Here is a 56812-nt window from a genome sequence, read left to right as displayed (position 1 = left end):
TGCTGCGTATTCTCGACCCCAGTTCAGCCAAGATGGGCATTGAAGCGCTGGGCTTCGAGCCCGAGCAGCGCGCCATGTTCGAGAAGACGCTGGCGCAGCCACAGGGCATGATTCTGGTCACGGGCCCCACCGGCAGCGGCAAGACCGTGACGCTCTATACCGGCTTGAATATCCTCAATACCCCGGAGCGCAATATCTCGACGGCGGAAGACCCGGTCGAGCTCAAGGTGGAAGGTGTCAACCAGGTCAACGTGTTGCCCAAGATCGGTCTGGATTTCGCCTCGGCCCTGCGCGCCTTCCTGCGCCAGGACCCCGATGTGGTGATGGTCGGGGAGATTCGTGACAAGGAAACCGCCGAGATTGCCGTCAAGGCGGCACAGACTGGCCACCTGGTGCTCTCTACCCTGCACACCAACTCGGCGCCCGAGACACTGACACGTTTGAGCAACATGGGGATTGCCCCCTTCAACATCGCGAGTTCTGTCTCGTTGATCATCGCTCAGCGCCTTGCACGTCGCCTGTGCACCCACTGCCGTCAGCCCGCAGAGATTCCGCCTGAGGCGATGGCCTCGATGGGGTTCAGTGAAGACAATGGCTTCAGCGCAGCAGAACTCGAGGCGGCGACCATATTCCGTCCTGTCGGTTGCAGTCAGTGCACGCTGGGTTACAAGGGGCGCGTCGGCATCTATGAAGTCATGCCGATCTCGGATGAGATGAGCCGCTTGATCATGCGTGAGGGCACCGCCATCGAGCTGGCAGACCAGGCACGCAAGGAAGGGCTTTCAGACCTGAGACGTAGCGGCTTGCGCAAGGTGATGTCGGGCATGACCTCACTGGAAGAAGTCAATCGCATCACCAAGGACTGAGTCACTGTTGCAGGCCACGCATGTCACGGTTATCCATGGCGGCTGACAGTGATCAATACGCTAGATAGCTGACTTTTGCTCAGTCATCAGGCACATTGAGTACAAGATGACCCAGGCGTTGAACATGGCTAGACCGACAATGCCTGCTCCCCATTTATCAGGGAACGATAACTGACATGGCAACTCCCAGAACTGCCAAGAAAGACAAGAAAAAAGCGGGCATTGAGACCTGGCAATGGTCTGGCAAGAATTCGCGCGGTGAAAACGTCAAGGGCGAGCTGATGTCGGCCAACGTCGATCAGGTCAAGAACACGCTGGTCAGCCAGGGCATCGTGGTCAAGCGTCTGCGCAAGAAGTCCTCCCTGTTTGGCGGCAGCAAGAAGGTAAATGGCAAGGATGTCACCATGTTCGCCCGTCAGATGGCAACCATGATCCGTGCTGGCGTGCCGGTATTGCAGGCATTTGGCATCGTGGCTGAAAGCATGAAGAGTCCAGGTATGCGCCATCTGGTCGAAGACATGATGAATCAGGTGGGAGCAGGCGCCAGCTTTTCGGAAGCCTTGCGCAAACACCCCCAGCACTTTGATAACCTGTTTGCCAATCTGGTCGAAGCTGGCGAACAAGCTGGTGCCCTGGACAAGATGCTCGACCGCGTCGCAACTTATAAAGAAAAGATTGATTCTCTCAAGGCGCGCGTCAAGAAAGCCCTGTATTACCCTATCGCCGTGATCGGCGTCGGGATCGGGGTAACAGCCATCCTCTTGATCAAGGTAGTCCCGCAGTTTGAAAGTCTTTTCCAGGGCTTCGGCGCAGAGCTGCCTGCATTTACCCAGCTGACGATCACCTTGTCGGAGTACGCGCAGAATTACTGGTATGTTGCTTTAGGCGCGATAATCCTGACCGTCGTACTCATTGCGCAAGGCATCAAACGCTCTGACAAGTTTGCCTACGCCAGTCACCGCTTCATGCTCAAGGTACCGGTGCTCGGCGATATCCTGGATAAATCGTCTGTCGCTCGTTACTCACGCACATTGGCCACGACCTTCCAGGCCGGGGTTCCGTTAGTGGAATCGCTAGATACTGCCGCCGGCGCCTCAGGCAACAAGGTCTACGAGCGTGCCATTGCCCAGATCAAGGAAGATGTCTCTACCGGCCAGCAGCTGAACTTCGCCATGCGCAATACACAGTTGTTTCCAACACTGGCAGTACAGATGGTAGCGATTGGCGAGGAATCCGGCTCACTGGATGCCATGCTCAACAAGGTGGCGGATTTCTACGAAGAAGATGTCGACAACAAGGTAGATGCATTGACCTCATTGCTGGAGCCCTTGATCATCGTGGTGCTAGGCACCCTGGTGGGCGGGCTTGTGGTCTCGATGTATCTCCCCATCTTCGAGCTGGGCAACGCGATCTAGAGCGCGGCCTGCACTCGAAAGATGCTTTCATGCCAAGCGGCCGCGCCACCTCAGGGACGCGGCCGTGTCATTTACTGACAAGGACGACTCGTGGAATCACTCGCCCAACTCTCCCCCACCCTGCAGGCCTGCCTGGCCGGTATATTCGGCTTGCTGATCGGCAGCTTTCTGAATGTCGTCATCACTCGCCTGCCCGTGATGATGATGCGCCAATGGCGCGCTGAAGCCCGCGAGGCATTGGAGCTGGAAGCCGAAGACACACCGCGCTTCAATCTGCTGGTGCCCGCATCACGCTGCCCGGGCTGTGACACGCCGATCAAGTGGCACGACAACCTGCCCATTCTCGGCTGGCTGAAACGGCGTGGTCGCTGCGCCAGCTGCAATACGCGCATCAGTGCGCAATATCCGCTGGTGGAACTGGCCGGTGGCGCACTTGGTGCGTCCATCGCGTTGATCTACGGCCTGGAGGCACAGAGCCTATGGATCTTCGGTGCCTGTCTGACCCTGCTGGTGCTGTCGGTCATCGACTTCCGCACCCAGCTGCTGCCAGATGCCATCACCCTGCCACTGCTGTGGACAGGCCTCGCCTATCAGTTGCTGTTCCAGCCTCTGATGCTGCCCAGTGCCGTCATCGGCGCGATGGCGGGCTATCTGGTGCTGTGGAGCTTCTACTGGCTATTCAAGCTGGTCACCGGCAAGGAAGGCATGGGCTACGGTGACTTCAAGCTGCTCGCCGCTCTCGGCGCCTGGCTCGGCTGGCAGTGGTTGCCGCTGTTGCTGATTCTGTCCGCCGGCCTCGGGGCCGTTCTGGGCATCCTGCTGCAACTGCTGGTACCGCGCCTGCGTGGCGCACCGATGCCCTTCGGGCCTTACCTGGCGGTTGCCGGCTGGATCGCTCTGCTGTTTGGCACACCCTTGATGAGCCTCTACCTGAGCGTGATCGGCGCATGATGAGGTCCTCTCCGACCCAAGGCCCTATCATCGGGGTCACCGGCGGCATCGGCAGCGGCAAGTCGAGCGTCGCGCGGTTGTTCGGCGAGCTGGGCATCCAGTGGGTGGATGCCGACGATGTCTCGCGCGAGATCGTGCGTCCCGGCGAGGCCGCTCTGGCCGAGATCATCGCCCACTTCGGCGAGTCGATCGTCACGGCGCAGGGCGAGCTTGATCGCGCCGCGCTGCGCGAGCGGATCTTCGCTGCCCCTGAGGAGCGCCAGTGGCTGGAGCGCTGCACCCATCCGCGTATCCGGGAGCGGATCGTGCAGCACCTGGCGGCCATGACCAGCCCCTATCGCCTGCTGGTCTCTCCCCTGTTGTTCGAGTCCGGCCAGGACAGCCTCGTCTCACGTACCCTGGTGGTGGATGTCAGCCAGGATATCCAGCTTGAGCGCACGCTGAGCCGCGATGGTGTCAGCGAAGCACAGGTACGCGCTATCCTCGCGGCCCAGCTGCCACGCGAGACACGACTGGCCAAGGCCGACGATGTCATCGACAATGACGGAAGCCAGGCGCATCTTCGTGAACAGGTAAGGGCCATGGATGCCTACTATCGATCACTGAGCGCCCCCCATACACCGTTTCAGGACACCCCTCATGTCTGATGCCACCGCTACCCCCAATGGCAAGACACCATTGACCGTCGCTTGCCCGCAATGCCGTACCGACGTGGTATGGAGTGCCGCCAGCATGTTTCGCCCCTTCTGCAGCAAACGCTGCCAGCTGCTGGATCTTGGCGCCTGGACGGATGAATCCCACAGCATCGCCGGTGAGCCCGCCATGGATGAGACCAGTATCGACGAGATGGTGGCGCGCATGGAGCGCGACATGCATCAGCAGTAGCGCTCGACAGAGCCCTGCCGGTTCAGACTGGTGCAGGGCTAGACACTCAAGATGCTCGGCAACCAAGATGCCAAGCAACAAAAAAAGACCCTCGAGGCTAGCCTCGAGGGTCTTTTGTCGTTCAGGCAACTGCCATCAACGCGCGAGCATCACTTCCAGAAATCACGGATCGACGCGATACCCTGGGCACCGACGGCGCGTGCGTGATCGCTGTCATGGCGAGACATGCCACCCAGCGCGTAGACCGGCATGCACGCCTGCTCGACCAGCCCCTGGAAGTCATGCCAGCCCAGCGGTGGACGCTCCGGGTGCGACGGCGTCACACGCAGCGGTGACAGTGACACGAAGTCACACGCCACACGACCGGCCTGGTCCAGCTGCTGCTGATCGTGGGTAGAGGCAGACAGCCACTTGTTGGCGGCAATCGGACGCTCGCCCTTTTCCGCCAGCTCTGCCAGACGCACGCTGGTCAGGTGAATACCATCCGCATCGACCTTGTCGAGCATGGACGGTTCGGCGTTTAGCAGCAGACGAGCACCACGCGCATGACAGATCGCCAGTGCCTTCTCGGCACGCGCGATATAGGCCGCCTCGTCCAGCTCCTTGGCGCGCAGCTGGACCAGACGCACGCCGTCCTCATCCAGCGCACGCGTCAGACGCGTCTCGAAGACGTCCTCATCGGCCTCTTCCGGCGTGATCAGATACTCGCGCGGCAGCGAGACCGCCCGCAGAATCGGCAGATTCGCCGCCGGGAAGGCGTACTTGTAGAGATCCTCGATCTCGACCCAGCGCACTGCCTGCCCTTCACGACCAAAGGGCTCGCCAGTGAACTGACGCGTTTCCCACACATCCAGCAGGATGTGCTTGTCCGGGTATTCGTGATGAATACGGATCAGCGGCTGAGCACGAATGATCTCGATGCCCAGTTCTTCGCACAGCTCACGCTTGAGCGCTTCCAGACCGGTTTCGTAAGGCGCCAGCTTGCCACCCGGAAACTCCCACAAGCCGCCCTGATCCACCGTCGAGGGACGACGTGCAATCAGGACCTGGCCCTGTTCGTTTAAGATGGCGGCAGCCGCCACGTGAACCCTTCGCTTCGGCATGATGCCTGTACCTTTGACTCGCGTTGTACATCCGACTCCGCCTCGAGAGGCGAAGCCTGCGGGAGATATTGCATTACCGCTTCAGCGTAGGCCTTCGCCCTCGGGCGTCAGCTACGATAATCAGCGTTGATCGAGACGTAATCGTGGGACAGATCCGATGTCCAGATGCGAGCTTCCTGCTGTCCACGCCCCAGGCGGATGCCGATCACCAGCTCTTCCTCGGCCATGGCGGCACTGCCGGCGGCTTCGGTGTAGCTGTCGGCACGGCCGCCCTGTTCGACGATGGTGACGCCATTGAGCGTGATCGCGACACCCGTGACATCCAGCGCTTCCAGCGGCGCACGTCCGACGGCCGCCAGAATGCGCCCCCAGTTGGCGTCGCTGGCATAGAGGGCTGTCTTGACCAGCGGCGAGTGCGCGACGGTAAAGCCGACGGCACGCGCCTCTTCCTGTGAACGCGCCTCGCTGACCTCGATGGTGACGAACTTGGTCGCCCCCTCACCATCACGAATGATGGCCTGAGCCAGCTCGAGCATGACTTCCGCCAGGGCGGCCTCGAACGCGATCAGGTCTTCACCCTCGACACGCCCGGCCTGCCCCGTGACAGCCAGCATGCAGGCGTCATTGGTGGAGGTATCGGAATCGACGGTGATGCTGTTGAAGCTCTTGACCACCACCCGGCGCAGCATGGCATCGAGAGCCGCCTGATCGATGGCGAGATCAGCATCGGTGGCCACGAAGCCCAGCATGGTCGCCATGTTCGGGCAGATCATGCCGGAGCCCTTGGAGACTCCTGCCAGCGTCACTGTCTCACCATTGCTCAGCGTCAGTGTCCGCCAGCTGCCCTTGGGCCGCGTATCGGTGGTCATGATGCCATGCGCGGCGGCTGACCAGTCGCCATCGCCCAGGTTGGCAAAGGCTGCCGGCAACGCCGCCGTCAGACGATCCATCGGCAAGGGTTCGCCGATCACGCCAGTCGAGAACGGCAGCACTGCCCGGGCATCACAGCCAGCGATCTCCGCCAGGGCCTGGCAGGTCGCGCGAGCATCGGTCATGCCCTGCTCGCCGGTTCCCGCATTGGCATTGCCGGTGTTGATCACCAGATAACGCGGCCCTTCGACGCCTGCCGTGAGGTGCTCACGTGCGACATGGACCGGCGCCGCGCAGAAGGCATTGCGGGTGAAAGTGCCTGCAAGACGCGACCCTGCCTCGAGGGCCATGATCACCAGATCACGACGACCCGGCTTCTTGATACCGGCTTCAGCAACCCCGATCTGACAACCGGCAATCGCCGGCATGTCAGCGGGAAAAGTGGAAGGCCCTACCGCCATCGCTCACGTCTCCAATCATGGTGTTCTGTGACAACTGCCCCCTGCGAGCCGAATCGACGTGACTCGCAGGGAGACTGTTTGGCGCAGTGTCAGCTCAGCTTGCCGTGGCACTGCTTGTATTTCTTGCCGGAACCGCACGGGCACGGGTCGTTGCGGCCGACCTTGGGCACATCGCGGCGCATCGGCTCGCCATCGGCCTGACCCTGAGGCTGCGAACCGTACTGTGCCTCAACGACTTCTTCCGCCGCCTGGACACCGTCTTCACTGACCGCATCTTCATCGACACGGCGCGTTTCGGCACCGGCCTGCTCGCGCTCGAGATTGGCACGACGCTCTTCTTCCAGCGTGTCGACCTCTTCCTGGCGACGCACCTGCACGTGGCTGAGAATGCGCACCACGTCGGACTTGATGTTGACCAGCAGCGTCTGGAACTGCTCGAACGCTTCGCGCTTGTATTCCTGCTTCGGGTTCTTCTGGGCATAACCGCGCAGGTGGATACCGCGACGCAGGTTGTCCATCGCCTGCAGGTGTTCCTTCCAGCGCGTGTCCAGCACCTGAAGCATGACCTGCTTCTCGAAGCGGCGCATCAGCTCAGGGCCAACGGCCTCGACCTTGTCGGCATAAAGCGCTTCATGGGCGGCCTGCAGACGTTCACGCAGCGTTTCCTCATGGAAGTGCTCGTCCTCTTCCGCCCACTGCACCAGCGGCAGGTCGAGGTTGAAGTCGGTCTTGAGGTCGTTCTCGAGGCTCGGCAGGTCCCACTGTTCCGGCAGGCTCTGCGGCGGCACACGCAGGGAGATGGCGTCATCCAGTACTTCGCGACGGATGCCGGCGATGTTCTCGGCGATCTCGTCGGCTTCGAGGATGTCGTTGCGCTGCTCGTAGATCACGCTGCGCTGGTCGTTGGCAACATCATCGTATTCGAGCAGCTGCTTACGCACGTCGAAGTTGCGACCCTCGACCTTCTTCTGCGCGCGCTCGACGGCATTGGAGACCATCTTGTGCTCGATGGCTTCGCCCTTCTCGAGCCCCAGCGCGCCCATCAGACGCTGCACGCGGTCAGAGCCGAACAGGCGCATCAGGCTGTCTTCCAGCGACAGGAAGAAGCGCGTGGAGCCCGGGTCACCCTGGCGACCGGCACGACCGCGCAGCTGGTTGTCGATACGGCGTGATTCGTGACGCTCGGAGCCGATCACGTGCAGACCGCCTGCCGCCAGCACGGCTTCGTGGCGCTCCTGCCAGCCATGCTTGATCTCGTTGATCTGCTCTTCGGTCGGCGCTTCCAGCTCGGCAAGCTCGGCTTCCCAGTTGCCGCCCAGCATGATGTCGGTACCACGACCGGCCATGTTGGTCGCGATGGTCACGGCGCCCGGACGACCCGCCTGGGCGATGATGGCGGCCTCGCTGACGTGCTGCTTGGCGTTCAGGACGTGATGCTTGACGCCCGCCTTGTGCATCATCTGCGACAGCAGCTCGGAGGTCTCGACCGAGGCGGTACCCACCAGCACCGGACGACCTTCCGCGACCTTCTCACGGGCATCCTCGATGATGGCGTTGAACTTCTCTTCCGCGGTCAGATAGACCAGATCATTCATGTCCTTGCGCGCGATGGGCTTGTTGGTCGGGATGACCATCACGTCGAGGTTGTAGATCTGACGGAATTCGAAAGCCTCGGTATCGGCCGTACCGGTCATGCCGGACAGCTTGTCGTAGAGACGGAAGTAATTCTGGAAAGTCGTGGATGCCAGCGTCTGGCTTTCCTTCTGGATGGCAACGCCTTCCTTGGCCTCGACCGCCTGGTGCAGGCCTTCAGACCAGCGACGACCGACCATGGTACGCCCGGTGTGCTCATCGACGATGACCACTTCGCCGTTGTTGACGATGTAATCCACGTCACGCACGAACAGGTTCTGGGCACGCAGCGCAGAGTGCACGTGGTGCAGCAGGCTCAGGTTCTGGGCCGCATACAAGGAATCCTCCTCCCCGAGCAGCTCCTGGGCACGCAACAGCGCCTCGACCTTCTGGTGACCGAACTCGGTCAGCTCGACCTGCTTCTGCTTCTCATCGAGGGTGAAGTCGCCGCTTTCCGGATCTTCCTCATCGCTGCACTGCTCGAGCTCGCGCGCCATGCGATCGATGATCTTGTAGAGGTCGGTATTCTCTTCCACCGGACCGGAGATGATCAGCGGCGTGCGCGCCTCATCGATCAGGATGGAGTCGACCTCATCGATGATGGCGAAGTGCAGCTTGCGCTGGACCTTGTCTTCCAGCGAGAAGGCCATGTTGTCGCGCAGGTAATCGAAACCGTATTCGTTGTTGGTACCGTAGGTGATATCGGCCTGATAGGCGGCGCGCTTGTCTTCGTTGTGCTGGCCGGAGTAGATGACACCGACACTCAGGCCGAGGAATTCATACAGCGGACGCATCCAGTTGGCATCACGGGTGGCCAGATAGTCATTGACCGTCACCACATGGACGCCTTCGCCGGTCAGTGCGTTCAGATAGACCGCAAGCGTTCCCACCAGCGTCTTGCCTTCACCGGTTTTCATCTCGGCGATGCGGCCTTCGTGCAGCGCCATGCCGCCGACCATCTGGGTATCGAAATGACGCATGCCCATGATGCGCTTGCTGGCCTCACGCACGGTGGCGAAGGCTTCCGGCAGCAGCTTGTCGAGGTTTTCCCCTTGCGCGAGACGCTCGCGAAATTCCGCGGTCTTGGCTGTCAGCGCCTCATCGGAGAGCGGTTCAAGCTCGCTCTCGAGCGCATTGATCACGTTGACCCGCTTGCGCAGGCGCTTCACTTCGCGATCATTCTTGGAACCCACTACCTTGGTCAGGAATTTACCCAGCATATTCTGTCCTTGTACGTGCCCCGGGGCCGGGGCACGGCTTCACATATCATGACACTCAAGCGCTGCCGCCAAACACGATGACAGGCAGCTCGATGTGGCCCGGGGCCCATCAGGCATTACGCTCGAAAGAAAAAACGAACCTCACCATCCGCGGCGCGAACGATGAACGGGGTGTCAGGACAGAATGGGCGGCGCACGCGGCGCGATGGCGTTGACGAGGCCACGCAGCAGGACGCGTGTGCAGGAAACGAAGGAGCGCTGTCGCGGGAGGTTGGGACTGGCCTGGGGCGCACGACGCACCCGCTTGCGCAGACAGCGCAGCCCCTGACGGCGACTCTCGGCACGAATCACCGCGGGTGCCAGCAACTGGATGCTGGCCAGTGTCAGATTGACGCGCTCGACCTGCGCCGCGCTCAGTCCAGCGGGGAACAGACAGCTGAGCAGCAGACCTGCCAGCAGCCAGCGCGGGGCCGTGCGTACCGACCAGCGACGCGAAGCGCCGCTACCGGAATCCGGTAACGCACGAGGGCGTGCTGTGGCATCGACAGGGCTCATGCTGTTGCCGGACTCCCGCTCATGATAGATTGCCGGAAATCACTGAACCGGCATGCAAGCCCATGAGTATAAAGGCTAAGCGTTTCCGCGCCCAGCCCGCGGCGCGCCTGTTGAACGGCAAGGGGCAACTTGGCAGCGTCATGCGCCAGGCACGCATGCTCGAGCAGGCCCAGCTGCACCTGCGTGCTGCACTGCCCAAGGACATGCAGGAACAGGTCTTCGTCGGCGGCTATCACGATGACACCTTGACGTTGATCACCAGCCGCGCCTCCTGGCTGACCTGGCTGCGCTATGAGCAGCGTCGCCTGATCAGTGTGCTGCGCGAGCTGCCAGAGCTCGCCACCCTCGCCCGCCTGGCCTTCAAGGTCCGCCCGATTCGTCCGGCTTTCGTGCCCGCACGCCAGCCACGCCACCTGCCAGAGGCCGCCGCGGAACATCTGCTGGATTGCGCTTCCCATACCCGCGACGAGCGTCTGCGTCTCGCCCTGGAGCGACTGGCGGCCCACGCATCGGATTCGAGCGACGACGCCGAGACGCCCTGAGCCAACTCAAACATTTCTTGTCCTGCATGCAAACAGCCGCGCCGCCCTTCTGGGCGGCGCGGCTGTTGTCGTTTCCATCTCCGGCTGGCTAAGGCCGGAGCAGTGCTGTCAGGCTGGACGGGCTAGGTCACAGTGTTCTGCTCGTACTGTCTCTCTGAGTGCTTTTCTTCTGAAGTACCTCGTCTTGCAGCTTTCGCAGATGTCATTGGCCTCGACTCAGACGGCAAGCGCCGGAGAGGCGTAGGAAATCGGCATCGCATCGGAGTTCTCGAAGGTGACGATCTCGTAGCTGTCGGCATTTTCCAGCAGTGCGCGGCACAGCATGTTGTTGAGACCATGGCCGGACTTGTAGCCACGGAACTCACCGATGATGCTGTGACCCAGCTGATAGAGATCACCGATGGCGTCCAGCACCTTGTGCTTGACGAACTCATCGTCGTAACGCAGGCCTTCATCGTTGAGGATGCGGTAGTCATCGACGACGATGGCGTTGTCGAGGCTTCCGCCCAGCGCGAGATTCTGGGAGCGCAGGAATTCGAGATCACGCATGAAGCCGAAGGTACGCGCTCGAGACACTTCCTTGACGAAGGAGGTGGTGGAGAAGTCGACCGTGGTGGTCTGCTTCTGCTGCTCGAACACCGGGTGATCGAAGTCGATGGCGAAGGACACCTTGAAGCCGTTGTGCGGTAGGAAGGTCGCGACCTTGTCACCATCACGCACTTCGATCTCGCGCTTGATGCGGATGAACTTCTTGAGCGACGACTGCTCCTGGATACCAGCGGACTGGATCAGGAAGACGAACGGACCGGCGCTGCCGTCCATGATCGGCACTTCCGGCGCGGACAGCTCGACGAAGCAGTTGTCGATGCCCAGGCCTGCGAAGGCGGACATCAGGTGCTCGACGGTCGTCACCTTGGCTTCACCATTGGAGACGGCGGTGCACATGGTGGTGTCACGGACGCTCATCGCATCGGCACGGATATGAGCCTGCGGCTCGAGATCGGTACGGATGAAGACGATACCGGTGTTGACCGGAGCGGGACGCAGCGTCAGGTAAACCTTGTCACCTGAGTGCAGACCAACGCCTGTGGCGCGGATCGTATTCTGGAGTGTTTTTTGTCGAATCATAGGGAGATAGCCAGTCAGCCTGAATTTGGAAACAGTGTTCATGATAACAGCAATGCAGGAATTCAACAAATTGTCACCTGCCGCTGCTAGGGAAATTCAACATTGCCTTTCGAGCACCATTGAGGCTTGCCCGCGCGCCTGCTGGCCTCGTGCTGAGTATGAACACGCAATCACCAAACAGTTCTCACTCGTACTGCCATAAAACGATAATCAATGTGCAAGACAGCTTAAAGACCTCCCTTCCTTACGCGCCCACGGCACTGGCGGATGCACTTGTGATGCACAGGCAGCACTCCCCGCGCCGGTGACGAAAGCCCCTTTTGTCTACCCCGGAAACGACTTCACCCACCCGGGAAGCCCCGAATGGGTGAAGTCAGACTCACGATGAGCCGTGTCATCTCAGCCTCGTGCCGACTGGCACATGAGCGTCAATGACGTGTCAGTCAGTGCGCATCAGTCAGCCTGGCGACGCAGGAAGGCCGGGATATCGAGATAGTCATCCATATCACGCGACTTGCGCGGTTCCGACTTCTTGGCTGCCGCTTCCTGCTCTTCCTTGGCCTGACGGGTGACCGTCGGCGTCTGCAGACTGCGGTAGTCCGCCGGCTTCTCGACGGTACGCTTGGCCGGTGCCGCTTCACGCGCCGCCGGCTTCTCGACGCGACCGTCAAGCCCGGCCGCCACGACAGTGACACGCAGCTCGTCGGTCATGTCCATGTCGATGGACGTCCCGACCACGATGGTGGCGTCCGGAGAAGCGAACTCCTGCACGGTGGCACCCACATCGTTGAATTCACCGATGGAGAGGTCCGGGCCTGCCGTGATGTTGACCAGGATACCGCGCGCGCCGTGCAGATCGATGTCTTCGAGCAGCGGGCTGCGAATGGCCTTCTCGGCGGCTTCACGAGCACGGTTCTCGCCGATGGCATCACCGGTCCCCATCATCGCCATGCCCATCTCGGACATGACAGTACGCACGTCGGCGAAATCGACGTTGATGATGCCCGGGCTGGTGATTAGCTCTGCGATCCCCTGTACGGCCCCCAGCAACACGTCGTTGGCGGCGCTGAAGGCGCTCAGCAGGCTGGCGCTCTTGCCCAGCACTGACAGCAGCTTCTCGTTGGGGATGGTGATCAGGGAGTCGACGTGCTCGGAGAGCTCCTTCATGCCCTGCTCCGCCGCCTTCTGACGACGCGGCCCTTCGAACGGGAACGGACGCGTGACGACGGCCACGGTCAGGATACCCAGTTCCTTGGCGACCTGCGCCACGACCGGAGCACCGCCGGTACCGGTACCTCCCCCCATACCAGCGGTGATGAAGACCATGTCGGCGCCTTGCAGCAGCTCGACGATACGCTCACGATCTTCCATCGCCGCCTGGCGACCCACTTCCGGGTTGGCGCCAGCGCCAAGCCCCTTGGTGATTTCACTGCCCAGCTGAAGGACAGTCTTGGCGGCCACGCGCTTGAGCGCCTGAGCATCGGTGTTGGCGCAGATGAACTCGACGCCTTCAATGTTGCTCTCGACCATGTGATTGACGGCGTTACCACCGCCGCCGCCAACACCGATCACCTTGATGACCGCGCTGCTGGAGGGTGCGTTATCTACCAGTTCGAACATATGCCCTGTCTCCTGGATCACAGTCTTTCTGTAATCCCTGTCAGAAATTTCCCTTGAACCAGCCCTTGATCCGCTCCAGCGTGGAGGTGTCGTGCTCATGGCCGTGAACGCGTCGTGCGGCAGATTCCTCCCTGCGCACCGCGACCGCAGTCGAGGATGGCGTATGCCGCTCCTGTTTCATCCCATAATGTAGCAAACCCACACCCGTGGAATAAATCGGATTGCGGACCACATCCGCCAGTCCACGCACATTTTGCGGGCAAGCGATGCGAACCGGCATATGGAAGATCTCCTCCGCCAGCTCAACGACACCTTCCATGCGTGACGTTCCACCCGTCAGGACCACGCCCGCAGCCACGAGATCTTCATAGCCACTGCGACGCAATTCATCGCGGACCAGGGTGAACAGTTCCTCATACCTGGGCTCGACCACTTCTGCCAACGCTTGACGGGACAGGTCACGTGCCGGTCGGTCACCGACACTCGGCACCTTGATCGTCTCGTCGCTGGAGGCCAGCTGGGTCAGAGCACAGGCATACTTGACCTTGATTTCCTCTGCATATTGCGTCGGTGTGCGCAGCGCCATGGCGATGTCATTCGTGACCTGATCACCCGCGATGGGGATCACAGCCGTATGACGAATGGCACCTTCGGTGAAGACGGCGATATCCGTGGTACCACCGCCGATATCCACCATGCACACACCCAATTCACGCTCATCCTCGGTCAGAACCGCATGACTCGAGGCGAGCTGCTCGAGAATGATGTCGTCGACTTCGAGCCCGCAGCGACGCACGCACTTCTCGATATTCTGCACGGCATTCAGTGCGGCAGTGACCAGGTGAACGCGCGCCTCAAGACGCACCCCGGACATGCCCAACGGCTCGCGAATACCTTCCTGCCGATCAATGGCATATTCCTGCGGCAGCACGTGAAGAATGCGCTGACCTTCAGAAATCGCTCGAGCGCGCGCCGAGTCGATCACGCGTTCGATATCAGACGGCGTCACTTCGCGATCCTTGATTGCCACGACACCATCGGAATTCATCGAACTGATATGACTGCCGGCGATGCCCACATATACCGAGTGGATATCGCAGCCGGCCATCAACTCAGCCTCCTCCACTGCGCGCTGAATCGACTGTACGGTCGATTCGATGTTGATCACCACGCCCTTCTTCATGCCACGTGAAGGGTGGGAACCAATTCCCGCGATTTCGATACCGCCATCATCGGTCGGCTGACCCACGATCGCGACTACCTTGGAGGTTCCGATGTCCAGCCCGACCACCATATCCTGTGATTTGGAATGTCCTGCCATAGGTCGGGCCAGCTCCTTGATTCTGGTTCATCATGAAAATAATTGCGCGCTTTGACAGACACCATGTCTGCCGCACCACCCAGAACGGGTTTACGTTCCGTTTAACCCGTACAGAGGGATTTGACTTCCCAGTATAGGAGCAGCCACTTGGGGCATACCAGCCTAAAATACCGAGGGGCGCAAATCCCCGCTAGAATAGGCGGGATTGACGACAAATGAAACTGGCGATATCGCCATTTTGCTAATACTCACACGCAAATGAAGCATGTAGTGAGTGTCGCCATTTGCATCAACTGTCCTTGCCTTCTTCGAGTGCCGTCGTCTCCCCATGCCACGCCACTGCCACTCCGTTGGGGTAGCGCAGATCAATGTAGCGGATCTGCGACGCCTCATCACCCAGACGCCGTTGCCAGGCCGCCATGAAACGCGCCAGACGCGCCTCTCGATCATTGCGACCCAGCATTACCCACACCGAATCATTGACCTGAAAGCGCCAGGCGCCACGTGGCTCCAATCGCAACTGGGAGACATTGAGCCCCAGCCCGCCCAACTGGCTCTGCAGCGCGTCAAGCTCGGCCAGCACTTCGGATCCACTGCCCTTGGGCCCCGCCAGATTGGGCAGGTTGCCCAGCTGCGTCACCGGGCCCGCCTGGAAGGCATCGCCGCGTACATTGAGCAATTCGCCATCATTCCAGTAGGCGACCGGCTGCTGTTCAAACAGCTCGAATTCAAGTGTATCCGGCCAGCGACGCGAGATGCTGACCTCACTCAGCCAATCGATCGCCAAGGCGCGACGCCGAACCTCGCCCAATGGGACGGAGAGCCAGCTCTGGCCACGAATCAACGGCGCAATATGACGCTGAAGGTAGGCAGCACTGACATGATCGAAGTCACCCTTGATGGTGACTCGCTCAATGGGACGATCAAGCCAGGTCCACAATGCCTGTCCGCCCGCGACCAGCAGCGCAAGGCCGAGAACGAGGCCGAAGATTGCACCGGTAGTGCTACGCGCCGCCATCGATCAATGACCACTCTGCTGAGCGACTGACGCATCGTCTGCGTCCTGCTCGGCAAGAGTCGTGTCGAGAATACGCAACACCAGAGTGGCGAAATCGAGCCCGACATGTGCCGCGGACTGCGGCACCAGGCTGTGATCGGTCATGCCCGGCGAAGTGTTGACTTCCAGCAGCCAGAAGTCGCCGTCCGCATCTTCCATCACATCGACACGACCCCAGCCCTCGCAACCCAGCACGTTGAATGCCTTGAGCGAGAGAGTCGCCAGCTCGGCCTCGCGCGCAGCGCTCAGACCGCAGGGCAGCAGGTAGCGAGTGGTATCGGTGAGGTACTTGGCATCGTAATCGTAGAAACCGCTATCCGCTTCGATGCGAATGGCTGGCAACACCTCGCCGTCCAGCACCGAGACCGTATATTCCGGCCCCTTGATGAAACGCTCGGCCATCACCACCGCATCGAAGCGGCTGGCATCCGTCCAGGCGTCCTGTAGCGCCTGAGCGTCCTCGACAATATGGATACCGAGAGTCGACCCCTCATGCACCGGCTTGACCACTACCGGGGTACCGAGCGTCTCGAGCACCGACTGCCAGTCCGTATCCGCCGCCAGGCGACAGGAGCGTGGCGTCGGCAAGCCCTCTATATCCCAGAGCTTCTTGGTGCGCAGCTTATCCATGCCAAGCGCCGAGGCCAGCACGCCGCTTCCGGTATAGGGAATGCCCAGCAATTCCAACGCTCCCTGCAAGGTGCCATCTTCGCCGCCGCGACCATGCATGGCGATGAAGACACGGTCGGGCCGCAATGCCTCGAGACCGGCCAACCCATGTGCCATGTCATAGCCCTGCACATCGACGCCCGCGCCCTGCAGGGCTTCCAGTACCGCCGCACCGCTCTTGAGTGACACCTCGCGCTCGGCGCTCAGGCCACCGAACAGCACCACGACACGTCCATAGCGCGTGGCCAGCTCAGGATTCACGCCTGTCGCTCCAGACGGGGAGGAAGAGACGGTCATAGCGTCACCTCGTCAAGCTTGAGGTCGGCCCCCGCCAGTGCCAGCGCAATGCCACCGACATCACCCGCCCCCTGGGTAATCAGGATATCGCCCGGACGCAGCACGTTCTTGAGCAGGTCCGGCAAGGCACGCTTGTGTTCGACGAACAGCGGGTCCACCTGGCCGCGCTGCCGGATCGAGCCCGCCAGCGAGCGGCCATCGGCGCCCGGAATCATCGCTTCCCCGGCACTGTAGACATCCAGCAGCAACAGGGTGTCGACTTCGGACAGCACACGCACGAAATCTTCATAGAGATCATGGGTGCGCGAATAACGGTGCGGCTGGTAGGCCATCACCAGACGGCGCTGCGGCCAGCCGGCGCGCACGGCGCGAATCACCATCTCCACTTCGCGAGGATGGTGGCCATAATCGTCCACCAGCATCACGCTCTGCTCGCCATTGGGTGCCGCGAATTCTCCGTGCACCTGGAAGCGACGACCGACACCGGCAAAGCTTGCCAGCGCGCGAGCGATGGCTTCATCGCTGACACCGACATCGGTGGCGATGGCGATCGCCGCCAGGGCGTTGAGCGCATTGTGCTCACCCGGCATCGCCAAGGTGATCTCGAGCGGTGCATGGCCTTCCGGACGCAGCGCCGTAAAACTGAGCTGACCGCCTCCCTGGCGGAAATCGCTGATGCGGTAATCGGCATCGTCGCTGAAGCCGTAGGTCACGAACTGACGCTGAACACGCGGCAGCAGCTCACGCACGTTGGCATCATCGATACACAGCACCGCCAGACCGTAGAACGGCAGGTTGTGCAGGAATTCGATGAAGGTGTCCTTGAGGCGATTGAAGTCGCCCTCGTAGGTGGCCATGTGATCGGCATCGACATTGGTCACTACCGAGATCAACGGCTGCAGATGCAGGAAGGAGGCGTCGGACTCATCCGCCTCGGCGACCAGATACTCACCCTCGCCCAGACGGGCATTGGTGCCCGCGCTGGTCAGCTTGCCGCCGATGACGAAGGTCGGGTCCATGCCGCCTTCCGCGAGCAGAGTCGCGGTCAGGCTGGTGGTAGTGGTCTTGCCGTGGGTACCGGCAATCGCGATGCCCTGGCGGAAACGCATCAGCTCGGCGAGCATCTCCGCACGACGCACGACGGGAATGCGATGCTCCCGCGCCCAGGCGACTTCCGGGTTGGTGGTGTCCACCGCGGTCGAGACCACGACCACATCCGAGCCTTCGGCATTGATGGCCGCATGACCGATGGCGACACGCACGCCGCACTCACGCAGATGAACCGTGACGGCGGACTCCTTGAGATCGCTACCGCTGACCTCATAGCCCATGTTGCCCAGTACTTCGGCGATACCACACATGCCCACACCGCCGATGCCGACGAAATGGATACGACGGATGCGGCGCATACCTGCACCGCGATCAGAATTGCTAGCGTTCAAGGCGAGTCTCCATGCAGCCTGCCAGCATGGTCGCTACCGCATCGAGTTCCGCACTATTGCGGGCGCGAGCGGCCATGCCAGTGAGTATCTTGGGGTCGAGCAATTCTGCCAGCGTCTCGGCGAGGCGCTCGGCAGTCAACGTATTCTGGGGAATCAGGCGCGCGGCATCCGCCTTGACCAATACCGCGGCATTGACGGTCTGGTGGTCATCCACGGCGTGGGGGAACGGCACCAGCACCGCAGGGCGACCTGCCGCGGCCAGCTCGGCCACGGTCAGGGCGCCGGCGCGGCAGACCACGAGGTCTGCCCAGGCATAGGCCTCGGCCATATCACCGATGAACTCGCTGACCTCAGCCGTGACACTGGCTGCCTGATAGGCGGCGAGGGTCGCCTCCTGCTTGTCACGTCCGGCCTGATGGCGCACCACGGGACGCGAGGCTTCCGGCAGCAGGGCCAGCGCCGGCGCGAGCGTCTCGTTGAGCGCCTGAGCCCCCAGCGAGCCCCCCATCACCAGCAGATGCAACCCACGCTCGCCTGCCGCCTCGGTCGTATGCCCGGCGGCGCCGACGTCGGCGATCTCATCACGTACCGGATTGCCCACCACCTGAGCCCCGAGAGCCGGCGGGAAGGCGCCCGGGAAGGCGGCATAGACACGTGTCGCCATCCGCGCCAGCACCTTGTTGGTCAGGCCCGCGATGGCGTTCTGCTCATGAATGATCAGCGGAATGCCTTCAAGGCGCGCCGCGAGCCCGCCCGGACCACTGGCGAAGCCACCGAGGCCCACCACCAGCACCGGCTTGAGCTCACGAATCACGCGCCTTGCCTGAAGGACGGCGCGCGCGAGACGAAACGGGATCGCCGCATAGCCCGCCAGCCCCTTGCCGCGCAGGCCCGCGACCTCGACCCGATGCAGCGGGTAGCCGGCGTCGGGCACCAGACGGTTCTCGATGCCGCGCGGGCTGCCCAGCCAATGGATCTCGTGACCGGCCGCCGCAAGGGCACGCGCCAGCGACAGCGCCGGAATCACATGCCCTCCCGTCCCGCCGGCCATCATCAGCACGACGCCCTTGGAGACAGCGTCTACCGAGTCAACCGCCCCCTCGGGAGCGATGGTAGAAGAAGATGACGTCATGCCTGTGCTCCTTGCGGTGTCTCGGTCGGCTTCCTAGTCTTGCGGCGGGGCGCGGCGGCATTTCCTGTCGATGTGCGGGTCAGCTTGCGGGTCTCGGCATCGATACGCAGCAGTATCGCGATCTGCACGCAACTGACGATCAGGCTGGAGCCGCCATAACTCATCAGGGGCAAGGTCAGCCCCTTGGTGGGCAGCAGTCCGCTGGCCACACCGATGTTGATGAAGGCCTGCGCCCCCAGCACGAGGGCGATACCGTAGCCGAGGTAGGCGCTGAACGGCAAGCCGGCGAGTTCAGCGCGGCGACCGATCTTGAAGGCGCGGTAGATCAGCAGTCCGAACAGCGCCACCACGGCCGTCGCCCCGATCAAGCCCAGCTCCTCGGCCAGCACGGCAAATACGAAATCGGTATGCGCTTCCGGCAGATAGAACAGCTTCTGCACGCTGTTGCCCAGCCCCATGCCGCTCAGGTGGCCACGACCGAAGGCGATCAACGCCTGGGTCAGCTGGTAGCCACTGTCATACATGTTGGCCCACGGGTCGGTATAGGTGGTCAGACGCTCCCAGCGATAGGGCTCGGCGATCGCCAAGAGCCAGCCACCACCGCCCGCCAGACCCAGCAAGACGATGAACCCCCACCAAGCGACGCCCGCCATCAGCAGCATGCCCATCACGGCACCGCCCATGACCACGATGGAGCCAAAGTCAGGCTCCAGTGCCAACAGCACGATCATCAGCAACAAGGGAACACAGGGCAGAATGAGGCCATTGACGACGCTGGCGCGCACCTTGTCGAGGCGGCGGTCCAGATAGCCGGCCAGCCAGATCATCAGGCACAGCTTGGCGATCTCGGAGGCCTGTACCCCGCCGACCAATGGCAGCGGTATCCAGCGCTTGGCGCCGTTGATCTCGCGCCCGACCACCAACACGACCACCAGCAGCACGAAGCCCAGCATCAGCATCGCGAAGCTGCGCTGCTGCCAGGCGGACATCGGCACGCGCAACGTACAGAAGGCGGCCACCAGGCCGATCACGATGAAGATGCCGTGGCGCATGCTGTAGTAGAAGGCATTGCCATCGAAGCGCTCGCTCGAGATCTCGCTGGAGGCAGATGTCACCATTACCCAGCCGATACACAGGATCGCCAGCGCGCAGAACAGCAGCCAGCCGTCGACGGGCTGACGCTCTGCCGTCAAGGTGTCATGGACTCGCCGGGCCTTGTTACGCATCGCAGGCTTCCTTGTCGCTGCTGCCAGAGCCAGAATTGCCGTCAGCACCGGACATGATGTGCTGCGTGACCCAGTCACGGAACGCGTCGCCACGCGCCATGTAATTGGGGAACTGATCAAGACTGGCGCAGGCCGGTGACAGCAGCACGCAGTCACCCGCCTGTGCTATCTGTCGAGCATGACGCATGGCATCGCCCAGCGTCATGACTGGCGTCACGGTGACGTCATCGGCCAGGGCTTGCGTCAATAACGGCGCATCCTGTCCGAACACCACCACCTCACGGGCATAACGAGCCAATGGCGCCGCCAGCGGTGTGAAGTCCGCCCCCTTGCCCTGGCCACCGGCCAGCAATATCAGCTTGCCCTCGAGCGTCGGCCCGAGACCGGCGATCGCCGCCAGCGTCGCCCCGACATTGGTGCCCTTGGAATCATTGATCCAGCGCACGCCCGCCACGTCGGCGATCAGTTCGCCACGATGCGGCAGCCCCGCGAAGCTGGTTAGCTCATCGACCATCGCCACCTCGTCGAGGCCGATCGCCGTGCCCATCGCAAGTGCCGCCAGCGCATTGGCCTGGTTGTGGCGGCCCGCAAGACGCACCTCCGCAGCAGGCATCACGCCGCGCAGCTGGCCAGACTCGGCATGACACAGCGACAGCGTGCCGCCCTGCTCCGCCAGGCACCATTGCGCCTGCCTGGCAGCCTCATCGGTCGACTTATCGACCGACCCACCGAGCTGCACGCTGAAACTGACTCGCGCCACCGCATCATCTTCGGCCGGCCAGCTCCAGGCGTCATCGGCATTGATGACCGCAAGGCCTGCGCCGCGGAAGATGCCGCGCTTGGCGGCCTGATAGCCACGCATGCCATCGTGGCGATCCAGGTGATCTTCAGAGAGATTCAGGAAGCAGGCGACATCGGCCTTGAGCTCAGGCGTTGTCTCGAGCTGGAAGGAAGACAGCTCCAGCACGTAGAGCTCGGCATCGGGCTGCTCACGCAACAAGGTCAGCGCGGCAGTGCCCAGATTGCCGCCGACCGCCACGTCACGGCCGGCACGCGCGGCCATCTGCGCGATCAGCGTGGTCACGGTGGACTTGGCGTTCGAGCCAGTGATCGCGACCAGCGTGGGCCGCTTGCCCTGCGCGTCGCGGGCCTCACGCTCATCCAGCGCGCGCACGAAGAGTGCGATCTCGCCGACCAGCCGCTCGCGAATCCCATCGAACACCGCCTGACGCGGGTCAATGCCCGGACTGAGTACCACCTCGCCGAAGCGTGACAGATCCAGCGCTTCCAGGGGGCCAAGATGTACCTCGGCCTGCGGCGCATGCTCGCGCAGGCTCTCGAGGCCAGGCGGTGCGCTGCGGGTATCGGCGACGGCAAAGTCGATGCCGCGATCACTCAGATGGCGAGCGATCGCCTGTCCGGATACACCAAGACCGACCACCAGGGTCGGTCCTTTGGCAGGCACCGGCGAGGCCGGTGCTTGAGAGGTGACAGAGAGGGTCATCGCGAATGCGTCCTCAGCGAACCTTGAGTGTGGCCAGGCCAAGCAGCACCAGCACGACGGTGATGATCCAGAAGCGCACGATGACGCGCGGCTCCGGCCAGCCTTTCAGCTCGAAGTGGTGATGCAGCGGCGCCATGCGGAAGATGCGTCGCCCGGTCAGCTTGTAGGAGCCGACCTGCAGGATCACCGAGACGGTTTCCATCACGAAGACGCCGCCCATGATGAACAGCACGATTTCCTGACGCACGATGACCGCCACGACCCCCAGTGCCGCGCCGAGCGCCAGCGCGCCCACATCGCCCATGAAGACCTGGGCGGGGTAGGTGTTGAACCACAGGAAACCGAGGCCGGCACCCGCGATGGTGGCGCAGAACACGGCCAGCTCACCGGAACCGGCAATGAACGGAATGTGCAGATACTCGGCGAACTTCAGATTGCCCGAGGCATAGGCGAAGATGGCCAGGCCCATGGCGACCAGCACGGTCGGCATGATCGCCAGACCATCGAGGCCATCGGTCAGGTTGACCGCATTGGAGCTGCCGACGATCACGAAGTAGGTCAGCACCACGTAGAACACGCCCAGCGGGATGACGACGTCCTTGAAGAATGGCACCAGCAGGCCCGTCTCGGCCGGGGTGCTCGCCGTCAGGTACAGCACCACGGCGGCGCCGATGCCCACCACCGACTGCCAGAAGTACTTCCAGCGCGCCGGCAGGCCACGCGGATTCTTCTCCACCACCTTGCGGTAGTCATCGACCCAGCCGACGGCGCCGAAACCCAGCGTGACGGCCAGCACCACCCAGACATACAGGTTGGTCAGGTCGCCCCACAGCAGGGTGGAGACAGCCATCGACAGCAGGATCATCACGCCGCCCATGGTCGGAGTACCGGCCTTGGAAAGGTGAGACTTGGGGCCATCGTCGCGCACGGCCTGGCCGATCTGGCCATCGACGAGCTTGCGTATGACCCAGGGGCCCAGCCACAGACACAGCAACAGTGCCGTCAACGTGGCCAATACCACGCGCAGGGTCAGATAATTGAAAACCGTAAAGGCGCCATTGAATTGGGCCAGAAACTCAGCAAGCAGCAGCAGCATGACTCACATTCACCTTGATGCGTCGACCTTGAGCGCGGCAACGACATTCTCCATGCCAGCGCTGCGAGACCCCTTGACCAGAACACTGGCCCCGGTGGGTAGATGGTTACGGGCGTAAGCTTCCAGCTCTGCCCGCTCGATAAAGTGCTTGCCACCGGCCCCGAAGGCCTCGGCAGTCGCCTGAGCGCCCTCGCCGCAGGTGGCAATGAAATCTATACCCAGCTTGCGGGCGTGATCGCCCACCTCGGCATGCAGACGCTCGGCGTCTGCTCCGAGTTCGCCCATGGCGCCCATCAGACACCAGCGCGGCGCAGGCAGTGTCGCCAGCAGATCCAGCGCCGCCAGCATGGCGCCGGGATTGGCGTTGTAGCTGTCATCCAGCAGACGCGAGCCATTGATGCCTGCCACGACGCCCAGCCTGCCGGGCACGCTCTCGGCACTCTCGAGCCCGGCGATAACCAGATCACTGTCGATGCCCAGTGCCAGGCACGCCGCGGCGGCCGCCAGCGCATTGGCCACGTTGTGACGCCCCAGCAACGCCAGCTGAACACGGCCGAGTGAGCGGCCATCAAACGTCAGTTCGAAAGCATAACGCCCGAGTTCATCCGCGCCTAGCTCACGCGCCTGCAGGCGTGCCGGGCAATCAACGCTATCCACGGTGCCATCCGCAGCGCCATCCGCAACGCTGAAGTCGATGATATCGATCGCCTGACCAGTCGCGGCCAGCGCCTGCCAAAGTGAGAAGTAGGCGTCATCACGGTTGAGCACCGCGACCGGGCGTCGTCCTCCCAACGGGCTGAGGCCCGCCAGAATCTCGCCCTTGGCCTGGGCGATCTGACCCATGCCGCCGAATTCGCCGACATGGGCGCCGGTGACATTGGTGATCACCGCCACTTGCGGGCGCGCCAGGGCCGTCGTCCAGGCGATCTCGCCGAGATGATTGGCGCCCAGTTCGACCACGCCGTGCTGGTGGGCATCGCTCAAGCGCAGCAACGTCATCGGCAGGCCGAAATCGTTGTTGAGATTGCCGTGATTGGCGAGGCTTTCGGCCTCGAAACGCGCGGCATCCCGCACGAGGATGGCATGCACCAGGCCCTTGACGCTGGTCTTGCCACTGTTGCCGGTCACCGCGATCAACGGTTTCCCCCAGGCACGGCGACGCGCCGCCGCCAGCAGCCCGAAGGCCAGCCGGGTATCCGCGACGATGATCTGCGGCAGCGGGTCATCCACTGCCCGCTCGACAAGCGCCGCGACGGCGCCATTGGCGCGAGCCTGGGCGAGGAAGTCATGGGCGTCGAAGCGCTCACCCTTCAGCGCCACGAAAAGCGGCGCGGCCTGCTCGCCAAGCTTGCGGGTGTCCGTCTCGATGGCGCCCAGCGCCTGACCGCGCAATGCCGGTGGCAACTGCGCCCCGAGCACCGCGGCCAGTTCCTCGAAGGTACTCAGAGCGACGGGCTGTTCAGGCGCACTCATGCGTCACGCTCCTGACCTTCCAGCATCGAGAGCTCACGACGCTCCAGCGCCGCGACCGCATGGGCCACATCGGAAAACGGCAGTCGCTGACCATCGATCTCCTGATAGTCCTCGTGCCCCTTGCCGGCGATCAGGATGACATCATGCTCGCCAGCATCGCGGATGACCTGGGCAATGGCCTCACCACGTTCGGCGATATCCAGCACGCGCTCACGGGCATGGATACCGGCCATCATCTGCTGACGGATGGCGGCGGCATCCTCGCTACGCGGATTGTCATCGGTGATCACGACACGGTCGGCACCCTGTTCAGCGGCCGTGGCCATCAGCGGGCGCTTGCCGCTGTCGCGATCGCCACCACATCCGAGTACACACCACAGGCGCGCATCATCCCGCGCCGGCAGGTGGGCGCGCAGCGCGGCCAGTGCCGTCTCGACGGCCTCGGGCGTGTGGGCGTAGTCGACCACCACCACAGGCGCGCCATCACGGCTCAGGCGCTGCATGCGCCCCGGCACTGGCGTCAGACGCGGCGCGGCGGCAAACAGCCCCTCGAACGAATAGTCGAGGCCATGCAGGATCAGCATTGCCAGCAAGGCGTTGTCGAGATTGAAGCGCCCCATCAGATTGAGGCCCAGCTCGCGCTCGCCATCCGGCGTCGCGATCACGGCAACCTGGCCCAGCGGCTCGGGGAAGACATCCAGCACGCGCAGAGTCGCGACGTCATCACGCCCCATCGCCAGCACGCGCACGCCGCGCTGCATGCCGGCCAGCATCAGACGCGCCAGCGCATCATCGGCATTGAGCACCGCAAGCTTGAGTTCGGGCCGCTTGAACAGCTTCGCCTTGGCCGCCGCATAGGCCGCCATGCTGCCGTGGTAGTCAAGGTGGTCTCGCGAAAGATTGGTATAGCCCGCGACGGTGAAACGACAGCCATTGACGCGCCCTTGATCGAGCGCATGGGAAGAGACTTCCATCGCGATCAGCTCGGCACCGGCAAGGCTCAGGCCCTTGAGCGCCGCCTGCACGGCCAGGGCGTCGGGTGTGGTGCGCTCGCCTGCGACCAGCACGCCGGGACGCCCGATGCCGAGCGTGCCGATCATGCCGGCGGGCGTGCCCATCGCTTCGGCCAGCTCGGCGATGTAATGGGTGACGGAAGACTTGCCGTTGGTGCCCGTGACCCCGACCAGCGTCAGCGACTCGGGCACACTGAAGGCCTGGCGGCCCAGCTCACCGAGCTGCTCGCCCAGATTCTCGAGCCAGACGACTCTGGCATCATCTGAATGCAGCGCGAGACGTGCATCCCCGCCTGCAGGTCTTTCGGCCAGCACCAGCTCGGCACCGCGCTCGATCGCCGCGGCGATATAGTCTCGGCCATCGCTGGCGAGGCCGGGGATGGCAATGAATAGGGAGCCCTGCGCGGCTCTGCGACTGTCGATCGTCAGGTGCCAGTCATCGCGCGCGGCAAGCCGTGCACGCCAACCGTCATCGAGGGCGCCTGGCCACAACTCCAGCAATGCTGCCAGCATGTCTGTCGCCGTGGCCAACGGGCGCGCCAGAAACTCGTCCAGGCGCCTGGAATCGTGCGGTGAAGTCATGTCGGAAGACCTTCCTTGTTCCCGATGTCCCGGAACGTATTCACTACATGAGAAAAAAGACGCAGTCGCCTGCCCGAGGCCGACGACCATGCCACATGAAAAGCGTTACTCACCGACCTTGCTGTCCGGCGGCACATCCAGCAGGCGCAAAGCCTTGCCCACCACACGCCCGAACACAGGCGCCGCCACCAGACCGCCGTAATATTCTTCCCCTTTGGGGTTCTCGATCATCACCACGGTCACGATACGCGGATCAGACACCGGCGCCACACCCGCGAACAATGAACGATAGGCGGTCTTCTGATAGCCACCGGCCGTCACCTTGCGCACGGTGCCGGTCTTGCCGGCGATGCGATAGCCTTCGACCACTGCCCGCTTGGCAGGCCCGTTGGGCTGCACGATCTTCTCCATCATGCCGAGCAAGGCGTGCGCGTTGTCCGATGAGATCACCTGGTCGCCCACCGGTGGCGTCTTGACCTTGAGCAGCGACGGCGGCACACGACGGCCGTCGTTGGCGAGCGCGGTGTAGGCACTGGCCAGTTGCAGCGCCGAGACGCTGATACCGTAACCGTAGGAGATGGAGGCCCGCTTGCTGCGCGACCAGTTGGTCGGCGGCGGCAGCACGCCGGTCGTCTCGCCCGGGAAGCCGGTGCCCGGCGCCTGGCCAAGGCCCAGCTCATAGTAGCGATTCCAGACCGCATCATCCTCGAGACTCAGCGCCATGCGGCTCATGCCGATATTCGAGGAATGGTAGAGAATGCCCGCCATGTCGAGCTTGCCGTAGTTGCGGAAGTCACGAATGGTGAACTGATCGACTCGCATGTAACCCGGCGTGGTATCAATCACCGAGTCCGGCTGATACTTGCTGGAGGCAAGGCCGGCGCTCATCGACAGCGGCTTCATCACCGAACCGGGCTCGAAGGCATCGGTGATCGCGCGGTTACGCAGCCCGGCGGGATCGAGCCCGGCACGGTTGTTCGGGTTATAGGACTTCTGATTGACCATCGCCAGCACTTCGCCGGTGCGCGCATCCATCATCACCAAGGTGCCGCCATCTGCGCGGTGCTCCGCCACGGCCGCCTTGAGTTCGCGGTAGGCCATGTATTGCAGACGCAGGTCGATGGAGAGCGTCAGGTCGCCACCGGGCTTGGCTTCGCTGATCAGATGCAGGTCACGCACCAGGCGCCCCTTGCGGTCCTTGAGCACACGTCGCTTGCCCGGCGTGCCGGAAAGGTAGGAATTGTAGGCAAGCTCGAGCCCTTCCTGCCCCTTGTCATCGACATTGGTCACGCCGATCAACTGGGCGGAGACTTCTCCGGAGGGGTAATAGCGCTTGTATTCCTGCTTGTGGCTGACGCCCGGAATGTCGAGGTCAATGGCTGGCTGAGCCTGCGGCGGGGTCATCTGGCGCTTGATGTACATGAAGCCCTTGCCGGCATCACGATAGCGGCGGACGCGTGCGATCAGATCATCCGGCTTCTGGCCCAGCGCGCGCGCCAGCAATGACAATCGCACGGGGTCATCGGGCACCTTGCGCGGGTCGGCCCATAGAGTGATGACAGGCGTGGAGATCGCCAGCGGCTCACCAGTGCGATCGGTGATCATGCCGCGGTGAGCATTGATGCTGTCGACACGCAGGGTGCGTGCATCGCCCTGATCCTGCAGGAACTGCTGATCGAAGAGCTGGAGATAGCCGATGCGGCCGACCAGAGCGACAAGCCCGGCCAGCACGATGAAGAGCATGATGCGATAGCGGGCCGGCCCCATGGCCGCGCGTGCGCTCTTGCGGGCACTACTTGCGGCCTTGGTACGAGCGGGCGTCTCAGCGCCGGCGGCTTTGCGCGGGCGAGACGAAGGCGGGCGACGCGCGGCCATCAGCGAATGACCTCGACATCGTGGACATCCGGGACGCGCATCTCGAGTCGCTCGATGCTGATGCTTTCGATACGCGCCGGTGCCGACCAGGCGCTCTCCTCGAGCAGCAGCCGCCCCCAGCGTGCACGCGCGTCATCGCGCGCCGCTTCCAGCTTCTGCAGCTGGGCATATTGGCCGCGCGAGAGGTGGGAGCTGATCACGACGGCAGCGGCAGAGCCGAGCAGACTGAGCATCAGCACCGCGAAACACAGGTGACGCCAACGCATCTGCACCTTGATCGGCCAGTTACCCGTCCAGCCCTCCTGTCTCCGTCCCGCCATGCCGACTCCCTAATCACTCTGAACGTGATGCCCCGCATCACGAATATCCTTGCAGACTGCCAACGTGCAAACGCGATGTTCGCTCACTTGTTTGAAGCGCCCGGCGCATTATGTCAGCAAGTGGCGTTAGCCGCTAAGAGTTGCAGCACGGCAACACTTGTGTCGCCCTTTCACCACAGCCCACTTGCGCGCGCGCCTGCCGGTAGGCAGGCGCAGAAAGAGGCACGATTCCCCAGAGGGTGCACAGACGCTATTTGAGCTTTTCAGCAATGCGCATCACCGCACTGCGCGAACGGACATTGGCATCGACTTCGCTTTGCGAAGCCTTCTGCGCCTTGCCCACCAGCTTGAGTCGCTTGTTGAGCTGGTCTTCGCGGATCGGCATGCCTCGCGGGGCCTGATCGCCCCGCGCCTTGTCACGCATGAAGCGCTTGACGATGCGGTCTTCCAGCGAGTGGAAGCTGATCACGACCAGACGACCGCCGGGCTTGAGCGCCTCGAGACCGGCATCCAGCGCGCGGGTCAGCTCATCCAGCTCTCCATTGATGTGAATGCGGATCGCCTGGAAGACACGCGTCGCCGGGTGCTTGTGCTTCTCCCAGTTGGGATGGGCATCCTTGATCAGGCTGGCAAAGTCGCCGGTACGCGTGATGGGACGCTCGGCGCGACGCTCCACTATGGCGCGTGCCAGACGCTTGGCATAACGCTCCTCACCGTAGGTCTTGAAGACCCAGGCCATGTCCTCGGCGCTGGCACGCGACAGCCACTCGGCGGCGCTCTCGCCACTGGTGGGGTCCATGCGCATGTCCAGCGGGCCATCATTCATGAAGCTGAAGCCACGCTCGGCATCATCCAGCTGCGGGGATGACACGCCGATGTCAAGCAGGATGCCATCCAGCTGACCGTGCACGCCCTCATGCTCGGCATACTCGCCAAGACGCGCGAATTCACCGGCATGGATACTGAAACGCTCATCATCGATGGTCGCGGCTTCCGCCAGCGCCTGGGGGTCACGATCACAGGCGATCAGACGTCCCTCGGGTGCCAGACGCGACAGGATCAGACGCGAATGGCCACCGCGACCGAAGGTGCCGTCGAAGTAGACGCCGGCAGTGTCCTGAATCAGACCATCGACCGCGCCATCGAGCATGACACTGACATGCGCGAAGCGATCAGCCACTTCGACGGACTCGGTATCGACAGACTCGGTAACGGAAGGAGCGCTGGGCTTGGACATGACGAAACTCTGGACCTTGGCACGCGATGCGAGCAGTGAAAGCCGGTGGCAATGGACACCGACAGCATAAGAGCGGAGACAACACCTGCGTGCAGCAGACAAGCGGCTGAAACACGAGTTCAAGTGCCATAACCGACAACCGGCGCCTGTCACGGCTGCGTGTTCGTTGCCATCCAACTGCAATGGTCTTCACGAAACACGCAGCGGACGGCGCCGGTCATGCGAATTCAAGGTGTGCTGCCATCACTCGCATCGCGAAGAATGGCAGCACACTGACGTTATAAGGCGGGAGATGGCCGATAAGCCGGGTCTTGTCGTGGACAGTCATTCATCTAGGCCCTGAATCACTTCAGGGCTCAAGCAACCAACCCGCCCCCACTGCGGGCAGCAGCATAGGGGCCTATTTGGTCTTGCTCCAGGTGGGGTTTACCTCGCCGCGAACTGTTACCAGCCGCGCGGTGCGCTCTTACCGCACCCTTTCACCCTTACCGGTCAGCCGAAGCTGACGTAGGCGGTCTTCTCTCTGCTGCACTTGCCGTCGGCTCGCGCCGCCCAGACGTTATCTGGCACCTTGCCCTATGGAGCCCGGACTTTCCTCCCCCAGCTTGCGCTGGCGGCGACTGTCTGGCCGTCTCCCAAGCGCGCAAGACTACCAGTGTCATGGGCCTTTCACAAGACGAAGCCCGCGCAGGCCGAACAATGGCAGCGGCAAAAAGTTCTGGCGTGACAGAGGTTTGCCTATTCCTCCGCCGCGTCCTTCATGGCTTGCGCCTTGGCATACCAGGCTTTCTTGCGCCCGCCCACCAGACGTGTGGCGATGGCGGCCATCTGCTTGACGCCGACGCCCTCCTCGAACAGCACCTGCAACAGGGCGTCGCCTTCGACACTGGCCGCCTCGTCGCCGTCACGTGCCGGCGCGCCTTCGATCATGACCACGAACTCGCCGCGGGTCTGATCACTGTCAGCGTCCATCTGCGCCAGCAGCTCGGCTGCCGTGCCATCGAGAAAGGTCTCGAAGGTCTTGGTCAGCTCACGCGCCAGCACGACCCGGCGCTCGCCAAGCACCTCGCGAATATCGCCGAGCAGCGCCTGGATGCGGTGCGGAGACTCGTACAGCACGTGGGTGGCGCTATCCTCGCGCAGCGCGGCAAGGCGCGCCTGACGCGGGCCGCCCTTGTGGGCCAGAAAACCTTCGAAGGTGAAACGATCCGTCGGCAGACCCGCCGCGCTGAGGGCGGTGATCAACGCACACGGCCCCGGCAGCGGCACTACCTTGAATCCACGCTCGCGCAATGCGCGCACGACGATGAAACCGGGATCGGAGATCAGCGGCGTGCCGGCATCGGAGACCAGCGCGACGCGCCGACCTGCCTCCAGCGCCTGACATAGCTGATCGACACGGCCACGCTCGTTGTGATCATGCAAGGACATCATGGGCACTTCCAGCCCCAGGTGACGCAGCAACCGCGCACTGTGGCGGGTATCCTCGGCTGCGATCAGGTCCACTTCTCCCAGCACCCGCGCGGCGCGGGGACTGAGATCATCGAGGTTACCAATCGGCGTGGCGACCACGTACAATACGCCTTCAGAAGACTCGGACATTCAATGCTTCGACTCGTTGAACTCAATGGTAGAAATGGTCGTCAGACACAGGCAGATTGCCTTGGGACATTTCATCCGAAGGACGCTGCATGCGTGGCCCTGATCGACCGAGTGCCATGATGCCTTTCACCCTTCATCACAGTAGGTGGCGATGCAGCCCTGACCACATCGCCCATCAGCCAAGGGACCGTCGTACATGCGCCAGACATGGAACCGTGCATCAGCCAATACGCTGGGCACTTCGTCAGCCATCCGGCAGGAGGCCGCGCGCCGTTCACGTTCCGGCCTGAGAACGCTGGCGGGCCTCGCCGCCTCCGCCCTGCTGCTGGCAGGGTGTGCCGGACAGTCACCGCTTTCAAGCGGCCCCGGGGCCGATGCCCTGCTCGCTCAGGCAGAGCAGCAACAGGGTCAGCAAGCGGCCAGTACGCGCCTGCAAGCTGCGGACATCCTAGCACGCAGCGGCGACAACGCGCAGGCGATCACCATCGCATCCGACATCGATCCGGCAAGCCTCGAGCCGCAGAAACGCGTGCTATGGGCCCTGCTGCTGTCGCGCATCGCGCTTGAGCAGCAGGACGGCTGGAACACGATCCTGGCCACCTCGGTGCTCGAGGACGGCATACAGATGTCCAGCGATGACCAGCGCACACTGCGCAAGCGACGCGGCCTGGCACTCGGCATGGTCGGCGAACCCCTGGCCAGCGCCCAGACCTTGATCGCCCTGCAGGCCGACAGCGATGACCTGAGCATCAACGACACCCTGTGGGAGCAGCTCACGCGCCTCTCGCCCACTCAGCTCAATGAGCTGGCCAGTGCCAGCCCCACCGCCAGTGACTGGACGGACCTGCTGCGTCTGCAGCGTCGCTTCGGTGGCAACATCGACCAGATGTTCTCCGCCATCAACGACTGGTCGGACGCCAATCCGCAGCACCCCGCCGCGCGCCAGATGCCGCAGGGCATTCTCGACCTGCGTGAGCTGTCCGGCCAGGAGGTGCGCAAGATTGCCGTCTTCCTGCCCGAGTCCGGTTCACTCAAGCGGATCGCCCAGGCCATCCGTGAAGGCATCGAGGCACGCCATCGCAGCGCCATCGACAATGCCGAGGCCACACCGCAGCTGAGCTTCTATGATACCTCGAGCGCGGATCTCAAGACCCTGTATGCCCGCGCCACCATGGATGGCGCCCAGGTTGTGCTCGGCCCGCTGGACAAGAAGCTGGTCAGTCAGCTCGAGACCCAGAACAGCCTGCCGCTGCCGACGCTGGCCCTCAACTACGGCACCCATGACAGCAACCGTGCCGACAACCTGCTCCAGTACGGCCTTTCCGCCGAGGACGAAGCCCGCCAGGTCGCCATGCGCGCCGCACTCGACGGCCATCGTGGCGCCGCTGCGCTGGTGCCCAACAATGCCTGGGGCCAGCGCGTCTACAGCGCCTTCCGCGACCGCTTCGAGCAGGAAGGCGGCGATATCGTCTCCGTCGAGCGCTACAACCCCAAGGGCGCCGTCAGCTCAGCCGTCAAGGACCTGCTGTCGGTCTCCAGCCAGGATCAGGCGCGCATGAAGTCCGCCAAGAAATCCGGCAGCAGATACGGCCGCGCCCATTCCGGCAACATCGACATGATCTTCCTGCTGGCGCTGCCGAGCTATGCTCGCCAGGTTCCGCCGATGCTGGACTTCTACTACGCGGGCGACCTGCCGATCTACGGCACCTCCCATCTCTATGATGGCGCACCGCAGCCCGATCAGGATGGCGACCTCAATGGCGTCGACTTCGTGGACATTCCTTGGGAAGTGCCGGAAGCCTCCTCAGGCGGCAAGGCATCCCTGCCGGAAGTCGATACCTACCGCGCACTGTCCGATGCTTCACCGCGCATGCTCAAGCTCAACGCCATGGGGGTCGATGCCTATCGTCTGGCCCAGCGCGTACCGCTGATGCTGGCCGGTGCGGGCGGCGAACTCTTCGGCGCCACCGGCAGCCTCTTCCCGCGCCACGATGGTCGCATCGAGCGCACGCTGCCCTGGGCGGAATTCAGAGGTGGCGTACCGCGTCCGCCACTGAAAGGCGCCAACAGCCGCACCGTCGAAGCCTACACGCCCTGACATGGCACGCACCGGCTCGCCCTCTGACAAGGCGCACCCGCCTCCCCAGCGTCGCGCCCGAGCGCGCGGCGCCGTCATCGAGGCCGAGGTAGAACAATGGCTGGCAGCGCGTGGCCTGACACCCGTCACTCGCAACCAGCATGCCAAGGGCGGCGAGATCGACCTGATCATGCGTGACGCCGAGACCCTGGTCTTCATCGAGGTGCGCTACCGGGCCAACTCCCGCTTCGGCAGCGCACTGGAAAGCGTGACCCATACCAAGCAACGCCGGCTGATCACTGCCGCGCGTTTTTATCTGGCCCAGCACGGGCTATCATGTTCCTGCCGCTTCGACGTGGTAGGCGTGGAGGGGGCTTCCCCTCGTTCCATTCACTGGATTCGCCACGCCTTCGAAGCGTTCTGAAGCCAACGACCAAGAGCCATCATGGATTTCCAATCGCGTATTCTCGGCCACTTCAACGCCAGCATTGACACCAAGACCTACGCCAGCGAAGTGCTGCCGCCCTTCATCGAAGCGGCCAGCCAGATGATGGTCCAGAGTCTGGTCAATGACGGCAAGATCCTGGCCTGCGGCAACGGCGGCAGCGCCGGCGACAGCCAGCATTTCTCCTCCGAGCTGCTCAACCGCTTCGAGCGTGAGCGCCCAAGCCTGCCAGCCATCGCGCTGACCACCGACACCTCCACGCTGACGTCCATCGCCAACGACTACAGCTACAACGAGGTGTTCTCCAAGCAGATCCGCGCCCTGGGTCAGCCCGGTGACATCCTGCTGGCCATCTCCACCAGCGGCAACTCCGCCAATGTGGTGCAGGCCATCCAGGCGGCTCACGACCGCGACATGCGCGTCGTGGCCTTGACCGGCCGTGACGGTGGTGACATGGCGTCACTGCTGGGCAGTGAAGACTGCGAGATTCGTGTCCCCGCCACCTCTACGGCACGCATCCAGGAAGTCCATCTACTGGCCATCCACTGCCTGTGCGACCTGATTGATCATCAGCTGTTCGGCAGCAACGAGTAATCCGCGCGCCCCACGGCATTCACCAGGAGAAAACGGCATGACGCCCAAGAACCTGCTTTCCCTCATGGCCACCGCCGGCTTCCTGACGCTAGCCGGCTGCACCACCGTCGCCGACCTGACCAACAGCGGCCCGATCGACGAAGACTATGGCGATCGCACCCTGGGCGCCCAGGTGGAAGACGAGAGCATCGAGACCAAGATCGAGGTCAATCTCGGCAAGACCGATGCCCGCTTCAATGATGCCCACGTCAACGTGAACTCCTACAACGGCATGGTGCTGCTGACCGGCCAGGTCGCCAGTGACGAGCTGAAGCAGAAGGCCACGGACATCGCCAAGGATGTGCGTCGCGTACGCCAGGTGCACAACGCGCTGGAAATCAGCGCCAATGCCCCGGCCAGCCAGCGCGTGCAGGACACCTGGCTGACCACGCGCGTCAAGGCCACGCTGGCGGCGGATGCCAACATCGACTCCGGCCGCATCCTGGTGCTCACCGAGAATGCCAGCGTCTACCTGATGGGTATCGTGACCCGCGCCGAAGCCGACCAGATCGTCAGCAAGGTCTCCGAAGTCGGCGGTATCCAGCGTATCGCCAAGGTCTTCGAGTACCTCGACTGATCGAGGTGGCGCGCTTGCATACCTGACATGCAAAGCGCCCTGAACGAAAAGTGCCCTGAATAAATAGCACCCAGAATAAAAGATGCCCCGCAGGCCGAAGCCTGCGGGGCATTTTTCATGACAGGAGCGACACCAGGCGGACAATGGCCAACCCTCATCCATCGCCCCACCTGCCGACAGGATTACTTGATCACGCGCAGCGAAGGACGCCCCTTGCGCGGCGGCTTGGGCTGATCATTGTCATCAGCGCCCTGCTCGTCGCTGGCCGAGTCTGACGCCTGCTCTTCACCGGCGACTTCGGCATCAGCGCCTGAGCCTGACTCGATGGGCGCATCCGCTGATTCCGAGACAGGTGCCTCTTCCTCGGCAGGAACACTGCCGACACTGGCCAGCGTCGGGCGCGCCGCGGCGGCCGGCTCGGCATCTGGCGCGACTTCACCGAATGTCATCTCATCGGCACCCGGCATCACCGGCTCGTGACCGAAGACCATACCGACACCGTTTTCACGCGAATACAGCGCGACCAGAGCCGCCGTCGGCACACTGACGTGCATCGGCTGGCCACCGAAGCGGGCATTGAAGCTGACCCCTTCATTGGCGATCAACAGATCACGCACCGCACCGGGTGCGATATTCAGCACGATTTGACCATTCTGGACATGTTGACGCGGTACCTGGACACCTTCCTGCTCGGCGTCCACCACGATGTACGGCGTATTGTCGTTATCCAGCAGCCACTCGTAGAGTGCGCGTGCCAGATAAGGGCGACTGGAAAGCATGGGAGAACCTCTTGAACTGCAATGAGTGTCAGCGACGACCGAAGTCCATTCCGCCAACGGGCCGACGCCCCGCACATCGCTCACATCCGTCATTCACGGACTGATGAGCGAGGGCGAAAGCCCGAATGCGTGACCGATCGATCAGTGACCGAAGGGTCACGCACGGATCAGATGCGCATCTCGCGCTCGGCCTCGGACAGCGACGCCTTGAAGGCATCACGCCCGAACAACCGCTCCATGTAGGTCAGCAGCGGCTTGACCTGCTTCTCCGGCAGCTCGATTCCCAGTGTCGGCAAACGCCACAGGATCGGGGCAATGCAGGTGTCCACCAGCGAGAACTCGTCGCTCATGAAGAACGGCATGTCGTCGAAGATCGGGGAAATGCCGATCAGGCTTTCACGCAATTCCTTGCGCGCCTTGTCGGCTTCCTTCTTGGTGCCTGTCTGGATGGTTTCCATCATCGGCACCCATTCGCGCTCGATGCGATGCATCCACAGACGGCTCTGGGCGCGCGCCACCGGATACACCGGCAACAGCGGCGGATGCGGGAAACGCTCGTCCAGATATTCCATCATGACCTTGGACTCGTAGAGCACCAGGTCGCGATCCAGCAGCGTCGGCACACTGTTGTACGGGTTCAGGTCGGCCAGTTCGGCCGGACGGCTGTCATCATCCACATCTATGATATCGACTGCCACACCCTTCTCGGCCAGCACGATCCGTACACGGTGGCTGAAGTGGTCGTCACCACCGGAGTAGAAGGTCATCGATGAACGCTTGGCCACAACACCCATGAAACTGTCCTCGCATCTGTTCGAGACATGCCCGTGTCAGCTTTTGGCCTGACAAACGGGGATAAGTTTCCTCTGGCCTGCCCTTGTCACAACGGGCCCTGCCAGAGGGTCAGCCTGCGCCACCTCGAGGCGACGCAAGCGGGCGCGCGACTGATCAGCCGCGCGCCCGTCACTGCCGGCTCGCCATTATCACTGAGACCCCGCCCCGGGGGCCATCAATGAATGTCGCGCCAGTATTCCTTCTTGAGAAGATACGCCAGCAAGGTAAAGATCAGAATGAATATTAACACCTTGGGGGCCATGCTCTCAGCCTTGAGTCGCGAAGGCTCGCCGACATAGGCCAGAAAATTGGTCAGATCCCACATCGCCTGATCGAACTCCCCAACCGTCATGCTGCCAGGCTGGGTGATCTCTAGAATATCACAGGACGCATAACGCCCCGTGTCGGGATCCATTTCCGCCCCCGCTACCGCCAGATCACTCTGCCCACAGACCTTTTCCTGCACGCCCTGCAGCGGTTCCAGTACATGCGGCATGCCGACCTGGGGGAAGACCGCATTGTTCACGCCCCACGGACGTGACGCATCGCGATAGAAGCTTTTCAGGTAGGTGTAGATCCAGTCAGTGCCGCGCAGACGCGCCTCGAGCGACAGATCCGGTGGCGGCGTGCCGAACCAGCCGGCCGCGTCTTCTTTCTGCATGCCCGTGCGCATGGTGTCATTGATCTTGAGCGCTGGCGAGAGAATCAGATATTGCTCGACCAGGTCCTCGGGCATCCCCAGATCCTCCGCGGCGCGCGAGTAACGCTGATATTGCAGGCCATGACAGCCGAGACAGTAATTGGTGTAAAGCTGCATGCCACGCTGCAGCGAGGGCTGATCATGCAGATCCGGCTGCATCGTCTCCAGCGGCACCGCACTGCTCGCCGCGCTCACCATACCCGACCCCATCAGACTCACTACGGCCAGCAACCCTGCTGCCAGCCCGCGTTTGAGCCACCCCTTTGCCCCACCCATCAGCGCGCTCATCGGCCCGTCACTCTGTCAGGCACCGCAAGCGTCGTCTCGAAGCGCGTATACAGCGGCATCAGTATGAAGAAGGCGAAATATGCCCCGGTCGCCAGCTGCGCGATGATCGTGCGCTCATGCGTGGGCGGCATCACCCCCAGTACGCCCAGCGTCACGAAACTGACCACGAAGATGACGATGGCGATACGCGACAGCCAGCCCTTGTAGCGGATCGAGCGCACCGCCGAGCGATCCAGCCACGGCAGCACGAACAGGATGGCGATTGCCAGCCCCATGACTACCACGCCCCAGAACTTGGCATCCACGCCGAACAGCGGATAATTGACCGCGCGCAACATGGCGTAGAACGGCGTGAAGTACCATACCGGCGCGATGTGCTCGGGCGTCTTGAGCGAATTGGCCGGCTCGAAGTTGGGCGTCTCCAGGAAGTAGCCGCCACCTTCGGGGAAGTAGAAGATCACCGCACAGAACACGAACAGGAAGACGCCGACGCCGACGAGGTCCTTCACCGTGTAATAGGGATGGAACGGAATGCCATCCAGCGGCTGCCCCGCCTCGTCCTTCCTGTCCTTGATCTCGATGCCATCGGGGTTGTTCGAGCCCACCTCGTGCAGCGCCACCAGATGCAGCACCACCAGCCCGACGATCACCAGCGGCAAGGCGATGACATGCAGCGCAAAGAAGCGGTTCAGGGTGATTCCCGAGATCAGATAGTCGCCACGAATCATCTGCGCCAGATCTGCCCCGATGACCGGAATCGCCGTGAACAGCGAGATGATCACCTGCGCCCCCCAGTAGGACATCTGCCCCCAGGGCAGCAGATAGCCCATGAAGGCCTCGGCCATCAGTGCCAGATAGATGCACATGCCGAAGATCCATACCAGCTCGCGAGGCGCACGGTAGGAGCCATAGAGCAGGCCACGGAACATGTGCAGATAGATGACCACGAAGAAGGCCGAGGCGCCGGTGGAATGCATGTAGCGGATCAGCCAGCCGTACTCCACATCGCGCATGATGTACTCGATGGAGGCAAAGGCCTCCTCGGCACTCGGCGTATAGCTCATCGTCAGCCAGATGCCGGTCAATATCTGATTGACCAGCACCAGCAAGGCCAGCGAGCCGAAGAAGTAGAAGAAGTTGAAGTTCTTCGGCGCGTAATAGCCGGTCAGGTGGTCCTGCAGAAACTGGGTGGCCGGCAGACGATCATCGATCCAGCGCATGATGCCGCGCGGCGCCTTGGCACGGTTTGGATTCCCCATCAGGCAGCCTCCTCGTCGACACCCACCACCAGCACCTGCTCACTCTCGTAGCGATGCGGCGGCACCTCCAGATTCGAAGGCGCCGGCACTCCGGTGAAGACTCGCCCGGCGAGATCGAACCTGGACCCATGGCAGGCACACAGATAGCCGCCCGGCCAGTCCGCGCCGAGATCCGCCGCGCCGATCTCGGGACGATAACCAGGTGAGCAGCCCAGGTGCGTGCAGATTCCCACCAACACCACATATTCCGGCTTGATGGAACGCAGCACGGCATCGACATAAGGAGGCTGCTGGGGACGCAGTGACTCGGGGTCCTGCAGCTCTGCGGGAGGGATGGCGCGGATATCGGCGATCATCTCGGGAGTGCGACGCACCACCCACACCGGCTTGCCGCGCCACTCGATGGTCATCTGCTGGCCGGGTGCCAGCCGCGAGATATCCGCCGTGACAGGCGCGCCTGCCGCACGGGCACGCGCACTTGGCTGCCAGGACGCTAGAAAGGGCGTTGCGATACCGACCACCCCTACCGCCCCGACCACGGCAGTTGCGCTGACGAGGAAGCGGCGTCGCCCTCGGTTCACAGCATGATCTGACATTTTATTGTTATCCCCCAAACACTACCGCTTGATGCTGGGCCATCCACTTGCCGAGCATTTGATGCTTGCTTGTATTAAAGGGCAAGAACAGAGCGCTCACAACTCAAGAAAGCCACCTTGACCAAAGCCGCTTTCGTCAATCGTGTAGCAAGACCGCAAAAAAAACGCCCAGCGCCCTTGCGGGCACTGGACGTTCTTGTGGTCGACGCGAGTTCTCTTAACGCTTGGAGAACTGCGGACGACGACGGGCCTTGCGCAGGCCGACTTTCTTACGCTCGACTTCACGGGCGTCACGAGTGACGTAACCGGCGGCGCGAAGGGCCGGACGGAAGTCTTCGTTGTAAGCCATCAGGGCACGAGTGATGCCGTGACGGATAGCGCCGGCCTGGGCAGAACCACCACCACCAGCAACAGTGACGTAGACGTCGAACTGTTCGGTAGTTTCGGTCAGCTCGAGCGGCTGACGAACAACCATGCGGCCTGTCACACGACCGAAGTAGTCGTTCAGGTCACGCTGGTTGACGGTGATTTTGCCGGTGCCCGGCTTCAGGAAGACGCGCGCGGTAGAAGTCTTGCGGCGCCCGGTACCGTAGTGCTGCTGTGTCATGGCGATGCTTCCCTCAGATGTTCAGTTCTTGCGGCTGCTGCGCAGCGTGCGGATGCTCGGAGCCAGCATAGACTTTCAGCTTGGACTGCATGGCACGACCCAGCGGGCCCTTCGGCAGCATGCCCTTGACAGCCAGTTCGATCACGCGCTCAGGCTTGTGCTCGATCATCTGGTTGAAGTTCATGGAGCGCAGGCCGCCCGGGTAACCGGTGTGACGGTAGTAGGTCTTGGCTTCTGCCTTGCGACCGGTCACAGCGACTTTCTCGGCGTTGATGACGACGATGTAATCGCCAGTATCAACGTGCGGAGTGTACTCGGCTTTATGCTTGCCGCGCAGGCGACGAGCAATTTCGGTAGCCATACGGCCCAGCGTCTTGCCGGCTGCGTCGACGACGAACCAGTCACGCTGGACGGACTGCGGCTTAGCAGTAAACGTCTTCATGGATGAATCACCTATAGTCGGGTCTTGCACTTGTGTGCGCGACCAATCCCTATTTTTCTTGGTTGTCCGACGTCTGGCAGCGAGCGGCATGCTGCTTGCGCAGTCACTGACCTCTCATCTCCAGACTGCCCTCGCCCATCAGGAGTGAATGACTCAGGATGGCTCGAGAACCGGTCAACAGTTCGAGCGAGCGCGCATTGTACATGTCATGCCCGCCTACCACAAAGGCTATTTTGCCCTTGCCGCAGGTCTCACGGCTTGTGCGGCAGCGCGAGATACTCACGCGATTGCATTTCCTGCAGACGTGACAGCGTGCGCTGGAATTCAAAATCCAGATTGCCGCCGGTGTAGAGGTCCTCGACGGGCGTCGCGGCGCTCATCAGCAGTTTTACGCCACGGTCATAGAACTCATCGACCATGTTGATGAAACGACGCACCTGGTCGTCACTGTCGCGCCCCATCTGCGGCACCTCGGACACCAGCACGGTGTGGAACTCACGTGCCAGCTCGATGTAGTCATTCTGGCTACGCGGGCCATCACACAGCTCGTCGAAGTGGAACCACACCACGTCTTCATGGCGACGCAGGGCGTGCAGCACGCGGTGATTGATGCTCAGACCTTCATCGGCATGGCCTTCGGCACCGGCGATGGAGCGGAATTCCCGCGCCAGCCGCGCGGCACTGTCATCGCCCAGCGGGCTATGGAAGAGCTCAGCGTGCTCCAGCGCGCGCAGACGGTAGTCGATGCCCGAATCGACGTTGACCACCGTGCAGTGACGCTTGACCAGGTCGATCGCCGGGAGGAAGCGCGCCCGCTGCAGACCGTCCTTGTAGAGGTCGTCCGGCACGATATTGGAGGTCGCGACCAGCACCACGCCCTGCTTGAACAGCTCTTCGAACAGGGTGGCGAGAATCATCGCATCGGTGATGTCCTTGACGAAGAATTCGTCGAAGCAGATCACGCGCGCCTCGACGGCGAACTTGGCCGCCACCAGAGTCAACGGGTTCTTCTCGCCCTTGTAGTGGCCAAGCTCGTTGTGGACACGCTGCATGAAGCGGTGGAAGTGCGTGCGCATCTTGTCGGCAAACGGCAGGCTCTCGTAGAAGGTATCGACGAGATAGGTCTTGCCACGCCCCACGCCGCCCCAGAAGTAGAGGCCCATGATCTCGGGCGCTTCATCGACAGGCGCCGTGCGTGACGGCTTGCCGAACAGACGACGCACCTTGGAGCCCAGCCCGCCGCCCCCCGTCGCGTCGGACACCTTGTCAGGAGTCTGACGCGGCGTGCGCACGAGGTCGTCGTAGAGACGCTGCAGATGGCGGACCGCATCTTCCTGGGCGGCATCGTAGGCAAAGTCATCACGCTTGAGGTCTGCCTGGTACTTCTCGAGAGGCGTCGGTGCTGGCATTGAGAAACCCGCTGCAGGTCAGGCGCCACGCACTGGCGCACGCCTGACATGAAAAGAACAAGAACACGCCTGACCCGACACGGCGGGCAGGCAAGAACGAAATTGCGCGGCATTATACGCCTTGATGGCCGCTTTACCCACTCGCCGGCCAGCAATCGGCTGTGCGAGGTGGCTTTCACCGCGCTCATCACTCGCAAGGCATTGGCTGGTATCCACCCACACCCCACCGGCTGCGACGACAGGCGACCAAGGTCGCGCGCCGAGTGAATTGACGCATCGCTGTACCACACCGATATAATGGCGCGTGGACGCTTTCGAAACGCAAGCGGCACGAAAGACTGAGCCAGGAAAGACCAAGGCAAGAAGGACAGCGGAAAGCGGCGCTGACCTGCTGGACACCAGACCGATCCCGAGATCGGCGTGATGGAACATCATTGAATACCGGCATCGTATCTCAGCGCTACCATGCCCCAGCGGTGACGATCACCGCAGTCGTGACACAAGGAGAGCGACGTGAACGAGAGCAACATTGACTGGATCCTGGCCATTGCCTGTTTTCTGGCTGGCATCGGTATCGGCGCCTTGTGCTACCACCTGCTGAATGCCAACGTGGCCCGCAATCAGAAGACCCGCCAGAAGCTGGCTGAGCGCGAGCTGGAGCTGACCCAGTTCCGCGATGCCCTCAATGACCACTTCTCCAAGGCCAGCGACCTGACCGACCAGATCCAGCGTGCCGGCAATGAGCTGCGCCAGCACCTGGCCACTGGCGCCATCGCGCTGTGCGATGACAGCCAGCTCAAGCGCCGCCTGCTGGACACCGACACCACGCCGGACGACAGCGAGACCGACAAGGTCGACCTGCCGCGGGATTACGCCGACAACCGCGGCACCCTGTCAGAGGACTTCGGCCTGAAGCCGCAACCGAGTGAAGGCGAGACTCCGGCCACCAACCCGCCGCGTATCTGATCGTTTGCTGTCGTGAACATTTCACGGCATCTGACAACGACAACGGCCACCTCGAGAGGTGGTCGTTGTCGTTTCCGGCATCAGATGTCACGCCGGGTTGTCGATATCCACGAAGCGGTGCTCCACACCATGCTCGGCGGCCAGCCATTCGCCCAGGGCACGCACACCGTCACGCTCGGTCGCATGATGCCCCGCCGCGAAGTAGGTCACTCCCTCTTCACGGGCGCTATGGGTGGTGCGCTCGGAAATCTCGCCCGAGAGGAAGGCATCGACGCCGGCCTCGATGGCCAGACCGATATAGTCCTGAGCGCCGCCGGTGCACCAGGCAATGCGCTTGATGGGGCGATCATGACCGGCCACCACCAGCACCTCACGCCCGAGACGCCGACTGAACTCGGCCCCCAGCGCGGCGCTGTCCAGCCCTTCCACCTCAGCGGCCAGGCGCCCGACATGCACCAGACCACGCCCGGGCACGCCATCCAGACAACCTTCACTGACCAGCCCCAGACGCTCGGCCAGCTGGGCGTTGTTGCCCAGGGTCGGATGCGCATCCAACGGTAGGTGGAAAGCCGCCAGATTGATGTCATTGGCCAGCAAGGTCTTGAGGCGCCGACGCTTCATGCCGGTGATCTGGGCCGGTTCGTTCTTCCAGAAGTAGCCGTGGTGCACCAGCACCAGGTCGGCCTGCCAGGCGATCGCCTCATCGAGCAGCGCCTGACTGGCCGTCACGCCGGTCATCACCCGGCGCACCTCACGACGCCCCTCCACCTGCAAGCCATTGACGGTATAGTCCTTGAAGGCCTGCGCCTCCAGACAGCCATCCAGTGCCTTCATCAGCGTGTCACGATCAGCCATTGGGCCTCCAGCAGTCAGAATCATCGAGTGTTACACTGGCGAGCATTGTAACGGCGCATCGGCGCCATGTAAGCGTGTCGCGCCTTGACCGGGGCCATCCCTTCGCGTTGGCACGCGGACTATCAGGCTATCCATCTTCATGTCCGCAGCATCGCGTCGATGCGCAGACTTTTCATCAGGTAATCCGATGCCCCGTTCTCTTCGCAGTACACTGCTCCCGCTACTATGGCCCGTCGTCACCGGCGTCCTGCTGGCCGTCGTCGTGCTGGACCGCTTTCCGACGCTGGGCCTGGGCGAGCCCGCCCCGCAGCAGAGCGAGCAGGCAGGCAACACCCCCTATCCGAGCCCGTCACGGAACTCCGCCGCCAATCAGCAGGTACTGCCGCCTCCGAGCCTGACGCTGTCAGCGGCGCAGCGCGAAGAGTCGGCAGACCCGGTACTGCGTGAAGCACCGCCGCTGCAGCGCAACAGCGGCCCGGCCAGCTATCAGGCCGCAGTGGACGCTGCCGCACCGGCGGTGGTCAACATCTACTCCTCGCGCGAGATCAAGGACGACAGCAAGCATCCGCTGATGTCCGATCCCTTCTTCAACCAGTTCTACGGGGAGGACGCCCTGCGCAGCCAGCGCATGCTGTCGAGCCTGGGCTCCGGCGTCATTCTCTCCAGTGACGGCTATATCCTGACCAACAACCACGTCATCCAGGGCGCCGACCAGATTCAGGTCGCCCTGCGCGATGGCCGCGAGACATTCGCCAAGGTCGTGGGCGTGGACCCGGAATCCGACCTCGCGGCACTCAAGATCGATCTCGACAACCTGCCCACCGTCGCGATCGCCGATTCCGCCCAGGTCCATGTCGGCGATGTCTCGCTGGCGATCGGCAACCCCTTCGGGGTCGGCCAGACGGTCACCATGGGCATCATCTCGGCCACCGGGCGCAACCATCTTGGCCTGAACGCCTATGAAGACTTCATCCAGACCGATGCCGCGATCAACCCCGGCAACTCCGGCGGCGCGCTGATCAACACCGACGGCTCACTGGTCGGCATCAATACCGCCATCTATTCGCGCTCCGGCGGCTCGCAGGGCATCGGCTTCGCCATCCCCGCCAACCTGGCGCGCGACATCCTCGAATCGCTGGTCGATCACGGTCGCGTGATTCGTGGCTGGCTGGGCCTGGAAGTGCAGGAACTGACGCCGTCGCTGGCGCACTCCTTCGGCCTGAGCGCCCCGCAAGGCGTGGTGGTGGCCGCCGTACTGCGTGACGGCCCTGCCGCACGCGCCGGCCTGCGTCCGGGCGATATCCTGACCGCCATCGGCGGCAAGCGCCTGCTGGATGCACGCCTGGCCATGGCCGACATCGCCGCCGTCAAACCCGGCAATGCGCTGGAACTGCGCCTGCTGCGTGACGGCAAGACACTGGACATCGACGTCAAGGTCGGCGAGCGCCCGATTCCCGACAACACGCCGGCGGCCGCCGAACCGACCCTGCAGGACAAGGACTGAGCCAGAGTATCGGCGCGACGCCTTGAGCAGAACACCCGCTCCATGATGAAAGAAGCCCCGCGACGGTGTCCGTCGCGGGGCTTCTTTTACTGACCAGACAAGGCTCAGTCTCAACCTCAGTCGAGAATGCGATTCTCGGCACTGCGCGCATGCGCCGTCAGTGACTCGCCGTGTGCCAGCACCGAGGCTGTACGCCCGAGCACTGACGCGCCTTCCGGCGAGCACTGGATCAGCGAGGAACGCTTCTGGAAGTCATAGACGCCCAGCGGCGAGGAGAAGCGCGCGGTGCCGGAGGTCGGCAGCACGTGGTTCGGCCCGGCGCAGTAATCGCCCAGCGCCTCGGAGGTGTGCGAGCCCATGAAGATGGCGCCGGCGTGACGCACGCCCTCGACCCACTCCTCGGGATTCGCCACCGAAAGCTCCAGGTGCTCCGGCGCGATGCGGTTGGTCAGCTCCAGCGCCTGCTCCGGCCCGCTGACGCGAATCAGGGCACCGCGCTCACGCAGCGAGGTCAGGATGATCTCGGCGCGCTCCATGGTCGGCGCCAGGCGCTCGATGGAGGCCTCGACGGCGGCCAGGTGCTCGTCATCCCACCCGATCAGGATCGCCTGAGCATCTTCGTCATGCTCGGCCTGGGAGAACAGGTCCATCGCCAGCCAGTCCGGGTCGGTCACACCATCGCTGACCACCAGAATCTCGGACGGTCCGGCGATCATGTCGATACCGACCTGACCGAACACCGCACGCTTGGCAGTCGCCACGTAGATGTTGCCGGGGCCGACGATCTTGTCGACCCGCGGCACGCTCTCGGTGCCATAGGCCAGCGCCGCCACGGCCTGGGCGCCGCCGATGGTGAAGACACGGTCGATACCCGCCAGGTGCGCCGCGGCCAGCACCAGCTCATTGACCACGCCGTCCGGCGTCGGCACGACCATGATGATCTCGCGTACGCCCGCGACATGCGCCGGAATCGCATTCATCAGCACGGAAGACGGATAGGCCGCCTTGCCGCCCGGCACGTAGATCCCGGCACGGTCCAGCGGCGTGACCTTCTGGCCCAGCAGGCTGCCGTGCTCGTCCTTGAAGGACCAGCTTTCCGGCTTCTGGTGCTTGTGATAGACACGCACACGCTCGGCAGCCACGGCCAGCGCCTCGCGCTGATCCGCCGGCAGGTCGGTATAGGCCTGGGCCAGACGCTCGGCACCGATGACCAGCTCGGCCATGTTCGAGACATTCAGGCGGTCGAAGCGATTGGAGAACTCCACCAGCGCCGCATCGCCTTCCTGCTTGACGCGCGCGAGGATGTCGGTGACTCGATGCTGAACCTCTGCATCGGACACGCCTTCCCATGACAGCAAGCGGTCCAGGCGGGCGGTAAAATCGGTATCACGGCTATCAAGCCGGTTGATCAAGGTATCCATGCGAACCTCTTTTCTCATTGCTTGGCAGAGAAGGCTGAACCGGACGGGCTCTGTCCAGCGCCTGCCCGCATCATCTTGAAAAGCATCGTGATGAGCAGGGGGCGGCAGCTGGCGTTTCGAGTGTCATCTTCTGCCACGGTCATCTATGCGACCTTGGGTATCCATAGGACCGATGCCAACAGCACGTCGCCATCACGCCTCGCGGCGAGCTTCCACGGCCTGACGCAGGCGATCGATCAACGGCTTGAGACGATCGTGCTTCATTGTCATGGCGGCCTTGTTGACCACCAGACGCGTGCTGATGTCGGTGATCAGCTCGCGCGGCTCCATGCCGTTGGCGCGCAGGGTGTTGCCGGTGTCGACGATATCGACGATCTCGTCGGCCAGGTTCATCAGCGGGGCCAGTTCCATCGCGCCGTAAAGCTTGATGACTTCGGCCTGGATGCCCTGCTCGGCGTAATAGCGACGCGCGACATCGACGAACTTGGTCGCGACACGGCGGCGAGCGCCCTGCTGCTGCTGACCGACGACACCGGCGGTCATCAGGCGGCACTTGGCGATTTCCAGGTCCAGCGGCTCGTACAGGCCTTCGGCACCATGCTCGAGCAGCACGTCCTTGCCGGCGATCCCGAGATCGGCCGCGCCCAGCTGCACGTAGGTCGGCACGTCGGTGGCACGAATGATGACCAGCTTGACGTCCGGCAGATTGGTATCGAAGAGCAGCTTGCGGCTCTTGTCGAGATCTTCCAGCGGCTCGATGCCAGCGTCAGCCAGCAGCGGCAGGGTTTCCTTGAGGATACGCCCCTTGGAGAGGGCGACGACCAGTTGCTTGCTCATGGGGTATTCGCCCGTGCTTGTACGTAGGAATTCGGCACGCGCTGTCGGTCAATCAACACCGACAGCGCGAGGTGGGCCACTGATCAGCCGGCGGAGCGACGAATGATCACGTTCAGCCCGGACAGCTTCTCTTCGATGCACTCGTAACCGCGGTCGATGTGATAGATGCGATCAACCATGGTCTCGCCGTCGGCGACGGTCGCCGCGATCACCAGCGAGGCAGAGGCGCGCAGGTCCGTCGCCATCACCGGCGCGCCGGACAGGCGCTCGGTGCCGGTCACGACCGCGGTGTTGCCCTCGAGCGCGATGTGGGCGCCCATGCGGTTGAGCTCCTGCACGTGCATGAAGCGGTTCTCGAAGATGGTCTCGATCACGGTGCTGGTGCCTTCCGCGACCGCATTCATCGCCACGAACTGGGCCTGCATGTCGGTGGGGAATGCCGGGTACGGCGCCGTACGGATATTGACCGCCTTCGGGCGCTTGCCGTGCATGTCCAGCTCGATCCAGTCATCACCGGTGGTGATGGTGGCGCCGGCTTCTTCCAGCTTGGCCAGTACGGCGTCCAGGGTGTCGGCACGCGTACGCGTGACACGCACCTTGCCGCGCGAGGCAGCCGCCGCGACCAGGAAGGTGCCGGTCTCGATGCGGTCCGGCATGACGGAGTATTCACAACCGTGCAGCTTCTCGACACCGTCGATGACGATGGTGTCGGAGCCCTGGCCCGTGATCCTGGCGCCCATCGCGATCAGGCACTCGGCCAGATCGACGACTTCCGGCTCACGCGCGGCGTTTTCCAGCACGGTGCGGCCATCGGCCAGGGTCGCGGCCATCAGCAGGTTCTCGGTACCGGTGACGGTCACGACGTCAAAGACGATACGCGCGCCTTTCAAGCGGCCACCCGGCGCCTTGGCGCGGATGTAGCCATTCTCGACCGTGATCTCGGCCCCCATCGCCTCAAGGCCACGGATGTGCAGATCCACCGGACGCGAGCCGATGGCGCAGCCGCCCGGCAGCGAGACCTCGGCACTACCGAAGTGCGCCAGCAGCGGGCCCAGCACCAGAATCGAGGCACGCATCTTCTTGACCAGGTCGTAGGGCGCGTGACAATGCTCGACCTTGGAGCCATCGAGCTGCACGGTCATGTTGTCGCCCATCACCGGCTCGACGCCCATGCGCCCGAGCAGCTCGAGGCTGGTCGTGATGTCCTGCAGATGCGGCAGGTTGCTGATGGTCACGGGGCCTTCCGACAGCAGCGTGGCTGCCAGAATGGGCAGTGCCGAATTCTTGGCGCCGCTGGCCCAGACTTCCCCGTTGACCGGCCCGTTGCCAGTGATGATCAGCTTATCCATGAAATGTTCCGGTCAACCCTGAGCGTTGCCGGCGGCAGCTTCGAACTGCGCCGGGGTATAGGTACGAATGCTGATGGCATGCAGCGCGCCAGAGCGGATCTCGTCATTGAGTGCGGAGTAGACCAGCTGCTGGGCCTTGACGCGACTCAGCTCGGCAAAGACATCCCCCACGGCGACGACCTGGAAATTGCAGCCCTCACCCTGGATATGAAAATCGACGTTCTCGATACGAGCCTCGAGCAGGGCCTTGACATCATTCGGTTGCATGACGGGCGATGACTCCTTCGCGGTACATGTCGGGATCGTGGCAGGGAATCCTTGCGCGACGATCGATGCGATATGACCGCACATGGTAATCAAAAGCGCGCGGGAACGCGATTGGCAGTCAATCGCTGCCTCCACGTTGCCGCGCGCATGAATGGCGATTAGGACAAGCCTCTAGCATCCAGCAAAGCGGTGCAGCCTGACAGACAATCAGGCCACCGCTGGCTCAGGACGTCTCGAGTGACAGCGGGGGCTCTGCGCTGATCTCAGCGACATTCAGCCCCGGCAGCAGGTTTTCCAGTCCGGAGACTGCCGCCAGTCGGCTCAAGGCGGGGGACAGCGCGAGATGAGTGACATGCCCACCATGCTCCGCCAGATGGCGCTGCCACTCGAGCAGCACGCTCAGGGTAGCGGTGCTGGCGCTATCCACGCCGCAGAGATCGATGGAAACCCCATCATCGCGGCGCCCCAGCCATTTCCTGCCGGAATCCGCCAGCTCTGCGGCATTGTCGAAATCCGGCTGGCCACTCAGGCTCAACCGTGCGTCACCGGCTTCCAGCGTGACGCCCTCGCGATCGAAGAGAGTTTTCATGGTCATGGCGACGACAGGGCTCAACCGTTGCCCTGATCCCCCTCACCCTTCTCGAGGTCGACATCCGGCTGCCAGCCCTTGATGACGGCATCGATGTCGCGGCCGTTGTCACGCATGGCCTGGTCGAACTGGTTACGGAAGGTCAGGCCCAGGTTGACGCCATTGACGATCACGTTGACCACCTTCCACTCGTCGTTGCGCAGACGCATGGAATAGGCCACCGGGTAGACCTTGCCCTTGGTATCGACCACGTCCATGTAGACGGTGTCCTGGTCTTCATAGCGACGCTCGCCTTCGCTGTCCTTCACGTCCAGCCTGGCGTAATCGAAACTCACCAGACCCTTGGCATAGGTGCCGATCAGGGTGTCATGGAAGACCTTGGAGAATTCGGTGCGCTGCTCAGGAGAGGCGCCCTTGAAGTACTTGCCCATCACACTGGCGGCGATATAGCGATAATCCACCACCGGCTTCAGCGCGGAATCCACCAGGCTTTCCAGCTCGTCGACGTTGTCCTTGTAGTAGCTCTCGCGGCTATCGATCTTGGTGGTCAGGCCCTCGACCGTGTCGCGCAGCAGCACGTCCGGCTCCTGCGGGGCGGCCATGGCCAGCGGGCTCAGCGCCATCAGGGCGGACAGGCTCAGCACGCTCAACGGACGAAACAGCTTCTTGAGGCTAGAGGTCATCAGGGTTGCTCCTTGAAAATGTGCATCGTGCTGGAACGCGAAGCTGCAAGCACCGAATCAGGTCTTTCGGCGTATTACACGCATGCGCCGGGTGCCCGGGCTTCGATAAACAGCGCTTCGAGAATCAGCGCTTCCAGAATCAGCTCTTCGAAAAATTGGACACGAACTGCTGGATCAACTCCTCCAGCACCAGTGCAGACTGGGTATCGCGAATGGTGTCGCCGTCCTCCAGCACGTCCGGGTCTCCCCCGGTACTCAGGCCGATGTACTGCTCGCCCAGCAGGCCGGACGTCAGGATGGCGGCGGTGGTGTCCTTGCTCAGCTTGCCACGCAGGCTGCTGTCCAGCTTCATCGTGACACGGGCGTCAAACCACTTCGGGTCCAGCTCGATCTTCTCGACGCTGCCGACGGCAACACCTGCCATCGTGACCTTTGACCGCGCCTTGAGGCTTCCGATCCCTGAGAAGTTGGCATTGAGCACGAAGGTGTCATCGGCCTGCTGGAACGTGACGCCGCTGACACGCAGCCCCAGGAAGACCATTCCCAGGAAACCAGCGAGTATGAACAGGCCCACGCCGAACTCGAGCATGCGGGTACGTTTCATCAAATCTCTCCGAACATGACGGCCGTGAGGACAAAGTCGAGTCCCAGCACCGCCAAAGATGAATAAACCACGGTACGTGTGGTGGCGCGCGAAATGCCTTCCGAGGTAGGGATCAGGTCATAGCCCTGGAAGACGGCGATCCAGCTGACCACCAGCCCGAAGACCAGTGACTTGATGACGCCATTCATGACATCACCGATGAAATCGACGTTCGACTGCATGCTGCTCCAGTAGGCGCCCTCGTAGATGCCCAGCCAGTCGACCCCCACCAGCTTGCCGCCCCAGATCCCCACGACACTGAAGCCGATGGTCAGCAGCGGCAGCGAGACGAACCCGGCCCACAGGCGCGGCGCGACGATGCGCTTGAGCGGATCGACGCCGATCATCTCCATGCTGGTCAACTGCTCGGTGGCCTTCATAAGGCCGATCTCCGCCGTCAGCGCCGACCCCGCACGCCCGGCGAACAGCAAGGCCGCGACCACAGGTGCCAGCTCACGCAGCAGTGACAGCGACACCATCTGCCCCAGCGCCTCCTCGGCACCGAAACCGACCAGAATGGTGTAGCCCTGCAGCGCCAGCACCATGCCGATGAACAGCCCCGAGACCAGCACGATGGCCAGCGACAGCACACCGACGAAGTGCATCTGCCGCATCCACAGGCCGATGCCCTCACGGGACGGGATGCCGATACCGGCCTGCACCAGCAGCATGCCGGCACGCCCGATGGCCGCGATCACGTCGATGCTGCTGCGGCCCAGTGACGTGATGGCCCCGAGCGGGCCACGATTCAGACCACTCATGACTCTCTCCTGCGGGTTGCCGCTTCGCGACCATCGAGAATGTCGCCGGCGAAGTCCGGGGCGGGGTAATGGAAGGGCACCGGGCCATCCGGCTTACCGTGGATGAACTGGGCCACGCGCGGGTCCGATTCGGCGTTCAGCGCCTCGGGGGTACCCTGCGCCATCACCTTGCCATCGGCGATCACATAGACGTAATCGGCGATGGTCAGCGTTTCCTTGATGTCGTGCGAGACCACCAGCGCCGTCATGCTCAGCGCATCGTTGAGGCGCCGGATCAGATTGACCAGCACGCCCATCGAGATGGGGTCCTGCCCGGCGAACGGCTCGTCGTACATGATGAGGTCCGGGTCCAGCGCGATGGCTCGCGCCAGCGCGACACGCCGTGTCATGCCGCCGGAGAGTTCGGCCGGCATCAGTTCACGCGCGCCGCGCAGCCCGACGGATTCGAGCTTGATCAGCACGATGTCACGAATCATCGCATCGGGGAGGTCGGTGTGGACGCGCAACGGGAAGGCGACGTTCTCGAACACGCTCAGGTCGGAGAACAGGGCACCGCTCTGAAACAGCATGCCCATGCGACGGCGCATGCGAAACAGCTCGCGCCGCGACAGGCCATGCACGTGCAACCCGGCGATCTCGACGCGCCCCGCCGAGGGCGTCAACTGGCCGCCGATCAACTTGAGCAGTGTCGTCTTGCCGGTACCGGAAGGCCCCATGATGGCGGTTATCTTGCCACGCGGGATCTTGAGGTCGATGCCGGAGAATATCTCGCGTTCTCCACGGGTGAACCGCAGGCCTTCGACACGAATCAGGGCGTCATCGAGATTGATCTCGCCTGCCGCGCCGCGTGAAGAAGCCTGCGCATCCTGGCCGTCCGCACCCGTCCGGGTTGCGGTCTGACCGGGCAAATCAGTCATAGAAGCATCCGCTGTGAGGGACCTTCGCCGTGACAAGCCACACGCAGTCGGCTCGTGAACAGGACGAATGTCCGAGTCATGGGATCCAAGGATCAAGTTAGTTAGCGAACATCGTATCCGAACCCACCCCTGCGCCGCCAGTCTCATCAAGGCAACAGAGCCGTGCCGCGGGGAGCGACACGGTCAGCAATGCGCTCAACAATGGGAACACGGCCACTGCCTTGCAAAGGATTGGGGGGATGCGTTTAATGGCGCGGTTCCCGGCGATACGCCACCGCCCTGCCCCCTGCCCCGAGAGTTCTGATGCTATATCCCATCCTCGCAGTCGTCATCGGCCTGATTGGCCTTGTCTGGAGTGCTGATCGCTTCATCGAAGGAGCCGCGGCCACTGCGTGGCGCGCCGGGATGAGCAAACTGCTGATCGGGATGACGATCGTCTCGGTCGGCACCTCTGCCCCCGAGATCGTCGTCTCCATCATGGCCTCTCTTGATGGCACTCCGGATATCGCGACCGGCAATGCGCTTGGCTCCAACATCGCCAATATCGGCCTGGTGCTCGGCGTCACGGCGCTGATCGCCCCGATTCCGGTGCATTTCGGGCTGGTGCGCCGCGAGCTGCCGCTGCTGCTGGCGGCCACGGCGCTGGGCGGTTATGCGCTGTCCAACAGCGGGCTTGAGCGTCTCGATGGCATCCTGTTGCTGGCCCTGCTGGTCTTCACGCTGGTGTGGCTGTTCAAGGTCGACTCGCCAAGCGAGACGGAAAGCCAGGATGACGTACCCGAGATGAGCACCGGACGCGCCATCTTCTGGCTACTGGTCGGTCTGACGGTATTGATCGCCAGCTCGCGTGCGCTGGTGTGGGGGGCGACCGACATCGCCCAGGCACTCGGCGTGCCGGAATTGATCATCGGCCTGACCGTGATCGCCATCGGCACCAGCCTGCCGGAACTGGCCGCCAGCGTGGCCAGCGCCCTCAAGCGCCATCACGACATCGCCATCGGCAACGTCATCGGCTCCAACCTGTTCAACATCCTTGCCGTGCTGCCCGTGCCGGGCCTGCTGGCGCCGGGTCCGGTGGATGGCAGCGCCATCAGCCGTGACTATCCGGTGATGCTGGGGCTGACGCTGCTGCTGGCCGCGTTGCTCATCTGGCAGCGCCGTGGGCGCATCGGCCGTGGCCCGGGTGTTATCCTGCTCGCCGGCTATCTGGCCTACACGGCCTGGCTTGCCATCAGCCTGACTCGCTGACGGCAGCGTCTTCATCATCGTTTGCCACGCCGCCGCGCGGGATACACGCCCTTTCCGCGCGGCCTGAGCCCTGGCCAACCACAGGCAACAATTCGATCATGACAGAGCCTTCCAGCACTCCACACGCCACCGCACCTGGCGCCTCAGCATCCAGCCAGTCCGCCGCCGCTGATGAGACTCCGGCCAGCCAGGCGGATTTTCGCGCCAGCGCCCGTCGCACCTTCGCCATCGAAGAGGCGGCCATCGCCGCGCTCGAAAGCCATCTCGATGACGACTTCGACCGCGCCTGTCAGCTGATGCTCGCCACCAAGGGCCGCGTCATCGTGACCGGCATGGGCAAATCCGGCCATGTCGCCAGCAAGATCGCCGCCACCCTGGCCAGCACCGGCACCCCGGCCTTCTTCGTCCACCCCGGTGAAGCCAGCCATGGCGACCTGGGCATGATCACGCCGGCCGATGTGGTACTGGCGCTGTCCAACTCCGGAGAGACCGCCGAAGTCACTGCGCTGCTGCCGCTCTTGAAGCGCATGGGCACCCCGCTGGTCTCGATGACCGGCAAACCCGGCTCGACCCTGGCGCGTGATGCCGAGGCGCATCTGGACACCAGCGTTGCCCAGGAAGCCTGTCCGCTGAACCTGGCACCCACCGCCTCGACCACCGCTGCGCTGGTGATGGGCGACGCCCTGGCAGTGGCACTGCTGGAGGCCCGCGGATTCACTGCCGAGGAATTCGCCCTTTCCCACCCGGGCGGCAGCCTGGGTCGCCGCCTGCTGCTGCGAGTCCAGGACGTGATGCATCATGGCGACGCCCTGCCGCGCGTGGCACTCGGCAGCCCGCTGCGCGATGCGCTGCTCGAGATCACACGTCAAGGCATGGGCTTCACCTGCGTGATCGATGGTGACGACCACCTGGTCGGCGTCTATACCGATGGTGACCTGCGCCGCACACTCGACCAGCACGGCGATCTGCGCGCGCTGAAGGTCGATGATGTCATGACCCGCGGCGGCAAGACCGTGCGTGCCAGCATGCTGGCTGCCGAAGCGGTGCGTATCATGGAAGAAAACCGCATCAGCGTTCTGGTAGTCTGTGACGAGGATGAGCACCCCATCGGAGCCATCCATATGCACGGCCTGCTGGCCAGCGGCGTGATCTGAACTCCCGCGGGCGTTCGCTGTCTCTGTTCGACGGCAGATCGTCCCGACAGTAGACGCTACCGCTCAACGCCCATCAGCGCCGTTCACAGGACAGCGTCAAGCATGCACGGAGTGCGAGGAGAAAGACCATGAGCGACACGAATTCCCTGAGCGAAGAATATCCGCAGGACATCATCGACCGCGCACGCCGCGTGCGCCTGCTGGCGCTGGATGTCGATGGCGTGCTCACCGACAACCGCCTGCACTACGATGCCAACGGTGTCGAGACCAAGTCCTTCCACGTCCAGGATGGCCATGGCCTCAAGCTGGTGCTGCGCAGTGGCGTTCGCGTCGCGCTGATCACCGGCCGCAGCTCACCGATGGTCGAGCGTCGCGCCAAGGAATTGGGCATTCAGGATGTCATCCAGGGCCGTGAAGACAAGCTGGTCGCGCTGACCGACCTGTGCCGCGAGCACGGGATCGAGCTGGAAGAGGTCGCCTATTGTGGCGATGACCTGCCGGACCGCGAGGCCATTCGTCGTGTCGGTCTCGGCGTCAGCGTGCCCAACGCCATGGCCTACGTGATGAGCGAGGCCAACTGGGTCACCTCACGCCAGGGCGGCGATGGCGCCGTACGCGAGCTCTGTGATCTGCTGCTCAAGGCACAGGGCCACTGGGCCTCGGTGCTGGATACCTACCTGCAGGAGTCGCGCCCCTGATGTTACGTCTGCCCCGCCCTTCTCCGCGTCTCTGGCTGATGCTGCTGTTGCTGCTCGTCGGTGGCGTGCTGGCGCTGATCGAGCAGCGCAACAGCCTGGAATCGACCGTCAATGTCGAGGTCGACAGCAGTGAGCCGGATTACTATCTCGACGGGGCAGACATGACACGCTTCGATGCGCGCGGCGTGGCGATCCAGTCCATGAGCTCGCCGCATATCGAGCATACGCCAGGCGATGACGTGACCCGGGCGCAGACCCCGAAGATTCGCACCAACGACAGTGAAGACCGCCGCTGGTATGCCACGGGGGACAGTGGCGTGTTGAGCGCCGGCGGCGACACCTTCACTCTCGAGGGCAATGCCAGACTGCGCCAGCCCGATGACCGCTGGACCCTCGATACCGATGTTCTGCACTACAGCCGTGATCAGAATCGCGCCTGGAGTGACGTGCCGGTCGTGATCACCCAGAATGGCCAGCATGTCGAAAGCGACAGCTTCAGCGCCGACCTCTCCCGGGATTCCGCCGTGCTGCAGGGCCGCGTGCGCAGCGTCCTGCAACCCGGCACGGGCCAGAGCGAGGCCAGCAAGGAAGCCGAGCGCATCGACTCGGGCACCGACAGCACCACTACCGATGACGGGCGCATCAACAGCACCTTCGAGGCAGCGCCTGCCAGCGGTGAATGAACCTGCCGGGCTGGCCGTCGCGCCATGACCCGCGCCGCAACACCTTCTTCCCTGCCGCTCGATGGCATCATTGCTCGGGCGGCGACCCCGTCATGCCAAGGAGCCACCATGACCTCCCCGACTCGCAAGCCCTTGACGGCCTGTCGCCAGACCCTCAACAGCGGTGTCATGGCGCTCTGCCTGGCACTGGGCATGTCCACCTTCGCCCCGGCCTCCATGGCGCTGGACAGCGATGCCAGCCAGCCGATCAACATCGCCGCGGACGCCCTGTCTCTCGATGACAAGGCCGGCACAGCCACCTACACCGGCCAGGTGGAGATGCGCCAGGGCAGCATGAAGCTCGATGCCAGCCGCGTCGATATCAGCCGCGCCGGCAGCGGCGAGATCTCGCTGGTCAAGGCCACCGGCAAGCGTGCCTACCTGGAACAGCAACCCGCACCCGACGAGAAGCTGGTCAAGGGCTGGGCCGACACCATCCGCTATCATGCGCTGGAGCG

At 63.1% G+C, this 56812-nt stretch carries 55 protein-coding genes and 1 other RNA gene (2 of these 56 running past the window's edge); 17 read left to right on the top strand and 39 right to left on the bottom strand.

The window, feature by feature from the left end:
• The 5 genes from pilB to yacG form a co-directional block, all read left to right on the top strand.
• A protein-coding gene (gene pilB / locus MKZ40_RS04980; protein WP_175088308.1) for a type IV-A pilus assembly ATPase PilB crosses the window boundary here: on the top strand, positions 1-866 show its 3' portion. 871 nt of this gene lie to the left of the window's left edge; the window shows 866 of its 1737 coding nt (coding positions 872-1737); its start codon lies beyond the left edge, outside the window; its stop codon occupies positions 864-866.
• A 176-nt stretch (positions 867-1042) separates the two neighbouring features.
• Complete coding sequence (locus MKZ40_RS04975) at positions 1043-2281, top strand: type II secretion system F family protein (protein WP_175088309.1); 1239 nt, start codon at positions 1043-1045, stop codon at positions 2279-2281.
• A gap of 90 nt (positions 2282-2371) precedes the next feature.
• Positions 2372-3232 (top strand): A24 family peptidase, encoded by an 861-nt coding sequence (locus MKZ40_RS04970; protein WP_175088310.1) that lies wholly within the window; start codon positions 2372-2374, stop codon positions 3230-3232.
• Positions 3229-3879 carry a dephospho-CoA kinase gene (gene coaE, locus MKZ40_RS04965; RefSeq protein ID WP_254626948.1) on the top strand — a complete coding sequence of 217 codons (651 nt, stop codon included), beginning with the start codon at positions 3229-3231 and terminating at the stop codon, positions 3877-3879. Before MKZ40_RS04970 ends, coaE begins: the two co-directional genes overlap by 4 nt.
• A complete protein-coding gene (gene yacG, locus MKZ40_RS04960; protein WP_175088311.1) occupies positions 3872-4117 on the top strand; it encodes a DNA gyrase inhibitor YacG in 246 nt (81 codons plus the stop codon). Before coaE ends, yacG begins: the two co-directional genes overlap by 8 nt.
• Positions 4118-4266: 149 nt before the next feature.
• Here yacG and MKZ40_RS04955 read toward each other — a convergent pair whose 3' ends face one another.
• The 4 genes from MKZ40_RS04955 to MKZ40_RS04940 all read right to left on the bottom strand — a co-directional run bounded on the left by MKZ40_RS04955 (position 4267) and on the right by MKZ40_RS04940 (position 9958).
• Positions 4267-5220 carry a Nudix family hydrolase gene (locus tag MKZ40_RS04955; RefSeq protein WP_175088312.1) on the bottom strand — a complete coding sequence of 318 codons (954 nt, stop codon included), beginning with the start codon at positions 5218-5220 and terminating at the stop codon, positions 4267-4269.
• A 107-nt stretch (positions 5221-5327) separates the two neighbouring features.
• Positions 5328-6551 carry a bifunctional glutamate N-acetyltransferase/amino-acid acetyltransferase ArgJ gene (gene argJ, locus MKZ40_RS04950; protein ID WP_175088313.1) on the bottom strand — a complete coding sequence of 408 codons (1224 nt, stop codon included), beginning with the start codon at positions 6549-6551 and terminating at the stop codon, positions 5328-5330.
• A gap of 89 nt (positions 6552-6640) precedes the next feature.
• Positions 6641-9403 carry a preprotein translocase subunit SecA gene (gene secA / locus MKZ40_RS04945; protein ID WP_175088314.1) on the bottom strand — a complete coding sequence of 921 codons (2763 nt, stop codon included), beginning with the start codon at positions 9401-9403 and terminating at the stop codon, positions 6641-6643.
• 174 nt (positions 9404-9577) lie between these two features.
• The gene (locus MKZ40_RS04940; RefSeq protein WP_043332488.1) at positions 9578-9958 is read right to left on the bottom strand and encodes a hypothetical protein; all 381 of its coding nucleotides are present in this window, start codon (positions 9956-9958) and stop codon (positions 9578-9580) included.
• Positions 9959-10020: 62 nt separating this feature from the next.
• On the opposite strand from MKZ40_RS04940, the gene MKZ40_RS04935 reads away from it, so the two are divergent.
• Complete coding sequence (locus MKZ40_RS04935; protein ID WP_175088315.1) at positions 10021-10500, top strand: DciA family protein; 480 nt, start codon at positions 10021-10023, stop codon at positions 10498-10500.
• A 216-nt stretch (positions 10501-10716) separates the two neighbouring features.
• Here the strand turns inward: MKZ40_RS04935 and lpxC are convergent, their stop codons facing one another.
• The 17 genes from lpxC to rsmI all read right to left on the bottom strand — a co-directional run bounded on the left by lpxC (position 10717) and on the right by rsmI (position 31094).
• Positions 10717-11628, bottom strand: coding sequence for a UDP-3-O-acyl-N-acetylglucosamine deacetylase (gene lpxC, locus MKZ40_RS04930; RefSeq protein WP_054555085.1), 912 nt, complete (start codon positions 11626-11628; stop codon positions 10717-10719).
• A gap of 453 nt (positions 11629-12081) precedes the next feature.
• Entirely contained in the window at positions 12082-13248 is a 1167-nt protein-coding gene (gene ftsZ, locus MKZ40_RS04925) for a cell division protein FtsZ (RefSeq protein ID WP_175088316.1), read from the bottom strand.
• A gap of 40 nt (positions 13249-13288) precedes the next feature.
• Complete coding sequence (ftsA, locus tag MKZ40_RS04920) at positions 13289-14569, bottom strand: cell division protein FtsA (RefSeq protein ID WP_077371694.1); 1281 nt, start codon at positions 14567-14569, stop codon at positions 13289-13291.
• Between the two features lie 289 nt (positions 14570-14858).
• Complete coding sequence (locus MKZ40_RS04915; protein ID WP_175088317.1) at positions 14859-15587, bottom strand: cell division protein FtsQ/DivIB; 729 nt, start codon at positions 15585-15587, stop codon at positions 14859-14861.
• Positions 15588-15590: 3 nt separating this feature from the next.
• On the bottom strand, positions 15591-16556 hold the full coding sequence (locus MKZ40_RS04910; RefSeq protein WP_282627800.1) for a D-alanine--D-alanine ligase: 966 nt from the start codon (positions 16554-16556) through the stop codon (positions 15591-15593).
• A 32-nt stretch (positions 16557-16588) separates the two neighbouring features.
• Complete coding sequence (murC, locus tag MKZ40_RS04905) at positions 16589-18001, bottom strand: UDP-N-acetylmuramate--L-alanine ligase (RefSeq protein ID WP_175088392.1); 1413 nt, start codon at positions 17999-18001, stop codon at positions 16589-16591.
• Between the two features lie 22 nt (positions 18002-18023).
• Positions 18024-19085 (bottom strand): undecaprenyldiphospho-muramoylpentapeptide beta-N-acetylglucosaminyltransferase, encoded by a 1062-nt coding sequence (murG, locus tag MKZ40_RS04900; RefSeq protein ID WP_175088393.1) that lies wholly within the window; start codon positions 19083-19085, stop codon positions 18024-18026.
• Positions 19086-19162: 77 nt separating this feature from the next.
• Positions 19163-20392, bottom strand: a complete 1230-nt coding sequence (gene ftsW / locus MKZ40_RS04895) for a putative lipid II flippase FtsW (RefSeq protein ID WP_175088319.1) — start codon at positions 20390-20392, stop codon at positions 19163-19165.
• On the bottom strand, positions 20385-21896 hold the full coding sequence (gene murD / locus MKZ40_RS04890; protein WP_175088320.1) for a UDP-N-acetylmuramoyl-L-alanine--D-glutamate ligase: 1512 nt from the start codon (positions 21894-21896) through the stop codon (positions 20385-20387). The genes ftsW and murD overlap by 8 nt, the downstream gene beginning before the upstream one ends.
• A 13-nt stretch (positions 21897-21909) precedes the next feature.
• On the bottom strand, positions 21910-22992 hold the full coding sequence (gene mraY / locus MKZ40_RS04885; RefSeq protein WP_175088321.1) for a phospho-N-acetylmuramoyl-pentapeptide-transferase: 1083 nt from the start codon (positions 22990-22992) through the stop codon (positions 21910-21912).
• A gap of 9 nt (positions 22993-23001) precedes the next feature.
• Complete coding sequence (gene murF / locus MKZ40_RS04880) at positions 23002-24465, bottom strand: UDP-N-acetylmuramoyl-tripeptide--D-alanyl-D-alanine ligase (protein ID WP_175088322.1); 1464 nt, start codon at positions 24463-24465, stop codon at positions 23002-23004.
• A complete protein-coding gene (locus MKZ40_RS04875) occupies positions 24462-26060 on the bottom strand; it encodes a UDP-N-acetylmuramoyl-L-alanyl-D-glutamate--2,6-diaminopimelate ligase (protein WP_254626949.1) in 1599 nt (532 codons plus the stop codon). The genes murF and MKZ40_RS04875 overlap by 4 nt, the downstream gene beginning before the upstream one ends.
• A gap of 105 nt (positions 26061-26165) precedes the next feature.
• Positions 26166-27827 (bottom strand): penicillin-binding protein 2, encoded by a 1662-nt coding sequence (locus tag MKZ40_RS04870; protein ID WP_054555193.1) that lies wholly within the window; start codon positions 27825-27827, stop codon positions 26166-26168.
• Positions 27828-27934: 107 nt separating this feature from the next.
• Positions 27935-28255, bottom strand: coding sequence for a cell division protein FtsL (gene ftsL / locus MKZ40_RS04865; protein WP_175088323.1), 321 nt, complete (start codon positions 28253-28255; stop codon positions 27935-27937).
• A gap of 250 nt (positions 28256-28505) precedes the next feature.
• A complete protein-coding gene (rsmH, locus tag MKZ40_RS04860) occupies positions 28506-29492 on the bottom strand; it encodes a 16S rRNA (cytosine(1402)-N(4))-methyltransferase RsmH (protein ID WP_175088324.1) in 987 nt (328 codons plus the stop codon).
• Positions 29493-29776: 284 nt separating this feature from the next.
• Positions 29777-30128: RNase P RNA component class A (gene rnpB, locus MKZ40_RS04855), an RNA gene on the bottom strand.
• A 102-nt stretch (positions 30129-30230) separates the two neighbouring features.
• Complete coding sequence (gene rsmI, locus MKZ40_RS04850; protein WP_175088325.1) at positions 30231-31094, bottom strand: 16S rRNA (cytidine(1402)-2'-O)-methyltransferase; 864 nt, start codon at positions 31092-31094, stop codon at positions 30231-30233.
• A 196-nt stretch (positions 31095-31290) separates the two neighbouring features.
• Here rsmI and MKZ40_RS04845 point away from each other — a divergent pair, with 196 nt between their 5' ends.
• Genes MKZ40_RS04845 through MKZ40_RS04830 form a run of 4 tightly spaced genes read left to right on the top strand, consistent with a single transcriptional unit; the run spans position 31291 to position 34826 of the window.
• Positions 31291-33192 carry a penicillin-binding protein activator gene (locus MKZ40_RS04845; protein WP_175088326.1) on the top strand — a complete coding sequence of 634 codons (1902 nt, stop codon included), beginning with the start codon at positions 31291-31293 and terminating at the stop codon, positions 33190-33192.
• Position 33193: 1 nt separating this feature from the next.
• A complete protein-coding gene (locus MKZ40_RS04840) occupies positions 33194-33595 on the top strand; it encodes a YraN family protein (protein ID WP_175088327.1) in 402 nt (133 codons plus the stop codon).
• A gap of 21 nt (positions 33596-33616) precedes the next feature.
• Positions 33617-34210, top strand: a complete 594-nt coding sequence (locus tag MKZ40_RS04835) for a phosphoheptose isomerase (protein ID WP_043332512.1) — start codon at positions 33617-33619, stop codon at positions 34208-34210.
• 37 nt (positions 34211-34247) lie between these two features.
• Positions 34248-34826, top strand: coding sequence for a BON domain-containing protein (locus tag MKZ40_RS04830; protein ID WP_054555092.1), 579 nt, complete (start codon positions 34248-34250; stop codon positions 34824-34826).
• A gap of 182 nt (positions 34827-35008) precedes the next feature.
• Here MKZ40_RS04830 and MKZ40_RS04825 read toward each other — a convergent pair whose 3' ends face one another.
• The 8 genes from MKZ40_RS04825 to zapE all read right to left on the bottom strand — a co-directional run bounded on the left by MKZ40_RS04825 (position 35009) and on the right by zapE (position 41740).
• Positions 35009-35605 carry a ClpXP protease specificity-enhancing factor gene (locus MKZ40_RS04825; RefSeq protein ID WP_175088328.1) on the bottom strand — a complete coding sequence of 199 codons (597 nt, stop codon included), beginning with the start codon at positions 35603-35605 and terminating at the stop codon, positions 35009-35011.
• Positions 35606-35772: 167 nt separating this feature from the next.
• Complete coding sequence (sspA, locus tag MKZ40_RS04820) at positions 35773-36399, bottom strand: stringent starvation protein SspA (RefSeq protein WP_043332516.1); 627 nt, start codon at positions 36397-36399, stop codon at positions 35773-35775.
• 215 nt (positions 36400-36614) lie between these two features.
• Positions 36615-37415, bottom strand: coding sequence for a cytochrome c1 (locus MKZ40_RS04815; RefSeq protein WP_175088395.1), 801 nt, complete (start codon positions 37413-37415; stop codon positions 36615-36617).
• An 8-nt stretch (positions 37416-37423) separates the two neighbouring features.
• Entirely contained in the window at positions 37424-38686 is a 1263-nt protein-coding gene (locus MKZ40_RS04810; protein WP_175088329.1) for a cytochrome bc complex cytochrome b subunit, read from the bottom strand.
• Positions 38686-39282: a ubiquinol-cytochrome c reductase iron-sulfur subunit gene (petA, locus tag MKZ40_RS04805; RefSeq protein ID WP_175088330.1), complete on the bottom strand. Its 597-nt coding sequence runs from the start codon at positions 39280-39282 to the stop codon at positions 38686-38688. Before petA ends, MKZ40_RS04810 begins: the two co-directional genes overlap by 1 nt.
• A gap of 217 nt (positions 39283-39499) precedes the next feature.
• Positions 39500-39889 (bottom strand): 30S ribosomal protein S9, encoded by a 390-nt coding sequence (gene rpsI / locus MKZ40_RS04800; RefSeq protein WP_043332522.1) that lies wholly within the window; start codon positions 39887-39889, stop codon positions 39500-39502.
• 13 nt (positions 39890-39902) lie between these two features.
• Positions 39903-40331 (bottom strand): 50S ribosomal protein L13, encoded by a 429-nt coding sequence (gene rplM / locus MKZ40_RS04795; protein WP_043332524.1) that lies wholly within the window; start codon positions 40329-40331, stop codon positions 39903-39905.
• A 251-nt stretch (positions 40332-40582) separates the two neighbouring features.
• A complete protein-coding gene (gene zapE, locus MKZ40_RS04790; RefSeq protein ID WP_043332526.1) occupies positions 40583-41740 on the bottom strand; it encodes a cell division protein ZapE in 1158 nt (385 codons plus the stop codon).
• Positions 41741-42253: 513 nt separating this feature from the next.
• On the opposite strand from zapE, the gene MKZ40_RS04785 reads away from it, so the two are divergent.
• The gene (locus MKZ40_RS04785; protein ID WP_175088331.1) at positions 42254-42706 is read left to right on the top strand and encodes a DUF1043 family protein; all 453 of its coding nucleotides are present in this window, start codon (positions 42254-42256) and stop codon (positions 42704-42706) included.
• Positions 42707-42793: 87 nt separating this feature from the next.
• Here the strand turns inward: MKZ40_RS04785 and MKZ40_RS04780 are convergent, their stop codons facing one another.
• A complete protein-coding gene (locus MKZ40_RS04780) occupies positions 42794-43561 on the bottom strand; it encodes a Nif3-like dinuclear metal center hexameric protein (RefSeq protein ID WP_175088332.1) in 768 nt (255 codons plus the stop codon).
• A 187-nt stretch (positions 43562-43748) separates the two neighbouring features.
• On the opposite strand from MKZ40_RS04780, the gene MKZ40_RS04775 reads away from it, so the two are divergent.
• Positions 43749-45065 carry a trypsin-like peptidase domain-containing protein gene (locus tag MKZ40_RS04775; RefSeq protein ID WP_175088333.1) on the top strand — a complete coding sequence of 439 codons (1317 nt, stop codon included), beginning with the start codon at positions 43749-43751 and terminating at the stop codon, positions 45063-45065.
• A gap of 116 nt (positions 45066-45181) precedes the next feature.
• On the opposite strand, the gene hisD is transcribed toward MKZ40_RS04775, so the two are convergent.
• From hisD to MKZ40_RS04730, 9 genes are all read right to left on the bottom strand, one after another.
• Positions 45182-46486 (bottom strand): histidinol dehydrogenase, encoded by a 1305-nt coding sequence (hisD, locus tag MKZ40_RS04770; RefSeq protein ID WP_175088334.1) that lies wholly within the window; start codon positions 46484-46486, stop codon positions 45182-45184.
• A 192-nt stretch (positions 46487-46678) separates the two neighbouring features.
• A complete protein-coding gene (hisG, locus tag MKZ40_RS04765) occupies positions 46679-47323 on the bottom strand; it encodes an ATP phosphoribosyltransferase (RefSeq protein WP_043332537.1) in 645 nt (214 codons plus the stop codon).
• Positions 47324-47406: 83 nt separating this feature from the next.
• On the bottom strand, positions 47407-48672 hold the full coding sequence (gene murA, locus MKZ40_RS04760) for a UDP-N-acetylglucosamine 1-carboxyvinyltransferase (RefSeq protein WP_175088335.1): 1266 nt from the start codon (positions 48670-48672) through the stop codon (positions 47407-47409).
• Positions 48673-48684: 12 nt separating this feature from the next.
• The gene (locus MKZ40_RS04755) at positions 48685-48939 is read right to left on the bottom strand and encodes a BolA/IbaG family iron-sulfur metabolism protein (protein WP_043332541.1); all 255 of its coding nucleotides are present in this window, start codon (positions 48937-48939) and stop codon (positions 48685-48687) included.
• A gap of 223 nt (positions 48940-49162) precedes the next feature.
• Positions 49163-49534: an STAS domain-containing protein gene (locus MKZ40_RS04750; protein ID WP_254626951.1), complete on the bottom strand. Its 372-nt coding sequence runs from the start codon at positions 49532-49534 to the stop codon at positions 49163-49165.
• 14 nt (positions 49535-49548) lie between these two features.
• Positions 49549-50211 (bottom strand): ABC transporter substrate-binding protein, encoded by a 663-nt coding sequence (locus MKZ40_RS04745; protein ID WP_175088336.1) that lies wholly within the window; start codon positions 50209-50211, stop codon positions 49549-49551.
• A 139-nt stretch (positions 50212-50350) separates the two neighbouring features.
• Positions 50351-50815, bottom strand: a complete 465-nt coding sequence (gene mlaD, locus MKZ40_RS04740; RefSeq protein ID WP_043332545.1) for an outer membrane lipid asymmetry maintenance protein MlaD — start codon at positions 50813-50815, stop codon at positions 50351-50353.
• Positions 50815-51615, bottom strand: coding sequence for a lipid asymmetry maintenance ABC transporter permease subunit MlaE (mlaE, locus tag MKZ40_RS04735; protein WP_175088337.1), 801 nt, complete (start codon positions 51613-51615; stop codon positions 50815-50817). Before mlaE ends, mlaD begins: the two co-directional genes overlap by 1 nt.
• Positions 51612-52532, bottom strand: coding sequence for an ATP-binding cassette domain-containing protein (locus MKZ40_RS04730; protein WP_175088338.1), 921 nt, complete (start codon positions 52530-52532; stop codon positions 51612-51614). Before MKZ40_RS04730 ends, mlaE begins: the two co-directional genes overlap by 4 nt.
• Before the next feature lie 303 nt (positions 52533-52835).
• Here MKZ40_RS04730 and MKZ40_RS04725 point away from each other — a divergent pair, with 303 nt between their 5' ends.
• The 5 genes from MKZ40_RS04725 to lptA form a co-directional block, all read left to right on the top strand.
• Positions 52836-53780: a calcium/sodium antiporter gene (locus MKZ40_RS04725; RefSeq protein WP_175088339.1), complete on the top strand. Its 945-nt coding sequence runs from the start codon at positions 52836-52838 to the stop codon at positions 53778-53780.
• 98 nt (positions 53781-53878) lie between these two features.
• Positions 53879-54934, top strand: coding sequence for a KpsF/GutQ family sugar-phosphate isomerase (locus MKZ40_RS04720; protein WP_175088340.1), 1056 nt, complete (start codon positions 53879-53881; stop codon positions 54932-54934).
• A 128-nt stretch (positions 54935-55062) separates the two neighbouring features.
• Positions 55063-55632, top strand: coding sequence for an HAD hydrolase family protein (locus tag MKZ40_RS04715; protein WP_052384400.1), 570 nt, complete (start codon positions 55063-55065; stop codon positions 55630-55632).
• The gene (lptC, locus tag MKZ40_RS04710) at positions 55632-56315 is read left to right on the top strand and encodes an LPS export ABC transporter periplasmic protein LptC (protein WP_175088341.1); all 684 of its coding nucleotides are present in this window, start codon (positions 55632-55634) and stop codon (positions 56313-56315) included. Before MKZ40_RS04715 ends, lptC begins: the two co-directional genes overlap by 1 nt.
• A 108-nt stretch (positions 56316-56423) precedes the next feature.
• Positions 56424-56812, top strand: the 5' portion of a protein-coding gene (lptA, locus tag MKZ40_RS04705) for a lipopolysaccharide transport periplasmic protein LptA (protein ID WP_254626952.1). It continues 190 nt past the right edge of the window; 389 of the gene's 579 nt are visible here — the first part of the coding sequence; its start codon is at positions 56424-56426; its stop codon lies off the right edge, out of view.

The organism is Cobetia sp. BMC6 (assembly GCF_029991385.1).
Lineage (GTDB): Bacteria > Pseudomonadota > Gammaproteobacteria > Pseudomonadales > Halomonadaceae > Cobetia.
This window is presented reverse-complemented; position numbering and strand designations above follow the sequence as displayed.

Excerpts from the sequence above, each read along its gene's own strand:
- MKZ40_RS04975 (WP_175088309.1), top strand. The coding sequence starts at position 1,043 with ATGGCAACTCCCAGAACTGCCAAGAAAGACAAGAAAAAAGCGGGCATT.
- coaE (WP_254626948.1), top strand. The coding sequence starts at position 3,229 with ATGATGAGGTCCTCTCCGACCCAAGGCCCTATCATCGGGGTCACCGGC.
- yacG (WP_175088311.1), top strand. The coding sequence starts at position 3,872 with ATGTCTGATGCCACCGCTACCCCCAATGGCAAGACACCATTGACCGTC.
- MKZ40_RS04955 (WP_175088312.1), bottom strand. The coding sequence starts at position 5,220 with ATGCCGAAGCGAAGGGTTCACGTGGCGGCTGCCGCCATCTTAAACGAA.
- argJ (WP_175088313.1), bottom strand. The coding sequence starts at position 6,551 with ATGGCGGTAGGGCCTTCCACTTTTCCCGCTGACATGCCGGCGATTGCC.
- secA (WP_175088314.1), bottom strand. The coding sequence starts at position 9,403 with ATGCTGGGTAAATTCCTGACCAAGGTAGTGGGTTCCAAGAATGATCGC.
- MKZ40_RS04940 (WP_043332488.1), bottom strand. The coding sequence starts at position 9,958 with ATGAGCCCTGTCGATGCCACAGCACGCCCTCGTGCGTTACCGGATTCC.
- MKZ40_RS04935 (WP_175088315.1), top strand. The coding sequence starts at position 10,021 with ATGAGTATAAAGGCTAAGCGTTTCCGCGCCCAGCCCGCGGCGCGCCTG.
- lpxC (WP_054555085.1), bottom strand. The coding sequence starts at position 11,628 with ATGATTCGACAAAAAACACTCCAGAATACGATCCGCGCCACAGGCGTT.
- ftsZ (WP_175088316.1), bottom strand. The coding sequence starts at position 13,248 with ATGTTCGAACTGGTAGATAACGCACCCTCCAGCAGCGCGGTCATCAAG.
- ftsA (WP_077371694.1), bottom strand. The coding sequence starts at position 14,569 with ATGGCAGGACATTCCAAATCACAGGATATGGTGGTCGGGCTGGACATC.
- MKZ40_RS04915 (WP_175088317.1), bottom strand. The coding sequence starts at position 15,587 with ATGGCGGCGCGTAGCACTACCGGTGCAATCTTCGGCCTCGTTCTCGGC.
- murC (WP_175088392.1), bottom strand. The coding sequence starts at position 18,001 with ATGCGCCGCATCCGTCGTATCCATTTCGTCGGCATCGGCGGTGTGGGC.
- murG (WP_175088393.1), bottom strand. The coding sequence starts at position 19,085 with ATGGCCGGCGGGACGGGAGGGCATGTGATTCCGGCGCTGTCGCTGGCG.
- ftsW (WP_175088319.1), bottom strand. The coding sequence starts at position 20,392 with ATGCGTAACAAGGCCCGGCGAGTCCATGACACCTTGACGGCAGAGCGT.
- murD (WP_175088320.1), bottom strand. The coding sequence starts at position 21,896 with ATGACCCTCTCTGTCACCTCTCAAGCACCGGCCTCGCCGGTGCCTGCC.
- mraY (WP_175088321.1), bottom strand. The coding sequence starts at position 22,992 with ATGCTGCTGCTGCTTGCTGAGTTTCTGGCCCAATTCAATGGCGCCTTT.
- murF (WP_175088322.1), bottom strand. The coding sequence starts at position 24,465 with ATGAGTGCGCCTGAACAGCCCGTCGCTCTGAGTACCTTCGAGGAACTG.
- MKZ40_RS04875 (WP_254626949.1), bottom strand. The coding sequence starts at position 26,060 with ATGACTTCACCGCACGATTCCAGGCGCCTGGACGAGTTTCTGGCGCGC.
- MKZ40_RS04870 (WP_054555193.1), bottom strand. The coding sequence starts at position 27,827 with ATGGGGCCGGCCCGCTATCGCATCATGCTCTTCATCGTGCTGGCCGGG.
- ftsL (WP_175088323.1), bottom strand. The coding sequence starts at position 28,255 with ATGGCGGGACGGAGACAGGAGGGCTGGACGGGTAACTGGCCGATCAAG.
- rsmH (WP_175088324.1), bottom strand. The coding sequence starts at position 29,492 with ATGTCCAAGCCCAGCGCTCCTTCCGTTACCGAGTCTGTCGATACCGAG.
- rsmI (WP_175088325.1), bottom strand. The coding sequence starts at position 31,094 with ATGTCCGAGTCTTCTGAAGGCGTATTGTACGTGGTCGCCACGCCGATT.
- MKZ40_RS04845 (WP_175088326.1), top strand. The coding sequence starts at position 31,291 with ATGCGCCAGACATGGAACCGTGCATCAGCCAATACGCTGGGCACTTCG.
- MKZ40_RS04840 (WP_175088327.1), top strand. The coding sequence starts at position 33,194 with ATGGCACGCACCGGCTCGCCCTCTGACAAGGCGCACCCGCCTCCCCAG.
- MKZ40_RS04835 (WP_043332512.1), top strand. The coding sequence starts at position 33,617 with ATGGATTTCCAATCGCGTATTCTCGGCCACTTCAACGCCAGCATTGAC.
- MKZ40_RS04830 (WP_054555092.1), top strand. The coding sequence starts at position 34,248 with ATGACGCCCAAGAACCTGCTTTCCCTCATGGCCACCGCCGGCTTCCTG.
- MKZ40_RS04825 (WP_175088328.1), bottom strand. The coding sequence starts at position 35,605 with ATGCTTTCCAGTCGCCCTTATCTGGCACGCGCACTCTACGAGTGGCTG.
- sspA (WP_043332516.1), bottom strand. The coding sequence starts at position 36,399 with ATGGGTGTTGTGGCCAAGCGTTCATCGATGACCTTCTACTCCGGTGGT.
- MKZ40_RS04815 (WP_175088395.1), bottom strand. The coding sequence starts at position 37,415 with ATGGGTGGGGCAAAGGGGTGGCTCAAACGCGGGCTGGCAGCAGGGTTG.
- MKZ40_RS04810 (WP_175088329.1), bottom strand. The coding sequence starts at position 38,686 with ATGGGGAATCCAAACCGTGCCAAGGCGCCGCGCGGCATCATGCGCTGG.
- petA (WP_175088330.1), bottom strand. The coding sequence starts at position 39,282 with ATGTCAGATCATGCTGTGAACCGAGGGCGACGCCGCTTCCTCGTCAGC.
- rpsI (WP_043332522.1), bottom strand. The coding sequence starts at position 39,889 with ATGACACAGCAGCACTACGGTACCGGGCGCCGCAAGACTTCTACCGCG.
- rplM (WP_043332524.1), bottom strand. The coding sequence starts at position 40,331 with ATGAAGACGTTTACTGCTAAGCCGCAGTCCGTCCAGCGTGACTGGTTC.
- zapE (WP_043332526.1), bottom strand. The coding sequence starts at position 41,740 with ATGCCAGCACCGACGCCTCTCGAGAAGTACCAGGCAGACCTCAAGCGT.
- MKZ40_RS04780 (WP_175088332.1), bottom strand. The coding sequence starts at position 43,561 with ATGGCTGATCGTGACACGCTGATGAAGGCACTGGATGGCTGTCTGGAG.
- MKZ40_RS04775 (WP_175088333.1), top strand. The coding sequence starts at position 43,749 with ATGCCCCGTTCTCTTCGCAGTACACTGCTCCCGCTACTATGGCCCGTC.
- hisD (WP_175088334.1), bottom strand. The coding sequence starts at position 46,486 with ATGGATACCTTGATCAACCGGCTTGATAGCCGTGATACCGATTTTACC.
- hisG (WP_043332537.1), bottom strand. The coding sequence starts at position 47,323 with ATGAGCAAGCAACTGGTCGTCGCCCTCTCCAAGGGGCGTATCCTCAAG.
- murA (WP_175088335.1), bottom strand. The coding sequence starts at position 48,672 with ATGGATAAGCTGATCATCACTGGCAACGGGCCGGTCAACGGGGAAGTC.
- MKZ40_RS04755 (WP_043332541.1), bottom strand. The coding sequence starts at position 48,939 with ATGCAACCGAATGATGTCAAGGCCCTGCTCGAGGCTCGTATCGAGAAC.
- MKZ40_RS04750 (WP_254626951.1), bottom strand. The coding sequence starts at position 49,534 with ATGACCATGAAAACTCTCTTCGATCGCGAGGGCGTCACGCTGGAAGCC.
- MKZ40_RS04745 (WP_175088336.1), bottom strand. The coding sequence starts at position 50,211 with ATGACCTCTAGCCTCAAGAAGCTGTTTCGTCCGTTGAGCGTGCTGAGC.
- mlaD (WP_043332545.1), bottom strand. The coding sequence starts at position 50,815 with ATGAAACGTACCCGCATGCTCGAGTTCGGCGTGGGCCTGTTCATACTC.
- mlaE (WP_175088337.1), bottom strand. The coding sequence starts at position 51,615 with ATGAGTGGTCTGAATCGTGGCCCGCTCGGGGCCATCACGTCACTGGGC.
- MKZ40_RS04730 (WP_175088338.1), bottom strand. The coding sequence starts at position 52,532 with ATGACTGATTTGCCCGGTCAGACCGCAACCCGGACGGGTGCGGACGGC.
- MKZ40_RS04725 (WP_175088339.1), top strand. The coding sequence starts at position 52,836 with ATGCTATATCCCATCCTCGCAGTCGTCATCGGCCTGATTGGCCTTGTC.
- MKZ40_RS04720 (WP_175088340.1), top strand. The coding sequence starts at position 53,879 with ATGACAGAGCCTTCCAGCACTCCACACGCCACCGCACCTGGCGCCTCA.
- MKZ40_RS04715 (WP_052384400.1), top strand. The coding sequence starts at position 55,063 with ATGAGCGACACGAATTCCCTGAGCGAAGAATATCCGCAGGACATCATC.
- lptC (WP_175088341.1), top strand. The coding sequence starts at position 55,632 with ATGTTACGTCTGCCCCGCCCTTCTCCGCGTCTCTGGCTGATGCTGCTG.